Origin of the sequence: Pseudomonas pichavaramensis, from assembly GCF_050473265.1 — a bacterium.
Lineage (GTDB): Bacteria > Pseudomonadota > Gammaproteobacteria > Pseudomonadales > Pseudomonadaceae > Aquipseudomonas.
On sequence record NZ_JBJKFJ010000010.1, the window covers coordinates 164,392 to 208,914 of the forward strand.

At 64.2% G+C, this 44,523-nt stretch carries 44 protein-coding genes, 2 CRISPR repeat arrays and 1 riboswitch (1 of these 47 only partly in view); of the genes, 27 read left to right on the forward strand and 17 right to left on the reverse strand.

What is annotated here, in order from left to right; translation table 11 throughout:
• The 5 genes from lnt to miaB all read right to left on the reverse strand — a co-directional run.
• A protein-coding gene (gene lnt, locus ACJRW5_RS17520; RefSeq protein WP_484571766.1) for an apolipoprotein N-acyltransferase crosses the window boundary here: on the reverse strand, positions 1-558 show its start. Its footprint begins 966 nt before the window's first position; 558 of the gene's 1,524 nt are visible here — the first part of the coding sequence; it begins with the start codon at positions 556-558; the stop codon falls past the left edge of the window.
• A gap of 92 nt (positions 559-650) precedes the next feature.
• Positions 651-1,490 carry an HlyC/CorC family transporter gene (locus tag ACJRW5_RS17525; RefSeq protein WP_484571767.1) on the reverse strand — a complete coding sequence of 280 codons (840 nt, stop codon included), beginning with the start codon at positions 1,488-1,490 and terminating at the stop codon, positions 651-653.
• A 165-nt stretch (positions 1,491-1,655) separates the two neighbouring features.
• The gene (gene ybeY, locus ACJRW5_RS17530; RefSeq protein WP_484571768.1) at positions 1,656-2,123 is read right to left on the reverse strand and encodes an rRNA maturation RNase YbeY; all 468 of its coding nucleotides are present in this window, start codon (positions 2,121-2,123) and stop codon (positions 1,656-1,658) included.
• Entirely contained in the window at positions 2,116-3,108 is a 993-nt protein-coding gene (locus ACJRW5_RS17535) for a PhoH family protein (RefSeq protein WP_484571808.1), read from the reverse strand. Before ACJRW5_RS17535 ends, ybeY begins: the two co-directional genes overlap by 8 nt.
• A gap of 87 nt (positions 3,109-3,195) precedes the next feature.
• Complete coding sequence (miaB, locus tag ACJRW5_RS17540) at positions 3,196-4,539, reverse strand: tRNA (N6-isopentenyl adenosine(37)-C2)-methylthiotransferase MiaB (RefSeq protein ID WP_484571769.1); 1,344 nt, start codon at positions 4,537-4,539, stop codon at positions 3,196-3,198.
• Between the two features lie 220 nt (positions 4,540-4,759).
• Between miaB and ACJRW5_RS17545 the strand changes: the two genes are divergently transcribed.
• Entirely contained in the window at positions 4,760-5,083 is a 324-nt protein-coding gene (locus tag ACJRW5_RS17545; protein WP_004424773.1) for a DUF1820 family protein, read from the forward strand.
• A 38-nt stretch (positions 5,084-5,121) separates the two neighbouring features.
• Here ACJRW5_RS17545 and ACJRW5_RS17550 read toward each other — a convergent pair whose 3' ends face one another.
• The 5 genes from ACJRW5_RS17550 to ACJRW5_RS17570 all read right to left on the reverse strand — a co-directional run bounded on the left by ACJRW5_RS17550 (position 5,122) and on the right by ACJRW5_RS17570 (position 9,128).
• Positions 5,122-5,670 carry a tetratricopeptide repeat protein gene (locus tag ACJRW5_RS17550; RefSeq protein WP_484571770.1) on the reverse strand — a complete coding sequence of 183 codons (549 nt, stop codon included), beginning with the start codon at positions 5,668-5,670 and terminating at the stop codon, positions 5,122-5,124.
• A 95-nt stretch (positions 5,671-5,765) separates the two neighbouring features.
• Entirely contained in the window at positions 5,766-6,398 is a 633-nt protein-coding gene (locus tag ACJRW5_RS17555) for a DUF6962 family protein (RefSeq protein ID WP_484571771.1), read from the reverse strand.
• Positions 6,398-7,687: a glutamate-1-semialdehyde 2,1-aminomutase gene (gene hemL / locus ACJRW5_RS17560; RefSeq protein WP_484571772.1), complete on the reverse strand. Its 1,290-nt coding sequence runs from the start codon at positions 7,685-7,687 to the stop codon at positions 6,398-6,400. The genes ACJRW5_RS17555 and hemL overlap by 1 nt, the downstream gene beginning before the upstream one ends.
• Before the next feature lie 23 nt (positions 7,688-7,710).
• Positions 7,711-8,334 carry a thiamine phosphate synthase gene (thiE, locus tag ACJRW5_RS17565; protein ID WP_484571773.1) on the reverse strand — a complete coding sequence of 208 codons (624 nt, stop codon included), beginning with the start codon at positions 8,332-8,334 and terminating at the stop codon, positions 7,711-7,713.
• Positions 8,331-9,128, reverse strand: a complete 798-nt coding sequence (locus ACJRW5_RS17570) for a hydroxymethylpyrimidine/phosphomethylpyrimidine kinase (RefSeq protein ID WP_484571774.1) — start codon at positions 9,126-9,128, stop codon at positions 8,331-8,333. The genes thiE and ACJRW5_RS17570 overlap by 4 nt, the downstream gene beginning before the upstream one ends.
• 143 nt (positions 9,129-9,271) lie before the next feature.
• Between ACJRW5_RS17570 and ACJRW5_RS17575 the strand changes: the two genes are divergently transcribed.
• From ACJRW5_RS17575 to ACJRW5_RS17680, 22 genes are all read left to right on the forward strand, one after another.
• Positions 9,272-10,432, forward strand: coding sequence for an MFS transporter (locus ACJRW5_RS17575; protein WP_484571775.1), 1,161 nt, complete (start codon positions 9,272-9,274; stop codon positions 10,430-10,432).
• Positions 10,433-10,518: 86 nt separating this feature from the next.
• Complete coding sequence (locus ACJRW5_RS17580; protein ID WP_484571776.1) at positions 10,519-11,265, forward strand: siderophore ferric iron reductase; 747 nt, start codon at positions 10,519-10,521, stop codon at positions 11,263-11,265.
• Complete coding sequence (locus ACJRW5_RS17585) at positions 11,259-12,026, forward strand: ABC transporter ATP-binding protein (RefSeq protein ID WP_484571777.1); 768 nt, start codon at positions 11,259-11,261, stop codon at positions 12,024-12,026. Before ACJRW5_RS17580 ends, ACJRW5_RS17585 begins: the two co-directional genes overlap by 7 nt.
• Positions 12,027-12,028: 2 nt before the next feature.
• Positions 12,029-14,005 (forward strand): Fe(3+)-hydroxamate ABC transporter permease FhuB, encoded by a 1,977-nt coding sequence (gene fhuB / locus ACJRW5_RS17590; protein WP_484571778.1) that lies wholly within the window; start codon positions 12,029-12,031, stop codon positions 14,003-14,005.
• Positions 14,002-14,871 carry an ABC transporter substrate-binding protein gene (locus ACJRW5_RS17595; RefSeq protein ID WP_484571779.1) on the forward strand — a complete coding sequence of 290 codons (870 nt, stop codon included), beginning with the start codon at positions 14,002-14,004 and terminating at the stop codon, positions 14,869-14,871. Before fhuB ends, ACJRW5_RS17595 begins: the two co-directional genes overlap by 4 nt.
• Positions 14,872-14,982: 111 nt before the next feature.
• Positions 14,983-17,394, forward strand: coding sequence for a hybrid sensor histidine kinase/response regulator (locus ACJRW5_RS17600; RefSeq protein WP_484571780.1), 2,412 nt, complete (start codon positions 14,983-14,985; stop codon positions 17,392-17,394).
• A gap of 202 nt (positions 17,395-17,596) precedes the next feature.
• A complete protein-coding gene (locus ACJRW5_RS17605; RefSeq protein WP_484571781.1) occupies positions 17,597-18,238 on the forward strand; it encodes a TetR/AcrR family transcriptional regulator in 642 nt (213 codons plus the stop codon).
• Entirely contained in the window at positions 18,235-19,884 is a 1,650-nt protein-coding gene (locus tag ACJRW5_RS17610) for an acyl-CoA dehydrogenase family protein (RefSeq protein ID WP_484571782.1), read from the forward strand. The genes ACJRW5_RS17605 and ACJRW5_RS17610 overlap by 4 nt, the downstream gene beginning before the upstream one ends.
• Positions 19,885-19,968: 84 nt before the next feature.
• A CRISPR array of direct repeats spans positions 19,969-22,018; the repeat unit is 29 nt; unit sequence GTGTTCCCCGCGCCAGCGGGGATGAACCG.
• Positions 22,019-22,048: 30 nt separating this feature from the next.
• A complete protein-coding gene (locus ACJRW5_RS17615; RefSeq protein ID WP_484571783.1) occupies positions 22,049-22,327 on the forward strand; it encodes a hypothetical protein in 279 nt (92 codons plus the stop codon).
• Positions 22,327-22,932, forward strand: a complete 606-nt coding sequence (locus ACJRW5_RS17620; RefSeq protein WP_484571784.1) for a hypothetical protein — start codon at positions 22,327-22,329, stop codon at positions 22,930-22,932. Before ACJRW5_RS17615 ends, ACJRW5_RS17620 begins: the two co-directional genes overlap by 1 nt.
• A gap of 123 nt (positions 22,933-23,055) precedes the next feature.
• Positions 23,056-25,707, forward strand: a complete 2,652-nt coding sequence (cas3, locus tag ACJRW5_RS17625) for a CRISPR-associated helicase Cas3' (RefSeq protein ID WP_484571785.1) — start codon at positions 23,056-23,058, stop codon at positions 25,705-25,707.
• A 72-nt stretch (positions 25,708-25,779) separates the two neighbouring features.
• Positions 25,780-26,031 carry a type II toxin-antitoxin system Phd/YefM family antitoxin gene (locus tag ACJRW5_RS17630; protein ID WP_484571786.1) on the forward strand — a complete coding sequence of 84 codons (252 nt, stop codon included), beginning with the start codon at positions 25,780-25,782 and terminating at the stop codon, positions 26,029-26,031.
• Positions 26,031-26,456: a PIN domain-containing protein gene (locus ACJRW5_RS17635; protein ID WP_484571787.1), complete on the forward strand. Its 426-nt coding sequence runs from the start codon at positions 26,031-26,033 to the stop codon at positions 26,454-26,456. The genes ACJRW5_RS17630 and ACJRW5_RS17635 overlap by 1 nt, the downstream gene beginning before the upstream one ends.
• A gap of 158 nt (positions 26,457-26,614) precedes the next feature.
• Complete coding sequence (gene casA / locus ACJRW5_RS17640; RefSeq protein ID WP_484571809.1) at positions 26,615-28,111, forward strand: type I-E CRISPR-associated protein Cse1/CasA; 1,497 nt, start codon at positions 26,615-26,617, stop codon at positions 28,109-28,111.
• On the forward strand, positions 28,108-28,650 hold the full coding sequence (gene casB / locus ACJRW5_RS17645; protein WP_484571788.1) for a type I-E CRISPR-associated protein Cse2/CasB: 543 nt from the start codon (positions 28,108-28,110) through the stop codon (positions 28,648-28,650). Before casA ends, casB begins: the two co-directional genes overlap by 4 nt.
• Positions 28,651-28,660: 10 nt before the next feature.
• A complete protein-coding gene (gene cas7e / locus ACJRW5_RS17650) occupies positions 28,661-29,803 on the forward strand; it encodes a type I-E CRISPR-associated protein Cas7/Cse4/CasC (RefSeq protein ID WP_484571789.1) in 1,143 nt (380 codons plus the stop codon).
• A 2-nt stretch (positions 29,804-29,805) separates the two neighbouring features.
• Positions 29,806-30,468 carry a type I-E CRISPR-associated protein Cas5/CasD gene (gene cas5e / locus ACJRW5_RS17655; protein ID WP_484571790.1) on the forward strand — a complete coding sequence of 221 codons (663 nt, stop codon included), beginning with the start codon at positions 29,806-29,808 and terminating at the stop codon, positions 30,466-30,468.
• Entirely contained in the window at positions 30,443-31,057 is a 615-nt protein-coding gene (cas6e, locus tag ACJRW5_RS17660) for a type I-E CRISPR-associated protein Cas6/Cse3/CasE (RefSeq protein WP_484571791.1), read from the forward strand. The genes cas5e and cas6e overlap by 26 nt, the downstream gene beginning before the upstream one ends.
• Before the next feature lie 25 nt (positions 31,058-31,082).
• The gene (locus ACJRW5_RS17665; RefSeq protein ID WP_484571792.1) at positions 31,083-31,916 is read left to right on the forward strand and encodes a KilA-N domain-containing protein; all 834 of its coding nucleotides are present in this window, start codon (positions 31,083-31,085) and stop codon (positions 31,914-31,916) included.
• Positions 31,906-32,832 carry a type I-E CRISPR-associated endonuclease Cas1e gene (cas1e, locus tag ACJRW5_RS17670; RefSeq protein ID WP_484571793.1) on the forward strand — a complete coding sequence of 309 codons (927 nt, stop codon included), beginning with the start codon at positions 31,906-31,908 and terminating at the stop codon, positions 32,830-32,832. Before ACJRW5_RS17665 ends, cas1e begins: the two co-directional genes overlap by 11 nt.
• Positions 32,832-33,131: a type I-E CRISPR-associated endoribonuclease Cas2e gene (gene cas2e / locus ACJRW5_RS17675; RefSeq protein WP_484571794.1), complete on the forward strand. Its 300-nt coding sequence runs from the start codon at positions 32,832-32,834 to the stop codon at positions 33,129-33,131. Before cas1e ends, cas2e begins: the two co-directional genes overlap by 1 nt.
• A 66-nt stretch (positions 33,132-33,197) precedes the next feature.
• Positions 33,198-33,958: direct repeats of the CRISPR family, unit length 29 nt; unit sequence GTGTTCCCCGCGCCAGCGGGGATGAACCG.
• Between the two features lie 101 nt (positions 33,959-34,059).
• A riboswitch (cobalamin riboswitch) is annotated at positions 34,060-34,263 on the forward strand.
• Between the two features lie 53 nt (positions 34,264-34,316).
• Positions 34,317-34,997 carry an energy-coupling factor ABC transporter permease gene (locus ACJRW5_RS17680; protein ID WP_484571795.1) on the forward strand — a complete coding sequence of 227 codons (681 nt, stop codon included), beginning with the start codon at positions 34,317-34,319 and terminating at the stop codon, positions 34,995-34,997.
• 9 nt (positions 34,998-35,006) lie between these two features.
• Here the strand turns inward: ACJRW5_RS17680 and ACJRW5_RS17685 are convergent, their stop codons facing one another.
• Positions 35,007-35,735, reverse strand: a complete 729-nt coding sequence (locus tag ACJRW5_RS17685) for a hypothetical protein (protein WP_484571796.1) — start codon at positions 35,733-35,735, stop codon at positions 35,007-35,009.
• 127 nt (positions 35,736-35,862) lie between these two features.
• On the opposite strand from ACJRW5_RS17685, the gene amn reads away from it, so the two are divergent.
• Together amn and ACJRW5_RS17695 are read left to right on the forward strand one after the other, a co-directional pair.
• The gene (gene amn / locus ACJRW5_RS17690; RefSeq protein ID WP_484571797.1) at positions 35,863-37,335 is read left to right on the forward strand and encodes an AMP nucleosidase; all 1,473 of its coding nucleotides are present in this window, start codon (positions 35,863-35,865) and stop codon (positions 37,333-37,335) included.
• Positions 37,336-37,441: 106 nt separating this feature from the next.
• Positions 37,442-38,251: a hypothetical protein gene (locus ACJRW5_RS17695; RefSeq protein ID WP_484571798.1), complete on the forward strand. Its 810-nt coding sequence runs from the start codon at positions 37,442-37,444 to the stop codon at positions 38,249-38,251.
• On the opposite strand, the gene ACJRW5_RS17700 is transcribed toward ACJRW5_RS17695, so the two are convergent.
• The gene (locus ACJRW5_RS17700; protein WP_484571799.1) at positions 38,242-39,222 is read right to left on the reverse strand and encodes a threonine dehydratase; all 981 of its coding nucleotides are present in this window, start codon (positions 39,220-39,222) and stop codon (positions 38,242-38,244) included. The two genes, ACJRW5_RS17695 and ACJRW5_RS17700, sit on opposite strands and share 10 nt — an antisense overlap.
• 81 nt (positions 39,223-39,303) lie before the next feature.
• Between ACJRW5_RS17700 and ACJRW5_RS17705 the strand changes: the two genes are divergently transcribed.
• A complete protein-coding gene (locus ACJRW5_RS17705; RefSeq protein ID WP_484571800.1) occupies positions 39,304-40,647 on the forward strand; it encodes an aminotransferase-like domain-containing protein in 1,344 nt (447 codons plus the stop codon).
• Here the strand turns inward: ACJRW5_RS17705 and ACJRW5_RS17710 are convergent.
• Both ACJRW5_RS17710 and ahr read right to left on the reverse strand, forming a co-directional pair.
• Complete coding sequence (locus tag ACJRW5_RS17710) at positions 40,637-41,080, reverse strand: GNAT family N-acetyltransferase (RefSeq protein ID WP_484571810.1); 444 nt, start codon at positions 41,078-41,080, stop codon at positions 40,637-40,639. The two genes, ACJRW5_RS17705 and ACJRW5_RS17710, sit on opposite strands and share 11 nt — an antisense overlap.
• Before the next feature lie 59 nt (positions 41,081-41,139).
• Positions 41,140-42,171: an NADPH-dependent aldehyde reductase Ahr gene (gene ahr / locus ACJRW5_RS17715; RefSeq protein WP_484571801.1), complete on the reverse strand. Its 1,032-nt coding sequence runs from the start codon at positions 42,169-42,171 to the stop codon at positions 41,140-41,142.
• A 174-nt stretch (positions 42,172-42,345) separates the two neighbouring features.
• Between ahr and ACJRW5_RS17720 the strand changes: the two genes are divergently transcribed.
• Entirely contained in the window at positions 42,346-42,915 is a 570-nt protein-coding gene (locus ACJRW5_RS17720) for a pseudouridine synthase (protein WP_484571811.1), read from the forward strand.
• Between the two features lie 50 nt (positions 42,916-42,965).
• Here ACJRW5_RS17720 and ACJRW5_RS17725 read toward each other — a convergent pair whose 3' ends face one another.
• The 3 genes from ACJRW5_RS17725 to ACJRW5_RS17735 all read right to left on the reverse strand — a co-directional run bounded on the left by ACJRW5_RS17725 (position 42,966) and on the right by ACJRW5_RS17735 (position 44,222).
• Complete coding sequence (locus ACJRW5_RS17725) at positions 42,966-43,358, reverse strand: globin (protein WP_484571802.1); 393 nt, start codon at positions 43,356-43,358, stop codon at positions 42,966-42,968.
• Positions 43,359-43,433: 75 nt separating this feature from the next.
• Entirely contained in the window at positions 43,434-43,652 is a 219-nt protein-coding gene (locus ACJRW5_RS17730) for a DUF2788 domain-containing protein (RefSeq protein ID WP_484571803.1), read from the reverse strand.
• 90 nt (positions 43,653-43,742) lie between these two features.
• Positions 43,743-44,222 carry an Lrp/AsnC family transcriptional regulator gene (locus ACJRW5_RS17735; protein ID WP_037051675.1) on the reverse strand — a complete coding sequence of 160 codons (480 nt, stop codon included), beginning with the start codon at positions 44,220-44,222 and terminating at the stop codon, positions 43,743-43,745.
• Positions 44,223-44,523: the final 301 nt, after the last annotated feature.

Below are 44,523 nucleotides of genomic sequence, written 5' to 3' on the forward strand. Positions count from 1 at the left end.
CAGGTTGACGATCAGCGCTGCCGACAGCGCGACCAGGAAGGACGCCAGCCATACACCACCGACCGGCACCAGGCCGCTGAGCGGGCCGTCGAGCTGGCTGTAGCCGGCGTAGAGCCAGGGGAAACCGGTGAGAAACCAGCTGCGGAAAACCTCCTGAAACACCCACAGTGCGGCGAACGCCAGGGCGTCGGCCAGTGGTGCTTCGCTACGGCGTATCCAGCGTGCCCAGAGGGCGGCGCTCAGGGCGAAGAACAGGCCAAGGCCTGCGACGAAGCCCAGGGTAAGAATACCGGCCAGCGCGGGCGAGGCGGCGCCATAGTCATGGATGCTGACATACACCCAACTGGTACCCGAGGCGAACAGACCAAACCCATAGCTCCAGCCGCGCAGCGCTGCCTGACCCGGGCGCAAATGGCGCAGGCCCAGATAGAACAGGGCGATGGACAGTACGGCCAGTGGCCACAGGTCGAACGGGGCGAGGGCCAGGGTGGTCAGGGCGCCTGCGCCGCAGGCGAGCAGATGACCGGGCCAGCCCGGACGGGTGATCCATTGCAGCATGGGCAGATCCTTGGATACGGAGTGGCGCAAGGGTAGAGCGGAATCGAGGCGGGGGAAAGCATTCGCCCTCTCCAGGTGGAGAGGGCGAGGGCTCAGCGACTGACCGGGGTCAGGCGCAGCAGATGGATACGGCGGCTGTCGGCGTTGAGCACGCGGAAGCGGAATTCGCCGATCTCGGTCACTTCGTTGCGCTTGGGCAGGTGGCCGAAGGCATTCATTACCAGACCGCCGACGGTGTCGTATTCGTCGTCGGAGAACTGGCTGTCGAAGGTCTCGTTGAAGCTGTCGATGGGCGTCAGCGCCTTGATCAGGTAGTCGCCGGACGGCAAGGGTTTGATATAGCCATCTTCCTCGACGTCGTGCTCGTCCTCGATGTCGCCGACGATCTGCTCGAGCACGTCCTCGATGGTCACCAGGCCGGCGACGCCACCGTATTCGTCGATCACCACGGCCATATGGTTATGGTTGGCGCGGAACTCGCGCAGCAGCACGTTGAGTCGCTTGGACTCGGGCACGAAAGTGGCCGGGCGCAACATGTCCTTGATATTGAAGTTGGGCTGCTCGCTTTGCAGGATCAACGGCAGCAGGTCCTTGGCCAGGAGGATGCCGATCACGTCGTCGAGGCTTTCGCCGATCACCGGGTAGCGTGAGTGCGCCGCATCGATGATGGCAGGGAGAAATTCGCGGGGAGTCTGGTTGGCCTTGATGCTGATCATCTGCGAGCGCGGCACCATGATGTCGCGTACCTGCAGGTCGGCGACCTGGATGGCGCCTTCGACGATGGTCAGCGCTTCGCTGTCGAGCAGTTTGTTCTGGTGGGCTTCGCGCAGGACTTCCAGCAGCTCCTGGCGGTTTCTCGGCTCATGAGCAAAAGCCTGGGTCAGTTTGTTGAACCAGGACTTCTGCTCGTTGCTCGATCGGTCTTCGCTCATGGCGTTTTACTCGGGATCCTTGTCAGGAAAAGTTATTGGCTATGTACGCGTTAGCTGTTGAGGTCGCAAGTAGGCTTTTGTAGGAGCCACGCCCTCGGGGCGAACGGACAGGGCAGCAGCGATCTCGCGCCGCTGCGACTATCGTTTCGCGCCGGGGCGGCGCTCCTACAAGGCAGGTCGTTCATCGTCGGCATACGGGTCGGGATGACCCAGTTCGGCGAGCAATTGTCGTTCCAGATCTTCCATTTCGAGGGCTTCTTCTTCCTCGATATGGTCATAGCCCAGCAGGTGCAGGCAGCCGTGAATCACCAGGTGCGCCCAGTGTGCTTCCAGCGTCTTGCCTTGCTCGGCCGCCTCACGTTCGAGCACCGGCACGCAGATCACCAGGTCGCCGAGCAGCGGGATATCGAGCAGTCCTTCCGGCACATCGGCGGGGAAGGACAGCACATTGGTGGCGTAGTCCTTGTGCCGCCAGGTGTGGTTCAGTTCGCGCCCCTCGGCTTCGTCCACCAGACGGATGGTCAGCTCGGAGTCGGCCGTGCGCTGACGCAGGGCCAGTTCGCACCAGCGGCGCAACTGTGCTTCATCAGGATGCTGGCCATCACTGGCCAGTTGCAGGTCGAGCTCAAGCATCCTTGCCCTCGGCCTTGCTCTGCACGCGGGCGTCGTGGCGTTCGTAGGCCTCTACGATGCGCTGCACCAGCGGGTGGCGCACCACGTCCTTGGGCAGGAAATGGGTGAAGCTGATGCCTGGCACGTCCTTGAGCACCTCAATCACGTGGCCCAGGCCGCTCTTGGTGCCACGCGGCAGGTCGACCTGGGTGATGTCGCCGGTGATCACCGCAGTGGAGCCGAAGCCGATGCGGGTGAGGAACATCTTCATCTGCTCGACGGTGGTGTTCTGGCTCTCGTCGAGGATGATGAAGCTGTTGTTCAGCGTACGGCCGCGCATGTAGGCCAGTGGAGCGATCTCGATCACCTGCTTCTCGATCAGCTTGGCCACGTGGTCGAAACCGAGCATCTCGTAAAGCGCGTCGTACAGCGGGCGCAGGTAGGGGTCGATCTTCTGCGCCAGGTCGCCGGGCAGGAAGCCGAGCTTTTCGCCGGCCTCGACCGCTGGGCGCACCAGCAGAATCCGCCGCACCTGCTCGCGCTCCAGCGCATCTACCGCGCAGGCTACGGCCAGGTAGGTCTTGCCGGTACCGGCCGGGCCGATGCCGAAGTTGATGTCGTTGTCGAGGATCGCCTTGACGTAGCGCTGCTGGTTGGCGCCGCGCGGCTTGATCACACCCTTGCGCGTGCGCAGGGTTACCTGCGGGGCGTTGCTCGGGTTGACGAGTTCCTCGACGCCGGACTCCTGCAGGTACAGGTGGACCATGTCCGGCGATAGTTCGGTGGCCTTGGTTTCGCGGTACAGCTTGCGCAGCAGTGTCTCGGCGGCCAGGGTCTTGTCGGCGCTGCCGATCATCTCGAACTGGTTACCTCGGTTGCGGATTTCCAGGCCGAGGCGCTCTTCGATCAGGCGCAGGTGCTCGTCGAACTGGCCGCAGAGGTTGGCGAAACGGCGGGCCTCGAAGGGCTCGAGGGTGAAACGATGGGGTTCTAGAGAGGCGTTCAAGGTGATGTTGTGATCGTCACTTGGCTGGGTATTGAAAGGCAGCATAACGCTGGCCGCCCACAACGCAAAGTGTGGGCGACCGCGACATTAGTGGAGGGTCTCGGCGTCCAGCAGTGTGCCGCGCAGCGAGTGTGGCAGGGCATCGTCGATATGCACATCGACGAATTGGCCGATCAGGCGCGGATTATCGCAACGGAAGTTGACGATGCGGTTCTGCTCGGTGCGGCCCTGGAGCATGCCCGGGTCCTTCTTCGAGTAGTCGCTGACCAGGATGCGCTGCACGGTGCCGACCATGCGTCGGCTGTTTTCGAAGCCATTCTGGCTGATGCGGTGCTGGAGCAGGGCCAGGCGCTGCTTCTTCACTTCGTCCGGGGTGTCGTCCACCAGATCGGCGGCCGGGGTGCCGGGGCGCGAGCTGTAGATGAAGGAGAAGGAGAAGTCGAAGCCGACGTCGTCGATCAGCTTCATGGTCTGCTCGAAGTCCTTCTCGGTCTCGCCGGGGAAGCCGATGATGAAGTCAGAGCTGATCAGGATGTCCGGCACCGCTGCGCGCAGCTTGCGGATGCGCGACTTGTACTCCAGCGCCGTGTGGTTGCGCTTCATCGCCGCGAGAATGCGGTCCGAGCCGGACTGCACCGGCAGGTGCAGGTATTTGACCAACTGCGGAATCTCGGCGTGGGCCTGGATGATCGCATCGGAGAACTCCAGCGGGTGGCTGGTGGTGTAGCGAATGCGCTCGATGCCGTCGAGCGCTGCCACGGCGTGCAGCAGCTCGGCGAAGTCGGCGATGCGCCCGTCCGGGGTCTCGCCGCGGTAGCCGTTGACGTTCTGCCCGAGCAGGGTGACTTCCTTGACGCCCTTGTCGGTGAGCTGGGTGATTTCCAGCAGCACATCGGCCAGTGGGCGGCTGACTTCCTCACCGCGGGTGTAGGGCACCACGCAGAAGGTGCAGTACTTGCTGCAGCCTTCCATCACCGAGACGAAGGCGCTGGGGCCGTCGACACGCGGTTCGGGCAGACGGTCGAACTTCTCGATCTCGGGGAAGCTGATGTCCACCTGGGCGGTCTTGGTCACGCGCGCGGCATCGATCATTTCCGGTAGGCGGTGCAGGGTCTGCGGGCCGAATACCACGTCGACGTAGGGTGCGCGGTCGCGAATGGCGGCGCCTTCCTGGCTGGCCACGCAGCCGCCGACACCGATCACCAGGTCCGGGTTGGCCTGTTTCAGCTCGCGCCAGCGACCGAGCTGGGAGAACACCTTGTCCTGCGCCTTCTCGCGGATCGAGCAGGTATTGAGCAGGATCACGTCGGCGTCTTCGGGTTTTTCCGTAACCTCCAGGGCCTGATGCTCGCCCAGCAGGTCGACCATGCGCGAGCTGTCGTACTCGTTCATCTGGCAACCGTGGGTTTCGATATAGAGCTTCTTGGTCATGGCACTGTCTGAGGTGGTTAAAAAATGACCGCGCATTATAGGGGAGAGGCAGGCAACAGGCTACAAGCGGCGCATGGCTATCGAGGCTCATGTGGCCCGGGTGCAATCCAGAGCGCGGCAGGTCGGGCATTCATCCCCGGATTGCATCCGGCTACGCTAGCGTGCTGCTTTCGGCCTTGTGCTATTCTGCGCGCCCCGTTTTTCCTGACTTCGAGCCTTCATGAGCAAGCGCGATCCCATCTACAAGGTGATTTTCCTCAACCAGGGCCAGGTGTACGAGATGTACGCCAAGCAGATCTTTCAGAGCGATCTGTGGGGCTTTCTGGAGGTGGAGGAGTTCGTCTTCGGCGAGCGCAGCCAGCTGGTCGTCGACCCCAGCGAGGAGAAGCTCAAGGCGCAGTTCGAGGGCGTGGTGCGCAGCTTCGTGCCGATGCACGCGATCATCCGCATCGACGAGGTGGAGCGTCTGGGCACGGCGAAGATCAGCGAGGCCAAGGGCGGCGGCAACGTCATGCCGTTCCCCATGCCGATGCCGGATAAATAAGCCCGGAGCCGTAGGGTGCGCCGCGCGCACCCGCGCGTTCAAGGCAGAGGTGCGAAAGGGGAACGGCCTTCGGCTGTCTGCAGTTCCAGCAGGTAGCTGCGGAAGATCTGCCCCAGCACCTGGCTGGCGATTTCCAGCTCGTCACGACGCATCTGCGCCGATACCAGGTCGGCGCTGTCCATGGCTTCGTCCGAGCCATTGACCGAGGCCATCTTCAACACGATGTAAGCCTGCACGTTGTTGGCGGGTACGCCTTCGCCACGGAAGAACATGGTGCCCAGACGTAATTGCGCTTCGGCATGGCCCTGCAGCGATGCCCGCTCGAACCAGTTCAGCGCCTGCTTGAGGTCGCGCGGGGTGCGCTTGCCATCGTAGTAGTACTCGCCGAGTTCGAAGGCCGCCTGCATATCGCCGCCACGCGCCATCTCCTGGCAGCTCGCCAGCGCATCGGGCATGTCTTCGGGAGGGGCGTTCAGGGCACAACTGCCGGTTGCGGGAATCAGCAGGGAGTTGCCGCCTGCGGATGCAAACAGCGGGAGGAAAAGCAACAGGCAGCCCAGTGACAGGGTGCGGCCGGTGCGGTTCATCTGGATAACGGGACCTCGGCAGTTCAGGGCGGGTGACGTGCCCGGTCGGCGCGATGCGTGCCGACCGTCGCATTATGGAATAAACCGCGCGTTTGTTACAAAGCCTGTTTCTTCGCGCTTCCCGGCAGGGTTAAGAGCAGCCAGACCAGCAACGGATAAGCCAGTGCCAGCAGCACGTGGAACAGGTCCACACGCAGCAGCGAGCCGATCGCGCCCGCGCTGCCCACTCCGATGCCGGCCAGCAGGAACAAGCCCACTGCGCTGCCGGCAGCGAAGAGCGCGCTACGCTGCGGCCATTGCATGGCACCGGCATAGAGAATCAGCACCAGGGTGAGCAGATTCAGCGCCAGGCGGTAGTCCTCGAGGTAGCCGAGCTGACGAAACAGCTCGAAGAAGGCGCACAGCCCGAGCAGGATGCGTCCCCAGTTCGGCCGGCTCCAGGCCCAGCCACGGCTCAGCGCCAGTGCTGCAGCGCCCAGCAGTGGCAGGCCGAGAAAGGCACTGGCCTGGCTCAGCCACAGGTGCGCCTCTTGCCAGCCAGTGTCGAGGCCGTAGCGCACCACGCCGACGCTGGCGGCCGCTGCAGGCAACAGGAACCCCAGCAGCGCACAGAACAGCGCCGGCTGGTCGCCTTCGCCATGACGCCCGCGGGCCCGGCCGACAAGCCAGGCGCAGGTTGCGCAGGCGATGGCCAGCAGGGCATCGCTGAAGGCCGTGCTGTACTGCATCAGGCTTTTTTCAGTTCGGCGAAGGCGCGCTCGGCTGCAGCGAAGGTAATCTCCAGCTCCTTGTCGCCGTGGGCGATGGAGGTGAAGCCGGCCTCGAAGGCGCTCGGCGCCAGGTACACGCCGCCCTCGAGCATCAGGTGGAAGAAGCGGTTGAAGCGCGCGCTGTCGCTGGCCATCACGTCGGCGAAGGTGACGATATCGTCGGCGCCGCTGAAGTACAGACCGAACATGGCGCCTGCCTGCGTGGTGACGAAGGGGATGCCGGCGGCATCGGCACGCTCCTGCAGGCCGGCGAGCATGCGCGAGGTGTAGTCGCTCAGCTCGGCGTGGAAGCCCGGGCGGCTGATCAGTTTTAGCGTGGTCAGGCCGGCGGCCATTGCCAGCGGGTTGCCCGACAGGGTGCCGGCCTGGTAGACCGGGCCCAGCGGGGCGATGCAGCCCATGATCTCGCGCTTGCCGCCGAAGCAGCCGACCGGCATGCCGCCGCCGACGATCTTGCCGAAGGTCGACAGGTCCGGGGTGATGCCGTAGTAGCCCTGGGCGCCGCCCAGCGAGACGCGGAAACCGGTCATCACTTCGTCGAAGATCAGCACCACGCCATGTTTGTCGCACTGCTCGCGCAGGCCTTCGAGGAAACCCGGCGCTGGCGGTACGCAGTTCATGTTGCCAGCGACCGGCTCGACGATGATGCACGCCACTTCGCCGCCGACCTGGGCCAGGCACTCGGCCACGGCGTCGATGTCGTTGAAGGGCAGGGTCAAGGTGTGTTTGGCGAAGGCCGCCGGTACGCCGGCGGAGTTCGGCACGCCCTGGGTCAGGGCGCCAGAACCGGCCTTGACCAGCAGGCTGTCGGAGTGGCCGTGGTAGCAACCCTCGAACTTGATGATGCTGTCGCGGCCGGTGTAGCCACGGGCCAGGCGGATGGCACTCATGGTCGCCTCGGTGCCGGAGCTGACCATGCGCACCATCTCCATCGACGGTACCAGCGAGCACACCAGTTCGGCCATCTCGGTTTCCAGGGCGGTCGGTGCGCCGTAGGACAGGCCGTGTTCCAGCTGACGACGTACCGAGTCGAGTACGTCCGGGTGGCTGTGGCCGAGGATCATCGGGCCCCAGGAACCGACGTAGTCGACGTAGCGCTTGTCGTCTTCATCGACCACGTAGGCGCCTTCTGCGTGCTTGAAGAACAGCGGGGTGCCACCGACGCTGCGGAAGGCACGTACTGGCGAGTTGACGCCGCCGGGGATGTGCTTCTGGGCGTTGGCGAAGAGGATCTCGGAACGGGACATGACGGGTTCTCTCTGCAAAAGGGTCAATCGAACAGCGCCGCGAAGGCGCGGGCGCGGTCTTCCACCTCGGAGGCGGAGTCCGCAGCGAACAGGGCGTGGATCACGGCGACCAGGCTGGCGCCGCGAGCGATCAGACCGGGGGCGGTGTCCAGGTTCACGCCGCCGATGGCGACGATGGGCACGCTGAAGCGAGCACGCGCTTCATCCAGCAGCTCCACGGTGGCTGCCGGTGCGCCTGGCTTGGTGTTGGAGTTGAAGAAACGGCCGAAGGCGATATAGCTGGCGCCTTTGCTGACGGCACATTCGGCCAGCTCCAGCTGCGCGTGGCAGGTGCCACCAATCACGGCGTCGCTGCCGAGGCGGGCACGGGCAGCAGCCAGCGAGCCGTCGCTCTGGCCCAGGTGCAGGCCGACGCCCAGGCGCGCGGCCAGTTCGAGATCGTCGTTGATGATCAGCGTGGCTTGGTGGCTGCTGCACAGTTCGGCCAGGGCCTGTGCCTCATCGAAGCGGCGCCCGGCATCGGCGGACTTGTCGCGGTACTGCAGCAACCGCGCACCGCCGCGCAGCGCCGCCTCGGCATAGGGCAGCAGCTTGCCGCCCGTCAGCAGTGGCGTGTCGGTGATGGCGTAGAGGCCGCGCAGGTTCATTGGCCGTAATCCAGCGGCAGGCGGCGCGGAACGAACTGGCCGTGGCCGGGCTGCTCGGCGTCACGCAGGGTGCACCAGGTGTAGTCGAGCGCGCTTTTCACGGCGCTGACCAGCTCCTGACCCAGCGCCAGGCGTCCGGCCAGGGTGCTGGCCAGGGTGCAACCGGAGCCATGGTAGCTGCCGGGCAGGCGCGCGCAGGTGAAGGTGTGGCGGCTGCCGTCGCGGCTGTACAGGCGGTTATGCACTTCGGCTTCGTCGCCATGGCCGCCGGTGATCAGCAGGTGCTCGATGAAAGGCAGCAGCTTGTCGGCGCATTCGTCGGCGCTGCCGTCTGGCAGTTCGGCGAGGATGCGCGCTTCCGGCAGGTTGGGTGTGGCGATGGTGGACACGGCGAACAGGCGCTCGCGCATGGCGTAGCCGACGTCATCCTTGCCCAGTGAGCCACCACCGCCAGCACGCAGCACCGGGTCGCAGACCAGCGGTACGCCAGGCAGCTGGCTCATCACCTCGAGCACGGTATCGACCATCTGCACCGAGCCGAGCATGCCCAGCTTGACCGCCGCCACCGGCAGGTCAGCGATCACCGCGCGGGCCTGAGCCAGCACCCAGTCGCGGTCGAGTACGCGGAAATCACTGACATTGACCGTGTCCTGCACGGTCAGCGCGGTGACCGTCGGGGCGGCGTGGCAACCCTGGGCGAGCAGGGCTTCGATATCGGCCTGCAGGCCGGCACCACCGCTGGGGTCGTGGCCGGACATGCAGAGCACTACGGGGCGAGAGTTTGGCATTTTCATGGTGCGCGAGCTTATCACTAACCGTGGTCAGGAGGCTGCACGGCATGCCCTTCAGTAGCCTTTCTGATTCTCGTCTGTATTGGCGTTTGCCTCGCTGGAAATGGCATCATGCGCGGCCCTGCCGCCTTGCCCGATTGCTGCCGATGACGCTGCGTACTTGCCTGATCATGATGACCGCCTTGGCGGTGATCACCGATAACCTGATCATCCCCTTCTACCCGCAGTATTTTGCCGAACGCTTCGACAATCCGCCGGAGCAGCATGTCGGCCTCTATTTGGCGGTCGTCAGTCTGGTGGTGATGGCGGTGTTTCCGCTCTGGGCGCGTCTGGCCAAGCGCGTGCACCCGGTGCGCATTCTGATCAGTGCGCAGTTCATGGCTGGCAGCCTCACCGCCGCCTGCTATTTCATCGACTCGCTGCCGCTGTTCTGGGTGGTGTCGCTGGTGATGGTGCTGTTTAAGGGCAGCTACCTGCTGATGTATCCCTACGTGATGAGCCTGCAACAGCAGGACAACCACACCCAGACCATCGGTACGCTGTCTGTGGTGGTGCACTTCGGCGCCATTCTTGGCGCGGCGCTGGGCGGCCTGATCCTGCAGATCATGAACATCGGCGACGTGTTTCTGGTGATGGCCGCAGGCGACTTCATTCAGATGGCCATCTGCATGCATCTGGTGCGTGGTCATCTGCCCGCTCCTGGCGAGCAGCCAGCGAGCGAAGAGGCGCCGGTGAAGAATGAGGCGCGCAGCCTGCCGGCCATCTACCGGTTGTGCCTGGTGATGCTGCTGTTCTATTGCGTTGGTTACATCACGCGGCCGTTCTTCGCCGTCTACTGGCAGCAGGTGGCGCAGTGGAACAGCGAGATGGCCGCCGGCTTCGTCTATTCACTGCCCGGCGCGGTGGCCGTACTGGCGCTGTGGTGGGGGCGTCGTGCGACCAAGCAGGGCAATACCCGCGATGGCATCCTTGCCGGGCTGCTGCTGGGAGCCGTCGCCACCTTCATCCAGGGCTTCGGTGATCAGTGGCTGATCCTGCTCGGCCGGGTACTGTTCGGCTGGGCGCTGTATCAGGTCACGGTGCGCCTCGATGCGCTGCTGTTCGAGCTGAGCTCGCCGGAGCACTACGCGGTGGACTTCAGCAAGATCAACATCTTCCAGTGCCTGGGCAACATGGGCTCAGCCTACGGTGCCGGCCTGCTGGTCAGTCACTACGGCCAGGTCGTGCCGTTCTGGGTGGGGGCGGCCGGCCTATTGCTGACGGCGGCGCTGTTCCCCTTGCTGGTGCGCAAACCCAGCACTGCGTGAGACCTCAGTAGCGAATGATAATTTGATGCATATGCATATCGATGATTAAATTCGCTGCTCTTTTGGTCTTTCCCAGGTCCGCCGCGATGCACGACCTTCACCATCTGCTCGACGTGATTTCCCGCACCCTGCCGGGCGTGCCGTGGCGAATCGGCTGCGCCGAGGACGAGCAGTTGGTCTGCGGCAGCGATGGCAACACCCAGCGTATCGCCAGCCTCTATCAATATTGGCGTGAGGCGCACCCGGAGGCCGGCCCGCATTATTGGTCGGTCCGCAGTTGGACCTACCTGGTTTGGCAACCCATCTACCTGACACTGCTCAGCGTGCACCTGGCACAGCGTGCTCCTTGTCTGGCCAGCCTCGGGCAAAGCCTGCACAGCGGCGTGGTCTCGGGCTTTTGCCTGGCTGAGCATTGCCCATGGCAGGCCAGCGAGTCTGAGTTGATCGGCCGGGCAGCACGCCAGCTCGATGAGTGGCTGCGTCGCCAGCATGCCGAGTTCTGTCAGGTACAGAGCATCCACGGCAAGCTGGCGCAGCGCCTGGCGGCTGATTTCGTGCTGGCAGCGTTGTTGCTGGTGCAGCGCCAGCTGGTCCTGGGCAACGAGCAACTGCTTGTACTGGCTGGGCAATGGCTGGCCGCGCTGGGTCTGAGTGGTGGCAGTGACCTGATCACCGTGCGCCTGGACGATGGCCGCGACTGCCTGACCCTGGAACGCAAGGCCTGCTGCCAGCATTTTCGCCGCTGTGACGGCAGCCTGTGCAGTACCTGCCCGAAGCTGCAGCGGGACGAGCGTCTGCTGCGTTTGCGTGAGGAGTTGGCGCTGGCATGTTGAAGCTGCGTGACATCGAAGTTCGCCGTGGCGAGCGAGTGACGCTGGCCCTGGACGAGCTGCACCTTGAAGGTGATCGCTTTACCGTGATCCTTGGCCACAATGGCTCGGGCAAATCCACCCTGATGAACCTGCTGGCGCGTCAGCTGGAGCCGACGCGTGGCAGCCTGCAGCTCGATGATCAGCCGCTGTCGCGCTTCTCCGCCCGTGACTTCGCCCGGCGCGTGGCGTTCCTGCCGCAACACCTGCCGGACGTCGCCGGGCTGACTGTGCGTGAGCTGGTGCGTCTGGGCCGCTTCCCCTGGCGCGGTTTGCTCGGCCGCTGGCGCGCCGAGGACCATGCGGCGGTCGATCAGGCACTGGCGCAGACCGATGTCGCGCACTACGCCGAGCAACTGGCCGATGGCCTGTCCGGTGGCGAGCGGCAGCGGGCCTGGATCGCCATGCTGCTGGCCCAGCATTCGCCGTTGCTGTTGCTCGACGAGCCGACCTCGGCGCTGGACCTGGCTCACCAGTACGAGCTGATGGGCCTGCTGCGCCAGCTCAACCGCGACAGTGGTCGTGGCATCGTCGCCATCCTGCATGACATCAACCTGACCGCACGGCATGCCGACCGAGTGATCGCGCTGAAGCAGGGACGCATCTTCTTCGATGGCAGCCCGGACGAGTTGCTCGACGGGCCGCTGCTCAGCCAGCTCTATGACATCGATATCGAACTGATCGAGCAGCCAGGCAGCGCTCGCAAGATTGCCGTGGTGGCCTGAACGTGGCGGCAGTCTCGGCGCCGTCACGCCACTTTCTGACGCTGCTCGTGCTGCTGCCGCTGATGCTGGTTCATCTGTGGCTGGCGGCCGAGCTCGCTCCGTTCGAATTGTGGGCATTGCTTGGCGCGCAGACGCAGAGTTTCGAGTTTCTTCAACTGCAGCTGTCGGCGCTACCCAGGCTGTGCATGGCGCTGCTGACAGGTGCGGCACTGGGGCTTTCCGGCAGCCTGTTGCAGCAGATCACGCAGAATCGCCTGGTGTCGCCGATGACCATTGGCGCCTCCTCGGGGGCCTGGTTGGGGCTGGTCCTGGCCACCCTGCTGGTGCCGGCATTCGCCGCCGACCATGGCCAATGGGCCGCCCTTGGCGGCGCGTTGGCAGCGGTCGGACTGGTGCTGCTGATCGCCGGGCGCAGTGGTATCGGCGGTTTGCCACTGGTGCTCGGCGGCATGGCGATGAACCTGTTGCTGGGTGCGCTGGCGGCGGGTCTGGTGCTGATCAACAACCAGTACACCCAGGGACTGTTCGTCTGGGGCGCGGGCGACCTGGCGCAGATCGACTGGCATTGGGTGCAGTGGCTGTGGCCCAAGCTGCTGCTGGCGGTGCCGCTGCTGATCCTGGCGCCGCGCCCGTTGAGCCTGTTGCAACTGGGTAGCGACGCCGCCCAGGCCCGCGGTCTGGCACTGTGGCCGGTGATGCTGGCGCTGTTTCTGGCTGCGCTGTGGCTGTGCTCGGTATCGATCACCGCCGTCGGGCTGATCGGCTTCATCGGTCTGCTCACGCCCAACCTGGCGCGGTTGCTCGGTGCCCGTACGGCGCGCGACGAACTGTTGTACAGCACGCTGCTCGGCGCTTTGTTGCTGCTGGCCACCGATGCCCTGGCGTTGCTGGCCAATCAGCTCGGCGGCCAGCTGGTGCCCAGCGGCGCGGCTGCGGCGTTGATCGGCGCGCCGGTGCTGTTGTGGATGGCGCGCCGGCATCTGGCGGCCGAAGACCCGCACGGCCTGCAACTGCCGGCCGGTGCCGAATGTTTCGGTTGGCGCAGTGCGCTGTGGGTCGCGCTGCTGGCTCTGCTGGCCTTGATTTTGGCCCTGGGCCTGGCGCGCGGCCTGGACGGCTGGCGTCTGCAGTGGCCGTCGGCGCTGGTCTGGTCGCTGCGTTGGCCGCGCGTGCTCACCGCCGCGTCGGCAGGGGCGGGGTTGGCTATTTCCGGATTGCTGCTGCAGCGCCTGTTGCGCAACCCCTTGGCCAGCCCGGATATCCTCGGCCTGTCGGCCGGCGCCACCTTGGCGGTGATGCTCGCACTGATGCTGTTCGGTGGCGGTGTGCTCGGCGCCGTGGCGCCGCTGGCGGCCTTCATCGGCAGCCTGGCGGTGCTGATCGTGCTGATGCTGCTCGGTCGCCGTCACCGCTATTCCCCGGCCCTGATGGCGCTGTTGGGTATCTCCCTCGGCGCACTGCTCAATGCGGCGCTGCAGTTCGTGCTGGCCAAGGGCACGGCAGATTCCTTCGCCCTGCTGGGCTGGTTGGCTGGCTCCACCTATCGCGCCACGCCAGCGCAGGCGCTGTGGCTGAGTGCGGGAGTGGTGGTGCTTGGCGTGCTGGCGGCACTGTTCCAGCGCGCACTGACGCTGATCGGGATCGGCGATGGCGTGGCTGCCAGCCGCGGGCTGAATGTACCGCGCCTGCGCCTGGCGCTGCTGGTATTGGTGGCGCTGCTCTGCGCGCTGGTCACCAGCCTGCTTGGCCCTGTGGCTTTTCTCGGCCTGCTGGCGCCACATATCGCGGTGATCCTCGGTGCGCGCCGTGTGCTGCCGCAACTGCTGCTGGCCGCAGCGCTAGGCGCAGTACTGATGCTGTTGGCGGACTGGGCCGGGCGCACCCTGATCTTCCCGCTGCAGATTCCGGTCGGCATCGTCGCCTCGGTGCTGTGCGGCGCGTACTTCGTGTACTTGCTGATTCGCGGGAGACTGGCGTGAGGGTTTGGCTGCTGGGTCTGCTGTTGCTCTGGCTGACGCCCGTATGGGCCAATGACGCGCCACGGGTGGCAGCGCTGAGCTGGGAGGCGGCAGAGCATCTGCTGATGCTTGACGTCACCCCGGTGACCGTCGCGGATGCCGGCGACTATCGCGCCTGGGTGGTGCGTCCGACATTGCCTGACAGCGTGCCGTCGAGCGGTTCGCGCCTGGAGCCCAATCTCGAACTGCTGGCCGAATTGCGTCCGCAGCTGATCGTGATTCCGCCGCTGCTCGAGGACATTCGGCCATTGCTGGAGCGCATTGCCCCAGTGCAGGTGTATCAGAGCTTTGGCCAGCAGCACGACAACCTGCAGGTGCAGCGCGAGGCGTTTCGCAGCCTGGCCCGTGCGCTGGGGCGTGAGGCCCTGGCCGAGCGACGTCTGCAGGCAATGGACGATGAGCTGGAGCAATTGCGTGAGCAGTTGCAGGCGCACTATGCCGGGCAACTGCCGGCGGTGACGGTGATTCGCTTTTCCTCGCCGACCGCGGCCTTCATCAATGGTCCCAACTCCATGCCGCAGCATGCATTGACGTTGCTCGGTCTGCAGCCGGCCATACAACTGGAGCCCAGCCCCTGGGGAGTCACTCAGGTGCCGATTACCGCGTTGGGGCATATCGACAGTGGCGTCGTCCTGCATATCGAGCCGTTCGCCCAACAGGCGCAACTGTTCGCCTCGCCGCTTTGGCAGGCAATGCCCTTCGTTCGCGCCGGGCGCTTTGCGGCGATGCCGTCGACCTGGACCTACGGCGGCGTGTTTTCCCTGCAGTATCTCGCCGAATCCATCACGCAAGCGTTGCTTAAACTGCCAGCCGAATCTGGCAAATAGCGTCGACAGTCCCTAGAGTAGGGCGATTCGAATATAAGTCTGCCTTGCGTGACGGCGCCATCCAGGGCTGATGGGAGCCTGAGTGTCGTTCGACAGGGCTAGTGGAGTCGTATGTCCCGGCTGCTCGTGCTCTTGCTGAGCCTCGTTTTTTCCTCGCTCGTGGGCGCCGTTACCTTCGACGAACAGGTGCGCGCGCTGCCGCTTGGGCAGAGCATGTACGTTTTCGAAGACGTACGTGGCGATGCCAGCATCGACGACGTTTCCTCTCAGGCGGTGCAGGGCAGTTTCCGTCTGCACGACAAGCCTGTGCTGAACGCCGGTTATTCGCGTTCGGTATTCTGGCTGCGTCTGGACCTGCAGTATCGCCCGCAGCAGGCGCAAGGCTCGCGCAACTGGCTACTCGAGCTGGCGTATCCGCCGCTCGATCACCTGGAGCTCTACCTGCCTGACGACAACGGCAGCTTTGCCCTGGCGCAACGGACGGGGGACGCGTTGCCATTCGACAGCCGGCAGATTCGGCAGAACAACTACCTGTTCGAGCTGAACCTCGAGCCTGGTCAGAGCAAGCGCATCTATCTGCGCCTGGAAAGCCAGGGCTCGATCCAGGCACCGCTGACCCTGTGGGCGCCCAACGCCTACCTGGAAGAACAGCCCGGGCGCATCTACGTGCTGGGCATCATCTACGGCGTGCTGCTGGTGATGCTGGTGTACAACCTGTTCATCTTCCTCAGCGTCCGTGACACCAGCTACCTCTATTACATCTTCTATATCGCCTCGTTCGGCCTGTATCAGGTCTCCGTCAATGGCGCCGGCATCGAGTACTTCTGGCCCAACAGTCCCTGGTGGGCCAATGCCGCGACGCCATTTCTGATTGGCTCTGCCGCGCTATTCGGCTGTCAGTTCGCCCGCAGCTTCCTGCATACGGCCGAGCACAGCCCCTGGGTCGACCGCCTGCTGCTGTTGCTCATGGCGTGTGGTGCCACGGTGATGATCCTGGCGTTGTGCATCAGTTATGCCACGGCGCTGCGGCTGGCCACCTACCTGGCATTGCTGTTCACCGTGGTGATCTTCGCCGCCGGCATCCTCGCCTGGCTGCGCGGCATGCGTGTGGCGCGCTACTTCATCTTCGCCTGGACGGCTTTTCTCATCGGTGGCGTGATCAATACGCTGATGGTCCTGGGCTATCTACCCAACGTCTTTCTCACCATGTACGCCAGCCAGATCGGCTCCGCTCTGGAGGTCGGCCTGCTGTCGCTGGCGCTGGCCGATCGCATCAATGCGATGAAGGAAGAGCGCACGCGTATCCTCCAGGAGGCCGGGCGCAAGCTGGAGGCGCTGAACCAGGAACTGGCCGACAGCAACCGCTTCAAGGATGAGTTCCTCGCCACCGTCACCCACGAACTGCGCACACCGATGAATGGCGTGATCGGCTCGCTGGAGCTGATGCAGACGGTGAAGATGGACGTGGAGCTGGAGCAATATCAGAAGACGGCCGCGGCCTCCGCGCGCGACATGATGCGCATGGTCAATGACATCCTCGCACTCACCGAGCTGCAGGCCGGCAAGCTCTACCCGCGGCGCGAAGCCTTCAGCCTGCGCGGGCTGTTCGATGGTCTGCGTGCACAGTACGCCCCGCGCGCCGAGGACAAGGGGCTGAGTTTCGCCCTGGAGCTGGATGACAGCCTGCCCGACACCCTCGAAGGCGATGCCGCCAAGCTGGCGCAGGCATTGGGCTACCTGCTGGACAACGCGATCAAGTTCACCAGTGACGGCGGCGTGAGCCTGCAGGTCAGTCGGGCCGGGAGCATTGGCAGCAACCTGCCGCTCAGCGTGGTGGTCAGTGACAGCGGTATCGGTTTCGCGCATGTCGAGGGCGATCTGTACCAGCGTTTCCACCAGCTCGATGGTTCCATGACGCGCAAGTACGGTGGTCTCGGCATCGGTCTGGCGATCTGTCGGCACCTGGTCGACCTGCTGGGCGGTAGCCTCAGTCATGAGTCGCAGCCCGGTGTTGGCAGTCGCTTTCGCCTCAATGTGCCATTGACCCTGCCGGAGCAGCCTGCCACGCCGGTCGCCCGTCCGCAGCGTCAGCCCTGTGGTGCGGCGCTGCGCCAGGCACAGCAGTGCACGGTGCTGATCGTCGAGGACAATGCGATCAACCAACTGGTGACCCGCGGCATGCTGCTCAAGCTCGGTTACCGCGTGCGCACGGCCGACAATGGCGCGGAGGCCCTGGAGCTGCTGCGTGACGAAACAGTCGATGCCGTGCTGCTGGATTGTCAGATGCCGATCATGGATGGCTTCGCCACCTGCCGGGCGATCCGCGCGTTGCCGGGTTGTGCCGAAGTGCCGGTGCTGGCGATTACCGCGCACAGCCACAGCGGCGACCGGGAGCGCTGCCTGGCGGCCGGCATGAGCGACTACATGGCCAAGCCGGTGAAGTTCGAGGAGCTGCGCGTGCTGCTGCACGACTGGGTGTTGTGCCGCCCGGCAACGGTTTCCAGTGGCGCCGCGCCGATCTGAGGCTTCGCCGGGTGGAAGTCGCTCAGCCTTGTAGGAACCGGCTTGCCGGCGATGCTTGGCGCCTGTCAGGTCGATGATCGCCAGCAAGCTGGCTCCTACACGTGCAGCTTTGCACGAGTACGCCGCAGATTTGGCCGGATCGTCTCTTTAGCCATGGTCTGAATCCTGATTCACTGAGCGCGAGTGAATCAGGATTCAGACCATGGTGTATCGCACGACCGAAGCCCGACTTGACCGCGACCAGGCCCTGCGCCAACGCATCCTTGCCTGTGCCTTGCAGCGGGTCAGCGCTGGTGGATTTGCCGCGCTGACCATGCAGGCGCTGGCCGAGGATGTCGGCATCGCCACCGGCAGCCTGTACCGCCACTTTCGCAGCAAGGGCGAACTGGCCGCCGAGGTCTTCGCCAGCGCCAGCCAGCACGAGGTCGACGCTCTGGGCGCCGCTCTGCGCGGTGCGGGCAGCGCGACGCAGCGTCTGCGCAGCGGTCTCGAGCAGTTCGCTGCCCGCGCCTGGCAAAGCCGGCGCCTGGCCTTCGCGTTGATCGCTGAGCCGGTCGACCCGGAAGTCGACGAGCAGCGCCTGCTCTATCGTGAAGCCTACGCCGAGCTGTTCATCGAATTGCTCGAAGAGGGCGTTCGCGCCGGCGAATTTCGTATCGAACAGGTCGGTCTGGTGGCAGCCTGCCTGGTTGGTGCCATTGCCGAATCCCTGGTCGGGCCGCTGTCGCCACCGGCCCGCGCCGCCCGCGAAGCCGGGCAGCCCACACTGGAGCTGGCGCAGGTCAGCGCCGGCCTCGTCACCTTCTGCCTGCGCGCCGTCGGCGCCGAGGAGCCCACACGATGAAACCCAGCCTGCACGCCGAAACCCACGAGGTGTTCAATCAGGTTCCCAGCCTGGATGGTGCCAACCTCTATCACCTCGACCTGCCGCTGCAGGAGTGGATTCGGCGTTACGACGGCGGCTGGGCGGACGAGCGCCTGAGTCGCTATGGTGCCCTTGCCGGTGGCGCGTTGATGCAGGCGGGGTTTCTCGCCAACGAGAACAAGCCGGAGTTCAGGAGCCACGATCGTTACGGCAACCGTATCGACCTGGTCGAGTTCCACCCGGCCTATCACGAGCTGATGCGCACGGCCGTCGAGCATGGCCTGCCATCTTTGCCCTGGACCGATCCGCGGACCGGCGCCCATGTGGCTCGTGCCGGCCTCACTTATCTGCACAGCCAGGCCGAGGCGGCCAGCGGTTGTCCGTTGACCATGACCTTCGCTGCCGTGCCGGCCATCAGTCTGCAGGCCAATGTTGCCGAGCAATGGTTGCCGAAGATCCTCGCCACCGAGTACGACCCGCGCAACCTGCCGATGGAGCAGAAGAGCGGCGTCACCATCGGCATGGCCATGACCGAGAAACAAGGCGGTACGGACGTGCGCGCCAACACCACACGCGCCTATCCGATTGGTCTCGGAGGGCCGGGGCAGGGCTATGAGCTGGTCGGCCACAAATGGTTCTGCTCGGCGCCGATGTGCGACGCCTTCCTGACTCTGGCCTACACCGACAAGGGGCTGTCGTGTTTCCTCCTGCCGCGCCACCGCCCGGATGGCTCGCGTAACGAGTTCTATATCCAGCGTCTGAAGAACAAGCTGGGTAACTGGGCCAACGCCTCCAGCGAGGTGGAATACCGTGGCGCCTTCGCCTGGATGCTGGGTGAGGAGGGGCGCGGCGTGCCGACCATCATCGAGATGGTGGCCATGACCCGCTTCGATTGCATGGTCGGCTCCAGCAGCCTGATGCGCCAGGCGCTGACCCAGGCAGCGCACCACTGCGCGCATCGTCAGGTCGGTGGCAAGGTGCTCGCCGAACAGCCGCTGATGCAGAACGTGCTGGCCGATCTGGCGTTGGAAAGCGAGGCCGCGCTGGCGCTGTGCATGCGCATGGGCCGCGCGCTCGACCATCGGCACGACGAGCAGGAGGACAAGTTCGCTCGTCTGGTCACGGCCGTGGGCAAGTACTGGATCTGCAAGCGCGCCCCGGAAATGATCTACGAAGCCAGCGAATGCATGGGCGGCGCCGGCTATGTCGAGGAGACCATCATGCCGCGCCTGTACCGCGAGGCGCCGGTCAACTCGATCTGGGAAGGCTCGGGCAATGTGCAGTGCCTGGACGTGCTGCGTGCCCTGTCCAAGGAGCCGGGCGTGCTCGACGCGCTGTTCGCCGAGCTGGGCGATGGTCATGGTGATGCCCGCCTGAAAGCGCATATCCACCGGCTCAAGGCTGACTTCAGCGATACCGCCGACATCCAGTACCGCGCCCGCCAGCTTACCGAGGACATGGCCGTAGCACTGCAGGCCAAGCTGCTGCTCGAGGCGGGCAACAGCGTAGTCAGTGATGCCTTCATCGCCAGCCGCCTGGACGGGAGAGGGCGGGTCTACGGCACCTTGCCACGCGGTGTCGATGTCGAGGCGCTGCTGGCGCGCAGTACGCCAAATCTGCTTTGATGGCAGAGCGATCTTTAACAAGGAATAGTTGGTAGATTTTTAGCGACTAATTTTCCCCTTTGGGAACAATTGGTTACGCTAAGTGTGTTCCCCGCGCCAGCGGGGATGAACCGTGGAGCTTGCGCCTGCTGGTCGATGGCGAGGAGTGTTCCCCGCGCCAGCGGGGATGAACCGGCGTAGCGGTGCGCCGTTGGCCAGCGACCGTTCGTGTTCCCCGCGCCAGCGGGGATGAACCGGAGGTTGATCGCGTCGTGATTATGGAGTCATTGTGTTCCCCGCGCCAGCGGGGATGAACCGGACGCCGCCGCCATCTGGGCCATGAACGAACTGTGTTCCCCGCGCCAGCGGGGATGAACCGACCAATTTCGATGGTCTTGGCGGTCCGGCTGAGTGTTCCCCGCGCCAGCGGGGATGAACCGGTGATCGTGGCCTTGTCGCCGAGTGGCGCGGCGTGTTCCCCGCGCCAGCGGGGATGAACCGCTGTGGTGATGACATTCCCGAAGCCCGGCGCCGTGTTCCCCGCGCCAGCGGGGATGAACCGTGCGAGAACCTGATCTGGCTGATCAGCTTTCTGTGTTCCCCGCGCCAGCGGGGATGAACCGTCTTCCGGCTCAATGGCTACCCATGACTTGCAGTGTTCCCCGCGCCAGCGGGGATGAACCGGACACGACGGCGATTGATGGGGCAACTATCTGTGTGTTCCCCGCGCCAGCGGGGATGAACCGCGGGTCGACTCCTGCGAGCCCTGGTATGCGGCGTGTTCCCCGCGCCAGCGGGGATGAACCGCGTCAACATTGGGTAATAGTTCCAGCACGGCCGTGTTCCCCGCGCCAGCGGGGATGAACCGTCGGTGGCCACGTGCTCGGCGTGCCGGACGCTGTGTTCCCCGCGCCAGCGGGGATGAACCAGACCGCGGCTATCTGTACGGTACCCACTACCTGGTGTTCCCCGCGCCAGCGGGGATGAACCGGCATCCCTGGCTTTCTGGCGGGCCTGCTCGACGTGTTCCCCGCGCCAGCGGGGATGAACCGCCACTACTTGAGATCATGAGCGCCATTAAAGAGTGTTCCCCGCGCCAGCGGGGATGAACCGTGATCGGATGGAGAGCGAACCCCGCACCGAATGTGTTCCCCGCGCCAGCGGGGATGAACCGTTCAAGGGCGGCATCGAGGCGAAGCTGAAGCTGTGTTCCCCGCGCCAGCGGGGATGAACCGCACAGCTGCTGCTTTGTAGACACCTACAGCCTGTGTTCCCCGCGCCAGCGGGGATGAACCGCAACCAGCGGGTTACCCTCCAGTACCGGGGTCGTGTTCCCCGCGCCAGCGGGGATGAACCGCCCTTGCGGTACCGGTGCAGTGCGGTGCGGCTGTGTTCCCCGCGCCAGCGGGGATGAACCGAGTCGGGTGGAATGAATCTTTGGCAATAGCAAGTGTTCCCCGCGCCAGCGGGGATGAACCGGCGTACCGCAAGAGGTTTGGGATGCCTGGCGAGTGTTCCCCGCGCCAGCGGGGATGAACCGCGGCGCTTGGGCTTGTTCTGGCAGGCGGTGGCGTGTTCCCCGCGCCAGCGGGGATGAACCGAAAAAAGATGGCGGCATTCACATTCCTCCACGGTGTTCCCCGCGCCAGCGGGGATGAACCTGACTGACTGCGGCGCGAAGCTTGCTCCACTCGGCGTGTTCCCCGCGCCAGCGGGGATGAACCGCGCAAACTCTGACCGCGTACGAGTTGGTGCTGGTGTTCCCCGCGCCAGCGGGGATGAACCGTACGGAGTAGTGCTTTCAATTGCTTGTTACGTTGTGTTCCCCGCGCCAGCGGGGATGAACCGTGCGCGTGCTGCATGAGCTCCTGCAGGCCGGGCGTGTTCCCCGCGCCAGCGGGGATGAACCGGTTATGAGATTACCTAAAGCAGTAGTCAGAATGTGTTCCCCGCGCCAGCGGGGATGAACCGTTCGCGCGCGGCGTACTGTGCGAGCTGCCGTACGTGTTCCCCGCGCCAGCGGGGATGAACCGCGATACGTCGGCAGCAATGGCTATCAGGTCAGGTGTTCCCCGCGCCAGCGGGGATGAACCGGGCACAATCGGCGCCCTGCGCCGCGTAGTGGAGTGTTCCCTGCGCCAGCGGGGATGAACCACAGGAGATTTGCTGCATCCGGATGTTCGGCATGACGAGTGGCATCTTGCCGGCCATTACAGGGGATATGCAGACAACTCTTCTCTTGATCTATAAAATCTCTCGTTATCGTTTCACCGACCTTTGGAGGTCGCGCGTGACTGTACAAGCCCCAAGATCTGATAAAACCGACAATCCACATGTCGAGGCTGCTGAGCGCTTTCGTCAGCTTGCCCAAGTCCTGGCCGGTAACCCAGCAGAGGCGAAGGTGTTTCGCGTCAAAACCGGTGTATATAACGCCAAGGGCGAGCTCAAGGCGGCCTATCGCTGATGTATCAACAGCTTCCCTCTTTCGTCCTGGGCTTTCATGGGTGTGATCGAGAGGTCGGTGAAGCTGTCTTGGCCGGTAGTCATATTGCAGCAAGCGTCAATGATTACGACTGGTTGGGTGAGGGTGCTTATTTTTGGGAAAACAGCCCCGAGCGTGCACTCAGTTATGCGAAGTTTCTAAAAAAGCACGCTAAACGTGGCCAAGGTTCGATCAAGAATCCATTTGTCGTCGGAGCTGTAATCGACCTCAAGCAATGCCTGAACCTCACTGATGAAGGCGCTCTTTTGGAGCTCAAGGCCGCTCATGAACTCTTGCTGGCCTCCTCGGATGAGCTCCCGGTCAACGTTCCGGGCTTTCAGGGTGATCAAGACAATCTGAAGCGGCATTTGGATTGCGCAGTCTTTCAGACGCTCCATCAGGCTCGTGAGGTTGTCGGGCTTTCTTCATACGCATCTGTTCGCTCTCCTTTTCTGGAAGGGCCAGCCCTATATCCTGGGGCATCCTTTCGTCAGCAAACGCATGTGCAGATCTGTGTACGCGATATGACCTGCATCAAAGGCTACTTTCGTCCACGAAACGAAGACGGCTCACTTTTCCTGCCTTAGCACCCGCGCACAGGCGTTTATCGCCAATACGCTTGCCTGTTCCCTTCCTACTCGGCATTGCCTGTTTCTACGCGTGATGGCACTTTGTCGTGCGCGTTGATCAAGTAATGCAGGGCATGACAGATGAAAGGATTCGCTGATCTGAGCGACCAGGCTCGCCGTCTCTGGGCCAAGAGTGGCGATGGTTTTGGCCATGGTGTGCTGGCGCATTTGCTGGATGTGGCGGCGGTGGCCGAGCGGATGCTGGCGCATGAACCGGCAAGTACGCTGGAGTGGGCGAGTCAGGTTCTGGGGCTGCAGCGCGAGCATGTCGCCCGTTGGGTCGCCTGTTTGGTGGGGCTGCATGATTTCGGCAAGGCTATCCCCGGTTTTCAGGATAAGTGGCTGGAAGGGCGGCAGGCCGATGAGGCGCTTGGTCTGGCTTTCCCTGAGCGCGCGTTGAACGTGACCGATCATGCCTGTGCCAGTGCGGCGTTGCTCTGGGAGCATTTGCCGGGGCAGGGTATCGGCCATCTGCTGTGGATTCGCCATGCCTTGCAGGCCATCAGTGCCCACCATGGTTACAACTTCAACCAGAGCGAACTCAACCGCAGCAAGCCGCCCTTCGAGCCGCCGGCCTGGGGTGAGGCGCGCCGGGAAATCTTCGCGGCCTATTGGTCTGTACTGGCCCCGCAGGGTGCGCCGCAACGCGAGGCGCTGTCGCAACCGGCGGTGCAATGGCTGGCTGGGCTGACCAGCGTGGCCGATTGGATCGGCTCCAATCCGGACTGGTTTCCCCTGGGCGAGCGCCATGCGCTGCTGGCCGAGCATCATGCCGATGCCTGTTTGCGCGCGGATCAGGCCCTGCAGCAGATCGGTTGGCGAGCCTTCCAGCCGCTGCTGAAAGACTCGCCCACGGCAGATCATCTGATCGCGCAGATCGTCCAGCGCCCGAAGCTGACGGCGCGGCCTCTGCAGCGCGAGGCTGATCGTCTGCTCGATGGCGTGCAAGGCCCGGCGCTATTACTGGTCGAGGCGCCGATGGGCGAGGGCAAGACCGAGCTGGCCTTTCTCGCCCACCTGCGCCTGCAGGCGGCCAATCAGCATCGCGGGCTGTATGTGGCGCTGCCGACCCAGGCCACAGGCAATGCGTTGTTCAAGCGGGCGCTGACCTTTCTGCAGGGCTTCGCTGCCGACGCCTCGCTGGATGTGCAACTGATGCATGGCGGCGCCGGGCTCAACGAGCAGGTGCTGGCGCTGCGGGGCATCCACGGTGCGGCGGGCGAGGATGTCACCTCGTCGGCCTGGTTCTCCCAGCGCCGTCGGCCTTTGCTGTCGCCTTATGGCGTCGGCACCGTGGATCAGGCGCTGTTCGCCACGCTCAACGTCAAATATCACTTCGTACGCTTGTGGGGGTTGAGCAATCGCGTGGTGGTGCTCGATGAAGTACATGCCTACGACACCTACACCAGTGGCCTGATCGAAGCGCTGCTGCGCTGGCTCAAGGCGATGGGCAGTTCCGTGGTTCTGATGAGCGCCACCTTGCCGGCGCCGCGTCGTGATGCCTTGCTGCGTGCCTGGGGCGTTGCCCCGAAGAGTGCGCCCGAGCTGAGTTACCCGCGCCTGCTGCTGGCCGATGCGCGTGGCGTGGATGGTGGTACGTGCGACTCGCGGCCCTTGCCGCCGATTCAGCTCCAGGCCGTAACGGAAACCATCGACAGCCTGGCCGCCAAAGCCTGTGAGCTGGTGCAGCAAGGCGGTTGCGGTGCGCTGATCGTCAATACCGTGGATCGCGCGCAGGGCCTTTATCTCAGGCTCAAGGCCGAGCTGGGCGATGCCGTGCCGCTGCTGCTGTTTCATGCGCGCTTCCCGGCGGATCAGCGCAGCGAGCAGGAGCAGACCGTGCTGGCGTGCTTTGGCGAGCATGGTGAGCGCCCGGCCAAGGCCTTGCTGATTGCCACTCAGGTGGCCGAGCAAAGCCTGGATATCGACTTCGACTTCATGCTCACCGACCTGGCGCCGGTGGATCTGATCCTGCAGCGTGCCGGTCGCCTGCATCGCCATAAGCGTGAGCGGCCCGAGGCGCATCGCCTGGCGACCTTGTATGTGGCGGGGCTGACGCCCGAAGCCTTGCCCGATCTCAAGAGCACGGCCTGGGAATTCGTCTACGAGCCTTACATCCTCGGGCGCACCTGGGCGCTGCTGTCGCGCGAGCAGGAACTGCACCTGCCGCAGGATATCGACCGGTTGGTGCAGGCGGTGTATGACAGCGAGGATTTGCCGGCGGATCTGGCCGAAGCTGACCGCGCCTTTATCGAGGATGAAGCCTACGGTAGCCATCTAGGCAAACGGCAGACCGAGCGGATGATGGCGCGTAATGTTGCTATCGACCCGGAAGCCGAGCCACAAAACGCCTACACCCAGAAGAACCGTGGTTATGAAGAGGGTGAGGAAGGCTTGGGGCTGCCCAACTACACCCGCCTCGGCGATGATTCCGCGACCCTGATTCCCGTGCATCAGGTGCCCGGTGGCTGGAGCCTGAAAGCGGATGGCGAGGCCTTCGACCCTGCTCAGCCGCTGGCCAACGCGCTGGCCAAACAGCTGCACGCCCGCCAGTTGAAAACCTCACGTACTGCACTGGTCAAGCATGCACAGGCGCTGGAGTCGCCGCATGCGTTCAGCGAGCATCCGCTGCTGCGTCACCTCAAGCCGCTGGTACTGACTGACGGTTGCTTGCAGATCGGGCGTCTGACGGTGCGGCTGGATGATGAGCTGGGGCTGGTTTATCAGCGTTAGGTATCCGCAGGCTTGCTTGGGTGATGAGCAGGCGTATCATGTAGTTATGTTTCTACATTTATGGGGTGTGCCATGCAAACCATCCTGACCAGTCGTGAGTTCAATCAAGATGCCAGCGGTGCCAAGCGCGCTGCCAGCCATGGCCCGGTCTTCATCACTGATCGTGGTAAACCGGCTCATGTGCTGCTGAGCATTGAGGAGTACCAGCGCCTGACCGGAGGCCCCGGCAGTATCATCGACCTGCTGGCCATGCCGGCAGTCGAGGACATCGAGTTTGAGGCGCCGCGCGCGCAAGGCTTGTCGCGTCCGGTGGACTTGAGCTGATGTTCGTCCTCGACACCAATGTCGTGTCCGAACTGCGCAAGGCCAAGAGTGGCAAGGCCGACCCCAAACTGGTGGCCTGGGCACAGCGCCTGATGCCTGGGCAATTGTTCATTTCCGCCATCACCGTGCTTGAGCTGGAGACCGGCGTGCTGCTGGTGGAAAGGCGTGACCCTCTGCAGGGCAGCCTGCTGCGATCCTGGCTCGATGGCCACGTATTGCCCGGTTTCGCTGGGCGCATCCTGCCGGTCGATGCCGCTGTGGCGCAGCGCTGCGCGCAATTGCACGTCCCCGACCCACGTGCCGAGCGCGACGCTCTGATCGCCGCAACTGCGCTGGTGCATGGCATGACCGTCGCTACACGCAACGTGGCGGATTTTCAGCCCACTGGCGTTGCGCTGATCAACCCCTGGGAGTTTGCAGGCTGAACTGATCTAGCTCATTCCGTAATGGCACTTTGTCTGCTTTACTGCGTGTCTGTCTGATTCAGGGAGAGGGATGATGGAATCACGCGGACAACAGGGAACGGAGGTGTGGCATGGATGAGTCGTTCTGCCTGCTCGACGAGCCATGGCTGGCAGTGCGGATGCACGACGGGCAGGTACGTGAACTGGGTTTGCTGGCGCTCTTCGAACAGGCAGGCGAGATCAGCGCCCTGGCGGAAACCTCGCCACCGAGCCTGATCGCTCAATACCGGCTGTTGCTGGCAATCACCCACCGCGCCATCAGCCAGGCGCAAGGGCGCTGGACCGATGCCGAGCGGCTGCGCTGGTATCAGAACGGGCTGCCGCTGGCGGCCATTCGCGACTATCTGCAGCATTGGCGCGAGCGTTTCTGCTTGTTCCATCCGCAGTATCCCTTCATGCAGGTGGCGGCGCTGGCCGACGCCGAAGCCACCCGCGACAAGCTCAAACCCTGGACGCAGATTTCCCTGGCCAGTGCCAATGGCAATGCGCCAGTGGTGTTCGATCATTCCTGCGATCTGGCGCCACGCAGCATCGGTGCCGCCGATGCCCTGCGGACTTTGTTGGGTTTTCTGCAGTTCATACCAGGAGGGCTAGTTCAATCCATTCGAAGTTCAGATAAAGCGGGGCCTCTGTCGAATACTGCGGCCGTTATACCTGTTGGTAACTCGCTAGCAGAAACCCTGTGCTTATCACTTCACCCTCCAACGCAGTCGGGACACATAGACTCGCCTTGTTGGGAGCTTGCGCCACCGACGATTGATGATTTGCGTGGTGATCCTGTTCTGGCTAGTGGCCCTAATGATCGCTATACGCGGCTCACACGTGCCGTGATGTTTTTGCCTAATGAGCAAGGGCAAGTTCAATGGATTCGTTTTGCTGCTGGAGTTGCTTTAGGTGAGGATGTTCAGGCTCCTGATCCCATGGCCAGTTACCGTGCGGGGAGCAACAGCCTTGTTCGAGTAACCTTTACCGAAGGTCGAGCCGTTTGGCGGGATCTACCGGCGTTGCTTCCTCAAGTATCTGGAGTTATGTCTCAACCTGCTGCCATTTTGGAGTGGGCTGCGAACCTTAACTGGGCCAATGCAAGAGAGCAGCCGCTCCTAGTTGCTGGGCTGGCAACTGAGCCAGGTAAGGTCAAGTACTTGCGCTGGCGCTCCGAACGCATCGCCTTGCCAGCCAAGCTGCTGGCCTCGGCGGATCACGCCAACGAGCTACGCCGCTATGTGCGTGATGCCGAAGAGTTGTTCAGCGCCTTGCGCAAGTTGGCCACCGGCATGCTCGCCGAAACCCTGCCCGACCCCGGCAGCAAGGACACCTGGGCGCGTGCCCGCAGCCTGATCGATGCCGGCCCGGCGGGCACGCTGTACTTCGCCAGTGCCGAGCGCCATCTGGGGCGCACCATGATGCTCCTGGGCAACGACGAGTTGGACGAGGCCGAGGCGCTCTGGAAGCAGGGCCTGCATGATGCCGCCCGTGATGCCTGGCAGGCCGTGCTGGCTGGTCTTGGTCGTGGCGCCAGGGCCTTGCGCGCCGAGGCGCGCCACCATCCACGCCTGCTGGGGCTGCTGGCCCCGTTGCGGGCGACTCCCACACCTGACAAGGAGGTTCGCGCATGAGTGAGTTTGCGCAGGGCTTTATTACGCATTTACAGCGTCTGCAGGAACGCGACCGTGGCGCCCTGGCCGTGCTGCGTCGCAGCCTGAGTTTTGCGCCGGGCGCCTATCCGCCGGCTTATCCCTATGTGGAGCGCTTCGTCGCGGCAGAGCGGCATGCCCAGGATGCTTCGCGCCTGGCGCTGTACCTGACGGCGGGGCTGTTCGCGGCTCACCCGGAGCAAGGTGCCAAGAGCCTGGGCACAAGCCTCGGCGAGCTGATGCGCAAGCGCGACAGCGCCAGTATCGAGCAGCGTTTTATCGCCTTGCTCGGTGCCGATGCGGAAAACCTCGCGTTGTATCTGCGCCAGATCATTAGCCTGCTGGCCGCCGATGACCGAGCCCTGGACTACGGCGTGCTGCTGCGCGACCTGAGCGTTTGGCTCAACCCCTATATCGATGCCGAGCGCCGCGACAACGTGCGTCAGCGCTGGGCGCGGGACTTCTATCGCGCCCTGACGGCGCCTGCTGCCGAATCTACTGAACAAGCTGCCAACGACTGAGAGGGACATCATGAGTCTGTTTGTCGAATTTCACCTGATCCAGAACTTCGCGCCATCCAACCTCAACCGCGACGACACCGGCGCGCCCAAGGATGCCCTGTTCGGCGGCTATCGTCGCGCGCGGGTCAGCAGCCAGTGCTTCAAGCGCGCTATCCGCCTGGCGGCGCAGGAGCACGAACTGGTCGCACCGGAGTATCGCGGCGTGCGCACCAAGAAGCTCAAGGCGCTGCTGCAGGAGCGCCTGGCCGGGCGTGACGCGCTGGAAGCCGAGGGCAAGATCGAAGTCGCTCTGGCCGCTGCCGGCCTCAAGCTCAAGGACGATGGCAAGACGGAGTACCTGCTGTTTCTCGGCGAGGCCGAGGTCGCCGGTTTCGCCAGCCTGATCGAGCAGCACTGGGACGAGTTGGCAGTTGCTCCCGCAGGTGGCGAGAAGAAAGGCAAGAAGGAAGCCAAGGCCAGTGCCCCGGCGGATGTGGTGAAAAAGGCCAAGGCCCTGCTCGACGGCGGCAAGGCGGTGGATGTGGCGCTATTCGGGCGCATGCTCGCCGATATGCCGGAGGTCAACCAGGACGCCGCCTGCCAGGTGGCCCATGCCATCAGCACGCACCGTGTGGAGCGTGAGTTCGACTACTTCACCGCCGTCGACGACAAGGGCGGGCCGGACGAAACCGGCGCCGGCATGATCGGTCAGGTGGAGTTCAACTCCGCCACCTTGTACCGCTACGCAGTGGTCGATGCCGGCAAGCTGCTCGGCAACCTGCAGCAGGATCGCGAGCTGACCCTGTCCGCACTGGAGGCCTTTACCCAGGCCATGGTGCGCGCCATTCCGACTGGAAAACAGAACACCTTCGCCGCGCATAACCTGCCGAGTTTCGTCGGCGTCTGCCTGCGTCATGGCGGCCCGCTGAATCTGGCCAATGCTTTCGAGAAACCCATCAGCGCCCGTCAGGATGCAGCACTGACCAGCCAGTCGGTCAGTGAATTGGCCCGCCACGAGAGCCAGCTGGCGGCGGTGTATGCCGATGCACGCGATCAGTGGGCGTACCTCGATCTGAGCGAGGCCTGGCCGGCGCAGAAGGGCGCGCAGGTGCAGAACCTGGGCGAGCTGGCGACCTGGGTACGGGCGCAGGTCGCCGCACAACTGGAGGGCTGAGCATGGCCACCCTGTTGCTGCGTTTGCAGGGGCCGATGCAATCCTGGGGCACCACCAGCCGCTTCGATGAGCGCGATACCCAGTTGGAGCCTTCCAAATCGGGCGTGCTCGGGCTGGTCTGCGCCGCGCTGGGGCGTGACCGCCAGGAGCCGGTCGAGGATCTGGCGGTGCTGCGCATGGGTGTGCGTGTCGACCACGAAGGCGTACCGATGCGCGATTACCAGACCGCCACCGGTGTGCTGATCGCCACCGGCAAGTCGGACTTGCGCCGCACCGTGGTCAGCCCGCGTTATTACCTGTCGGATGCCGCCTTTCTGGTTGGCCTGGAGGGTGCGGATGAAGCCCTGCTGACGCGTATTCATGCCGCCTTGCGTGCCCCGCACTGGCCGTTGGCGCTGGGCCGCAAGAGCTTCGCACCGGGCATGCCGGTGTGGCTGCCGGATGGTCTTTCTCCTCTGCCGCTGGAGGCGGCGTTGGCGCACTACCCACGGCTTGCCAGTGCGCGTCGGAGCGACTCGTCAGCGCCCCTGCGCTGCCTGCTGGAGGATGATCAGGAAGGCGCCATCCGCCTGGATCAACCCGTCGCACCTTTTGCCGAACGCCGGTTCGGCCCACGTTACGTGAAATCGGGAGTGCTGCATGTACCTGACCAGACTGACGCTTGACCCGCGCAGCGCTCAGGCGCGCCGTGACCTGGCCGACGCTTACGAAATGCACCGCACCCTGGCGCGTGCCTTCGTAGCTGATGAGCACAGCACGCCGACACGTTTTCTCTGGCGTCTGGAGGCCGGTAGCAATGCCTGGGCCAGCCCCGTGGTGCTGGTGCAGTCGGCGCAAGTTGCCGATTGGTCGGTATTGCAGGGGCTGTCCAATTACCTGCAGCGCGAAGTCGAATGCAAGCCGCTCGAACTGCAGCGCTGGATTGAGGGCGGTGGCCGTTATCGCTTCCGTCTGCTGGCTAACCCGACCGTGACCCGCCAGGGCAAGCGCTATGGCCTGGTCGGCGAGCAGGAGCAGCTTGCCTGGCTGGGCCGGCAGGGCGAACGCCATGGTTTCGCGGTCGAGGCGGCGCTGGTTACGGCCAGCGATGTGTTGGCCAGCCGCAAGGGGGAGAGCCGTATCAGCCTGCAGCGAGTGTGCTTCGAGGGGCGTTTGCAGGTGCGTGAGCTGACGGCTTTCAGCTGCGCGCTGGAACAAGGCATCGGCCCTGGCAAGGCATTCGGTTGCGGGCTGCTCAGCGTGGGGCGCGGCTGAATCGGGAGCTGATCATGGAGGCAGCATGAAAGCCAAACTGCAGGTGCTGGAGCAGGACATTAATACGCATATCAAGGATGGTGTTGAGTACATCTCCATAACGGATATCGCACGATACAAAAATGCGGATCGAACCGACGACCTGATCCGCAACTGGTTGCGCAATCGCAATACCATCGAGTTTCTGGGTATCTGGGAGCAGCTCAATAATCCAGATTTTAAACCCGTCGAATTCGACGGGTTTAAAAAGCAGGCAGGCCTCAACAGCTTCACCCTGACGCCCAAGCAGTGGATCGAGCAGACCGGCGCCATCGGGCTGATTTCCAGGGCTGGACGTTACGGCGGCACCTTTGCCCAGAAGGATATTGCCTTCGAGTTCGCCAGCTGGATTTCGGTGGAGTTCAAGCTCTACCTGATCAAGGAGTTTCAGCGCCTCAAGGAGCAGGAGTTTCAGCAGTTGGGGTGGGACATCCGGCGCAATCTGGCCAAGGTCAATTACCTGATCCACACCGACGCCATCCGCGAGAACCTGATTCCCGATACCTTGAGTCCGCAACAGATCAGCTTCGTCTATGCCAGCGAGGCGGATCTGCTGAACGTGGCGCTGTTCGGCGTCACAGCGCGGCAGTGGCGCGAGGCTAATCCCGAACTCAAAGGCAACCTGCGTGATCATGCCAATGTTCAGCAACTGGTGTGCCTGGCCAATCTGGAGTCGATGAATGCGCATTTCATTGGTGAAGGGCTTGCCCAATCCGAGCGTTTGCAGCGCCTGAACGCGTTGGCCATTCGGCAGATGCGTGTGCTGATTCAGGCGGCGCAGGTGTCGCTGATCGAGGAGGGCACTGAGCATGGCCGGTAATCTGTTGCCACCTCTCAAGCCTCTGCCGATGAAGGACCGGGTGTCGATGATCTTCGTCCAGTACGGGCAGATCGACGTACAGGACGGAGCCTTCGTGGTCATCGACAAGACCGGCGTGCGCATGCACATCCCGGTCGGTTCGGTGGCCTGCATCATGCTCGAACCCGGAACGCGCGTCTCGCATGCCGCCGTGCATCTGGCGTCCACTGTCGGCACCTTGCTGGTGTGGGTGGGGGAGTCCGGTGTGCGTTTGTACGCCAGTGGTCAACCGGGTGGGGCGCGGGCGGATCGGCTGCTGTATCAGGCCAAGCTGGCGCTGGACGACGAGCTGCGCCTGAAAGTGGTGCGCAAGATGTACGAGCTGCGCTTTCAGGAGCCGGCGCCGGCCCGGCGTAGCGTCGAGCAACTGCGTGGTATCGAGGGCGCGCGCGTACGCGAGACCTACAAGCTGCTGGCCAAGCAATACGGCGTGGACTGGCGCTCGCGCAACTATGACCGCAAGGAGTGGGATGCAGCCGACATCCCCAATCGCTGCCTGTCGGCGGCGACTTCCTGCCTGTATGGCATCACCGAAGCGGCGGTGCTCGCGGCTGGCTATGCCCCGGCAGTGGGCTTTATCCACACCGGCAAGCCGTTGTCCTTCGTCTACGATGTCGCCGACCTGTTCAAGTTCGAGACGGTGGTGCCGCTGGCCTTTCGCATCGCGGCCAAGGAACCACACCAGCCGGAACGGGAAGTGCGCCTTGGCTGCCGTGATCTGTTCCGCTCCAGCAAGATCCTCGGCAAGATCATTCCCACCATCGAAGAGGTGCTGTCCGCTGGCGGTATTTCGCCGCCCGAGGCGCCGCCGGAGTCCGTGCCGCCCGCGATTCCCAATCCGGAAAGCATCGGCGATGCCGGGCACAGGGCGCAGTAATGGCCTTTCTGGTAGTGGTGACCGAGAACGTCCCGCCGCGCCTGCGCGGGCGCATGGCGATCTGGCTGCTGGAAGTGCGAGCGGGCGTCTATATCGGCGATGTATCCAGGCGTACCCGTGAAATGATCTGGGAGCAACTGAGCCAAGGCCATGAGGATGGCAACGTGGTCATGGCCTGGGCGAGTAACCATGAGTCCGGCTACGAGTTCCAGACACTAGGCCCAAACCGCCGCCTGCCGGTGGACTTCGACGGCCTGAATCTGGTCGCGTTTCACCCCATGGAAAACCCCGATCTTTAACAAGAAAAAGTTGGTAGATTTTTAGCGGCCAATTTTCTCTTTTGAGAACAATTGGTTACGCTAAGTGTGTTCCCCGCGCCAGCGGGGATGAACCGTGGCAGCGGCAAACGGGCGGGGTGGTCGATATGTGTTCCCCGCGCCAGCGGGGATGAACCGGCGCCTGCAGAAGTGCTTGGAGGTGGCCAATGGTGTTCCCCGCGCCAGCGGGGATGAACCGCTCGTCGCGCGGGTCATGCTCTCGCAGCACCGGTGTTCCCCGCGCCAGCGGGGATGAACCGTGTGCGGCACCCTCATGAATCAGTGGCGGCGCGTGTTCCCCGCGCCAGCGGGGATGAACCGCCGGCCACCACCGCCGCCCAGCGCCTGGACGAGTGTTCCCCGCGCCAGCGGGGATGAACCGGCCTCGGAAAGTGCAGGCACGCCCTGCTGCAGGTGTTCCCCGCGCCAGCGGGGATGAACCGCGCGGCGCCGTCGACTCGATGATCCTAACCGCGTGTTCCCCGCGCCAGCGGGGATGAACCGTGGACGCGCGAGGGAGGGTCTGGTTTGTCGATGTGTTCCCCGCGCCAGCGGGGATGAACCGGCGATGGTCGTGAGCCTGAACCGTGCCAAGGAGTGTTCCCCGCGCCAGCGGGGATGAACCGTGCTTTGGACGGATCAGTTCAGCCAGTTGCTTGTGTTCCCCGCGCCAGCGGGGATGAACCGCTCATGTGCACAGCGCAACCCCAGCGCGCTGGGTGTTCCCCGCGCCAGCGGGGATGAACCGCTCAAGGGCGAGTTCGAGGCCTTCAACCTGCAGTGTTCCCCGCGCCAGCGGGGATGACCCGGTCGAGCAGCGCTTCGGCCTGCCTGGCTTTGCCATTTTCCCTACTCCAGTAGGGTTGAACCCAACTGACTGCTGAGGCGCTGTTTTTTGCCGCGGTAGACGAGTACTCTGGCGGCCGATGGTTCTGCGTGCGCACGCGTCACGCGGATGAAAAGGGAACAGGGTGCGGCGACTCTCGCCAAGGCCCTGGCTGCCCCCGCAACTGTAAGCGGCGAACGACACCCCTTGTGCCACTGACGATGGTCGGGAAGGCGGGTGAAGTGGCAAGCCGTGAGCCAGGAGACCTGCCATCGCTCACGGGCGTATTGCCCTTTCTCCCATCCGAATCGTCGCGCGGTGGGCGCGGCCAAGGAACCCCAATGCATATCGAACCCGGTGTCGTCGAAGGCGCCAAGATCCTGCTCAGCTACGCAACCGCCGTCAGCGCTCTCGGCCTCACCGCCAAGCTCGCCCTGGACAGCATCCGCAACAACGGCGGCGTCGCCGCACTGGCACTGCGCAGCCTGCTGACCACTGCGCTGGTGTTCTGCTTCTTCGAGGTTTTCCCGCACCACGCCGTGGGCGTTTCCGAGGTTCACCTGATTCTCGGCTCGACCCTCTTGCTGCTGTTCGGTGCAGGCGCTGCCGCCATCGGTCTGGCTGCCGGGCTGCTGCTGCAAGGCCTGTTTTTCGCGCCGTTCGACCTGCCGCAGTACGGCATGAACGTCACCACGCTGCTGCTGCCGCTGTGGGGTATCAGCCTGCTGGCCAAGCGCATCGTTGCGCCGGGCACCGCCTATGTGGACCTTTCCTACAAGCAGGCGCTGGCGCTGTCGACCGCCTACCAGGGCGGCATCGTCGCCTGGGTGGCATTCTGGGCCGTCTATGGCCATGGCTTCTCCAGCGAAAACCTGGCGGCGGTGGGCAGTTTCGGTCTGGCCTACATGAGCGTGATCCTGATCGAGCCGCTGGTCGACCTGGGCGTGCTGGCTGCAGCCAAGACGCTGTCGCGTTTCAGTCAGGGGCCGCTGTTCAACGTGCGTCTGCACCAGGCCGCCTGACCTCGCTTATCAGCGGCGGCGTTGCCAGATCATCTTGCCGGTATTGCTCTCGGTGACCAGATACTGGTCACTGAAGCGGTAGTAGGCCGCAGGTTGAAAGTCGGCAGCGCCTGCCAGACGCACCATCAGCACGCCGTCCTGGCTGCGCCAGTGGCCGCTGTATTGCACTTCGCCCGGGCTGTCGTAGCTCCAGTCCGTGCCACCGCCAGCCGAGCGGCTCCATTGCGTGACACTGCCGTCGGGGTTCAGTTGGAGGGTCATCAGGGTGTTGAACGAGGCAAAGCTGGCGCCGCCGCTGTTGATGATCTTCTCGTGCACCCAGGTGCCGACCAGTGCCGGGTCCCGTGTATCGGCGGCGGCAGGTGTCGCTGCAGCCTGCGCTGGCTCGCGTTGAAACAGCGCCTGGCGCTCCAGTACCTGGCCGTTGCGCGGATCGCGGGCGGCAATCGATACGTTGAGCATCGCGTTGGCGTAGGTGGCGTTCATGTTCGCCAGTAGCTGACCGGATTGCGGGTCGCTGATCTCGGCGCGTAGCAACTGACCGTCGTAACTGCCCTTGAGCGTCAGGCGCAGACTCTGGTTTTCCACATAGTGTCCCTCTACCCGATTGCCCTGGTGGCGAAGGATCAGCTCTGTCGGTTGATCGTCCACGGTGGTCTGGTAGCGGCCATCGAGTTCGCCGGCATGGGCGCCGGTACATGCGGCGACGGCCAGCAGTAGACTGAATGCACGGAGCATGACGATGACCTCTGGGGAATTGTCTTAAGCCTAGCTGCTGGCATCGTGCCGTGAGCGTCGTCGCGCTATGTTTTCGTCAACGTATGCAGGCAAGATAGAAGTGTTCGTTCAGTCAGGAAGATGCATCGTGAAAGCCTGCTCAGATGATTTCATCGTTGTTCACACCCCCGAGGAGGCGGTGGACCGTCTCGCCGCCTTGTACCAGGAGGCCACTGGTGCCTTGAGCCAGGCGCTCAAACGCTATCTCAAGGAGCGCATCCGTCCGGATGCCAGCGAGCACTGCCTGTTTCGTTACCCCGAAATACGCCTGACCTACCTGTGCCAGGGCGAGGTGCCGACCACGGTGCGTGCTTATGCCAAGGTGCAGGTGCCGGGTACCTACGCGATCACCGTGACCCAGCCGGCCGCGTTCCGCAAATACTTGCTGGAGCAGATGCGCCCGCTGATGAACGACTTTACCGTGCGCGTGGAAGTCGGCCGCAGCCAGCAGAACATCCCGTATCCATACGTGGTCGAGGGTGGCGATGAGCTGGCCGGCAGTGGCGTGACCGCCGCCGAGCTGGCGCGGGTGTTCCCCAGTACCGACCTGTCGGCGGCCACCGACGGCACCGCCGACGGTCTGTACGACTGGGAAAACATCGATCCGCTGCCGCTGGCACTGTTCGATGCGGCGCGCACCGACTTCTCGCTCAAGCGTATCCAGCACTACACCGGCAGCGACTGGCGTCATGTACAACCGTGGATTCTGCTGACCAACTATCACCGCTACGTCGACCAGTTCATTCGTCATGGTCTGGACATGCTGGTGGGCAGTTCGCGTTTCAACCGCATGGTGCTGCCGGGCAACGTGGTGATCAGCCGCGGCATGACCGAAGGCGAGATGCAGGCGATCATCGAGAACGTGGTCTGGCACCGCTACCAGATGCCGGCCTATCACCTGCAGGCCGAGGATGGTCACGGCGTGACCCTGGTCAACATCGGCGTCGGCCCGTCCAACGCCAAGAACATCACCGATCACCTCGCCGTGCTGCGTCCGCACTGCTGGCTGATGATCGGCCACTGTGGCGGTCTGCGCCAATCGCAGACCATCGGCGACTATGTGCTGGCCCACGCCTATATGCGCCGCGACGGTATTCTCGATCGCGTGCTGCCGCCGCATATCCCGCTGCCGGCGCTGGCCGAGGTGCAGCAGGCGCTGCAGGAGGCTGCCAAGCTGGTGACCGGCGAACAGGGCGACGAGCTGAAGAAGCGCCTGCGCACCGGCACCGTGCTGACCTACGACGACCGCAACTGGGAGCTGCGCTGGGCCCAGGAACGACCGCTGATCAACCTGTCACGTGCAGTGGCGGTGGACATGGAGAGCGGCACCATCGCCGCGCAAGGCTATCGCCTGCGGGTGCCCTACGGCACGCTACTGTGCGTATCGGACAAACCCCTGCACAGCGAGATCAAGCTGCCCGGTGCGGCTGGCGCTTTCTACGAGCGCGCGGTGACCCAGCACCTGCACATCGGCATCGCCGCGCTGGAACTGATGCGCAGCCAGCTCGACTCGCTGCACTCGCGCAAGCTGCGCAGTTTCGACGAACCACCGTTCCGCTGACGAGTACCTGCGTGGCCTGGCGCACAGTCCGGCCACGCCTTTGCGGCGCTGTATCGGCGCTTTGCCTTAGACTCCTTGCCCGTCATGGACGAACGAGGCAATACGCATGGAACAGGCGCGTCTGCTGCTCACCGCGTTGTGGGAGCCCTTCAGCTTTTTCAGTCTTTTCCTCTACACCGGCCTGGCCTTGTTGCTCGGCGCTGGCGCTGGTCTGCTGCTGGCGTTCAAGCTGCAGCGCCTGGGTTGGCTGGCACGCAACAAGCGCTGGCACCATTTGTTGCTCAAGCTCTACTTCCTGTTGTTGCCGCTGGCAGGTGGTTTTCTCGGCTTTCAGGGTGGTGTGTTGTACGGCAGCCAGCAGCAGATCTACCGCCACCTCGACAGTTACGCACCGCTGGTGCAGGCGATGGCTGACGACATCTGGGCCGACTTCCAGGCCTATGTCGAGACTCAGGACGAGCAAGGGCTACTGGCAGTGCGTGAGGTCAGCGTGCAGGCGTTGCTTGACCAACTGGCGATGGATTACCTGCGCAGCGCGCGGCAGGCGGAGACGGTCGAGCGTGTCGACGCTTCGGCGACCGAGCGGATCGCCCTGGACCTGCTCGACCGTCTGCGTGCCAGTCTCTTGGGCAAGGCTATCGGTGAGCTGGCCGTGGAGAAGACGTCCCGTTACAGCGGGCTCAACGAGAAGGTGCTGACGCAGGTGCTGGATGCGCGTATCGGGCAACTGTTCCAGGCCGACTTCCTGCTTGGTCTGCTCAAGCGACAGATTGGCCATGTGTTCAAGCCGTTCTACATCGCCCTGCTGATCCAGCTTGGCTTGCTGCTGGCATTGCTCGCGGCGGAGTGGGGCGTTTCCCGCTGGTTGCGGCAAACCCCCGTTCGCCTTGCCGTCGAGCCTCTTGCTCAGCGCTGATTTGAGGCGGCAGCAGCCTCGTCAGTCAGCAGCTCGGCGAGCACGCGCCGGTCGATATTGGCGCCACTCAGCACCACGGCCACGCGCTGCCCTGCATTGAGCTCGCGTTCCTGCATCAGTGCCGCCAGTGCCGCAGCACCGGCACCTTCGGCGAGGTTGTGGGTATCTTCGTGATAGCTGCGGATGGCATCGCGGATCTCGTCGTCGTCGACCCGCACGATGCGTGCGGCACCGGCGCCGATCATCTCCAGCGCCAGTGGCTGCGGTTGGCGGCAGGCCATGCCGTCGGCCAGGGTGTCGGCGCGCTCGGTCTCTACCAGGCGGCCCTGTTCGAAACTCTGCGCGTAGGCATCGGCACCGCTGGCGACCACGCCGACGATTTCGGTGTCGAGGCCGAGCAGGTCGCGGGCACGGATCATCCCGCAGATGCCCGAGCCCAGGCCGATGGGCACATAGACCCGGCGCAGGTTCGGTACCGCCTCCAGCAGTTCAAGCGCGTAGGTGGCCACGCCGCGCACCAGATCCTCATGCAGTGAGGGCACCCAGTGCAGGCCGTCACGTTCGGCCAGACGTGCCGCCTCGATACGGGCCTCGTCGAAGTCGCAGCCATGCTCGATCACCTCGGCGCCAAGGGCGCGCATGGCGGCGTTCTTTTCGCGTGCGTTGCCATGCGGCACCAGAATGCGGATCGCCAGCCCCGCTGCGCGTGCAGCCAGCGCCAGGCTTTGCCCGTGGTTGCCACGGGTGGCGGTGATCAGCCCGCGCACCTGCGGCTCGCGGCGCAGCAGCGCATCGATGTAGACCAGACCGCCGCGTACCTTGAAGGCGGCAGTGGGTGCGTGATTCTCGTGCTTGACCCACACCTCACAGCCCGTGCGTTCGCACAGCAGTGGCCAGCTCAGTTGGGGAGTGGGGGCCATGTGGCGGTAAACCAGTTGGGCGCTCTGGCGCAGTTGGGTGAGGTCGAACATGGCAGGGGCTCCGGGTGACGTTGACCCGAATGCTAGTGCGCGGGCATTGTATGGGTAAATATTTATATTGCATGGCAAACAATGTGGCTCCCTGATCTGCAAGACAGCTCCCTGCCCACTTACCTCGCACTGGTCGAGGCCATCGCCACGGCGATCGGCCGGGGCGAACTCAAGCCAGGCGAGCGTCTGCCGCCGCAGCGCCGCCTGGCCTGGACGCTGGGTATCAACCCGAGCACGGTGATGCTCGCTTACCGCGAGGCAGCACGGCGCCACCTGGTTTCCGGCGAGGTCGGCCGCGGCACCTACGTGCTCGCCGGCAGCCGCGAGGCGAGCCTGTTCCGCCTCAAGCAGCCGACCGCGCAGGGTGACCTGATCGACTTGTCGACCAATGTGCCGGTGCATGACCCGGACAACCGTGACCTCTCTACCAGCCTCGCCACGCTGGCGGCTCGCGGCGAGCTGGATGCGCTGCAGGCCTATCCCTCGGCGGCACTGGTCGAGCGGGCTCATCTGGCGGCTGCCACCTGGCTGCGGCGGCGCGGCCTGGAGCTGGCGCCGGGTGGCCTGTTGCTTTGTGCCGGCGCCCAACAGGGGGTGTCGGCGGCTTTGCTGGCGCTGTGCGAGGCCGGTGAGCCGATTCTGGTAGAGCGCTATACCGCGCCGGGAATCAAGGCAGCGGCACGCCAGCTGCGATTACCCTTGCACGGCGTGGTGATGGACGAGCGCGGCATTCTGCCCGATGAACTCGACCGCCAGGCGCGGGCCACGGGCGCGCGCGTAGCGGTGCTCACCCCCTGCCTGCAGAACCCCAGCGGCGCCAGCCTGGATGCTGAGCGCCGTGCTGCCATTGCCGAGGTGGCCCGGCAGCGTGGGCTTTGGCTCATCGAGGATGACGTCTACGGCGTGTTGGGCAGCGAGGCGCCGCTGGCGGTGCAGCTTCCCGAGCGCTGCCTGCTGATCAGCAGCCTGTCCAAGAGCGTCGCGCCGGGTCTTCGCCTGGGTTTTATCGCCGGCGCGCCAGAGTTGCTCGAACGCATCGACCCCGAGGCCCAGGCCACGCGCTGGGCGGTTACGCCGCTGAGTCTGGCGCTGGCCTGCGAATGGATCGAGAGCGGCATCGCCGAACAGCGCCTGAACTGGCAGATCGACGAGTTGCAGCAGCGCTGGCGCCTGGCAGCGCGCATTCTTGGGCCGCGCATGCCGCAGGGCAGGGCGGTGGCGCCGCATCTGTGGCTGGACGGTGCAGCGCCTGTCGGCCTGGCCGAAGCCTGCCGGCAATACGGTGTGGAGGTGGTGCCCGCTGAGGTCTTTGCGGTCGAGGCCAATCCGGGAAATGCGGTGCGCGTCAGTCTCGCCGCGGCGGCCAGTCGCGCCCAGCTCAAGCAGGCGCTGGAAGCGATCGCGGCGGCCTGGCCTATCGCTTGAGCGTCATATGCAAGATGGGGAAGGGCCTGCCGCCGCCGTCCAGGCGCGAGCGGTCGGCCACGACGAAGCCCAGGTGCTGATAGAAACCTACAGCCAGTGGATTCTGTTCGTTGACGTCGACCCGGGTGGCGCCCAGTTCGTCGATGGCATGGCGCATCAGTCTTTTGCCTACGCCCTGGCCGTGGCTGGCCGGGTCGACGAAGAGCATCTCCACCATGCCTTCTGCGCTACCGAGAAAACCCAATATCCGTCCTGAATCGTCTCGTGCGCAGGTCAGTCGAACGGCTGGGAAATACTGCGTGCACAGCAGCGGCTTGATTACCTGCAGGTCGCTCTCCGGCAGGAAGTGGTGGGTGGCACGTACGGCGGCCTCCCAGATTTCCACCAGCGTGGGCAGTTCGGCATCGGTGGGGGCGTTGAGCATCAGCGGCATGGCGGCAGGCATCTTGGATCAAGCAGGGCGCAGAGCATGCCAGCTCTGCGCCCGTGCTGTCATTTGCTGGCGTCGAGCACCACGCGGTAGCGCGCCTTTCCGCTGCGCAAATGGTCGATGGCCGCATTCACCTGGCTCATGGGAAATTGCTCGACCTGCGGCAGAATCTGGTGCCGTGCGCAGAACTCGAGCATGGTCGCCATGGTTTTCGGTGAGCCGACCGGCGAGCCGGACAGGCTCTTCTGCTGCGGGATCAGATTGAACACGTGCACCGGGATGGCGCTGGGCACGATACCGACGAAGTGCAGCCGCCCCTTGCCGCGCAGGGTGCCGAGCAGGGCGATCCAGTCGAGATCCGCGCTGGCGGTGACCAGGAGGAAGTCCAGGGTGCCGGCAATCGCCTTCATCGCCGCGCTGTCGGTGGAGGCCACCACCTTGTGTGCGCCCAGGCGTTTGGCTTCGTCCTGCTTGTTCAGCGATGAGGTGAAGGCCGTCACCTCGCAGCCCCAGGCGTTGAGAAAGCGCAGCGCCAGGTGGCCGAGGCCACCGATGCCAACCACGCCGACACGATCGGTGGGCTTGATATCGAATTCCAGCAAAGGGCTGAACACCGTGGAGCCTGCACAGAACAACGGGCCGACCAAGGCCGGGTCGAGCCCTTCGGGCAGCGGCACGGCCCAGGCCCAGTGCGCGCGCAGCCGGTCGGCGAAGCCGCCGTGGCTGCCGACGATGGTCGGTTTGACCGAGCGGCACAGCTGGTGCGAGCCCTCCATGCAGGAGCCGCAGTGCATGCAGCTGCCCTTGTACCAGCCGATGCCGACGCGCTGGCCCAGCTCGAGGCCGCGTACCTGCTCGCCGAGGCGGACAATGCTGCCGACCACTTCATGGCCGGGGATGAAGGGGTAACGTGCATTGCCCCACTCGTTGTCGATCATCGACTGGTCTGAGTGGCAGATGCCGCAATATTCCACTGCCACCTCCACCTCTTCGGCGCCGAGTGGGCCGGGGTCGTAGCTCAGGCGCTCCAGAGGCGCCTTGGGCGCTGTGGCGGCCCAGCCGGTGAAAGTGGCGAGTTCGGCGCTGCTGCTCATGGAAGGCTCCTGAGTGCTGAGGGTGAATCAGCAGCTTAGTCGCTGCGCAGCAGCGTAGAAGCACCATCAGCGCCGCTTATCGTGGGTTACACTGCACGGCCCTGTTCCGCTGAAGCCCGTTGCATGTCGCGCCCTCGTCCTCCCGCCAAGTATCGTCCTGCTGCGCCACGCCGTGTGGCCAAGGCGCCGCCCGCGCAACCGCGTCTGCTGGTGCTGAACAAGCCGTTCGATGTGCTCACCCAGTTCAACGACGACCAGGGGCGCGCCACCCTCAAGGATTTCGTCGAGGTGCCCGGCGTGTACCCGGCCGGACGTCTGGATCGCGACAGCGAAGGCCTGCTGTTGCTGACCAACGATGGCAGCCTGCAGGCACGTATCGCCGACCCCAAGCACAAGCTGCCGAAGACCTACTGGGTGCAGGTGGAAGGTGAGCCGAGCGAGCAGCAACTGCAGCAGTTGCGCGATGGCGTGACGCTCAATGACGGCCCGACCCTGCCGGCCGAGGCGCGGCGGCTGGATGCGCCCGAGCTGTGGGAGCGCAACCCGCCGGTGCGTTTTCGCAAGAGCGTGCCGACCGCCTGGTTGGAACTGGTGATTCGCGAGGGGCGCAACCGCCAGGTGCGGCGCATGACTGCTGCAGTCGGCCTGCCCACCCTGCGTCTGGTGCGCGTGGCCATCGGCCCCTGGCGTCTGGAGGGGCTGCAGCCTGGCCAGTGGCGCGAGGTCGCGGCCAGGCTGGAGTGACACTCAGGCGTTTTGTCGCAGCGCCCGGGTGCCGGCGAACATGACCTGGGTCAATAACCGGCCTTGATCACGGCGATACCTTTGTTCAGCACTTCACGCCAGGCCTGACGCACATCGGCGTCGCATTCCTTGTCGTGTTCGCTGATGGTCAACAGCAATGCATCGAGCCACAGGTCGTAGAGTTCGGGGCGGATGTCCAGACGCTGGCGCGAGTGCGACTCGCCGAGGGCGCGCAGCTTGGTATCGGGCATGCCGCGTGCGTGCATCACCAGGTTCATGATGCCCTGGCGCAGCAGCTGCTTCTGCGCGCTCATGTCGGTGTCGACGAACTTGTCGCGGATCAGCGGCGAGCTGGCGAGAAAGTGACGATAGAAATCATCGAAGAAAACCGGGCTGGCGCAGCAGCGTCCATAGCTCTGCATCACCAGATTGGCGGCGCTCATATGCAACTCCTTGTTAATGGCGGGGCGTTTCTGCTCGTGGCAGGGGCAGGTCTGGTGTACTAGGGGCTGACAACCTTATCCGTGGATACCGCGTGTGGTCTCGATGATGTAGGTGATCAGCGGCTTGGCCAGGAAGGCGAACAGGCACAGGCCCAGGCCCAGGAACAGGATCGCGGTACCCAGGCGGCCGGCCTTGGACTTCTTCGCCAGGTCCCAGATGATGAAGAACATGAACAGAATCAGGCCGCCCACCAGGACGTACATCATCAGCGCTTCGAATTGTTCGGTTTCCATGGAGCCTCGTGATTCGGACGGAAAACGCGGGGCGAGAATTATACGCGCCCTGACTTGGACCGCAGCATGATCCGTTTCTCCCTGCGACTTTCAGTCGCGCAGGTGCTGTAGCGGCAGTTGCGTACTGGAGAGAATCTGCTGCAGCACGAAGCTCGAGCGCACGCTGGAGACACCGTCGATGCGGGTCAATGTGCCTAGCAGCAGCTTCTGATAGTGATCCATGTCCGGCACCACCACCTTGAGCTGATAGTCAGCGTCCATCCCGGTGACCAGGCAGCATTCCAGAACCTCGGGGCATTTGCGGATTTCCTCCTGGAAATGCTCGAAGCGTTCCGGGGTATGCCGGTCCATGCCGATCAGCACGTAAGCGGTCAGGCTCAGGCCGAGTTTCTTGCGATCCAGCAGGGCGACCTGGCCGGTGATGTAGCCGTCGTCTTCCAGCTGCTTGACTCGCCGTGAGCAGGGCGAGGGCGACAGGCCGATACGCTCGGCGAGCTCCTGGTTGGACAGGGCAGCATTGCGCTGCAATTCGGCGAGAATGTTCAGGTCGTAACGGTCGAGTTTGTCCATTTTTCTGCTGGCTCATTATTTGATTGCGATAAATAGTGCTCCTTTAGCGGTAAATTGCGCAATTGGTAAGTTTGTAAGCAATCTTAGCAATCTTATTTCGGCGGGATGGGCGTAAGCTTTCTCTCAGTTTCACGGCCCGGACGATAAGTCCTACCGGCATCGCCCAATCAGGTGAGTCGGCGCCGACGGTCCTACCGGATCGCACCGGCACCCGGGTCCGCACTGCCCAACCAGGCGGGCGAAGAAAGCGGCGACAACATCGCCAGCACCGGACAGATTTCCCGAGGGGCCGCGAGGCCCC

Excerpts from the sequence above, each read along its gene's own strand:
- ACJRW5_RS17585 (WP_484571777.1), top strand. The coding sequence starts at position 11,259 with ATGTTGAAGCTGCGTGACATCGAAGTTCGCCGTGGCGAGCGAGTGACG.
- ACJRW5_RS17700 (WP_484571799.1), bottom strand. The coding sequence starts at position 39,222 with ATGTTCGACCTCACCCAACTGCGCCAGAGCGCCCAACTGGTTTACCGC.
- ACJRW5_RS17605 (WP_484571781.1), top strand. The coding sequence starts at position 17,597 with ATGGTGTATCGCACGACCGAAGCCCGACTTGACCGCGACCAGGCCCTG.
- ACJRW5_RS17570 (WP_484571774.1), bottom strand. The coding sequence starts at position 9,128 with ATGAAAATGCCAAACTCTCGCCCCGTAGTGCTCTGCATGTCCGGCCAC.
- casB (WP_484571788.1), top strand. The coding sequence starts at position 28,108 with ATGAGTGAGTTTGCGCAGGGCTTTATTACGCATTTACAGCGTCTGCAG.
- ACJRW5_RS17620 (WP_484571784.1), top strand. The coding sequence starts at position 22,327 with ATGTATCAACAGCTTCCCTCTTTCGTCCTGGGCTTTCATGGGTGTGAT.
- thiE (WP_484571773.1), bottom strand. The coding sequence starts at position 8,334 with ATGAACCTGCGCGGCCTCTACGCCATCACCGACACGCCACTGCTGACG.
- cas1e (WP_484571793.1), top strand. The coding sequence starts at position 31,906 with ATGGCCGGTAATCTGTTGCCACCTCTCAAGCCTCTGCCGATGAAGGAC.
- ACJRW5_RS17710 (WP_484571810.1), bottom strand. The coding sequence starts at position 41,080 with ATGCCGCTGATGCTCAACGCCCCCACCGATGCCGAACTGCCCACGCTG.
- ACJRW5_RS17665 (WP_484571792.1), top strand. The coding sequence starts at position 31,083 with ATGAAAGCCAAACTGCAGGTGCTGGAGCAGGACATTAATACGCATATC.
- ACJRW5_RS17680 (WP_484571795.1), top strand. The coding sequence starts at position 34,317 with ATGCATATCGAACCCGGTGTCGTCGAAGGCGCCAAGATCCTGCTCAGC.
- cas2e (WP_484571794.1), top strand. The coding sequence starts at position 32,832 with ATGGCCTTTCTGGTAGTGGTGACCGAGAACGTCCCGCCGCGCCTGCGC.
- ACJRW5_RS17600 (WP_484571780.1), top strand. The coding sequence starts at position 14,983 with ATGTCCCGGCTGCTCGTGCTCTTGCTGAGCCTCGTTTTTTCCTCGCTC.
- ACJRW5_RS17705 (WP_484571800.1), top strand. The coding sequence starts at position 39,304 with ATGTGGCTCCCTGATCTGCAAGACAGCTCCCTGCCCACTTACCTCGCA.
- ACJRW5_RS17635 (WP_484571787.1), top strand. The coding sequence starts at position 26,031 with ATGTTCGTCCTCGACACCAATGTCGTGTCCGAACTGCGCAAGGCCAAG.
- ACJRW5_RS17630 (WP_484571786.1), top strand. The coding sequence starts at position 25,780 with ATGCAAACCATCCTGACCAGTCGTGAGTTCAATCAAGATGCCAGCGGT.
- ACJRW5_RS17695 (WP_484571798.1), top strand. The coding sequence starts at position 37,442 with ATGGAACAGGCGCGTCTGCTGCTCACCGCGTTGTGGGAGCCCTTCAGC.
- ybeY (WP_484571768.1), bottom strand. The coding sequence starts at position 2,123 with ATGCTTGAGCTCGACCTGCAACTGGCCAGTGATGGCCAGCATCCTGAT.
- cas6e (WP_484571791.1), top strand. The coding sequence starts at position 30,443 with ATGTACCTGACCAGACTGACGCTTGACCCGCGCAGCGCTCAGGCGCGC.
- ACJRW5_RS17575 (WP_484571775.1), top strand. The coding sequence starts at position 9,272 with ATGACGCTGCGTACTTGCCTGATCATGATGACCGCCTTGGCGGTGATC.
- ACJRW5_RS17725 (WP_484571802.1), bottom strand. The coding sequence starts at position 43,358 with ATGAGCGCCGCCAATCTGGTGATGCAGAGCTATGGACGCTGCTGCGCC.
- ahr (WP_484571801.1), bottom strand. The coding sequence starts at position 42,171 with ATGAGCAGCAGCGCCGAACTCGCCACTTTCACCGGCTGGGCCGCCACA.
- ACJRW5_RS17730 (WP_484571803.1), bottom strand. The coding sequence starts at position 43,652 with ATGGAAACCGAACAATTCGAAGCGCTGATGATGTACGTCCTGGTGGGC.
- ACJRW5_RS17580 (WP_484571776.1), top strand. The coding sequence starts at position 10,519 with ATGCACGACCTTCACCATCTGCTCGACGTGATTTCCCGCACCCTGCCG.
- ACJRW5_RS17685 (WP_484571796.1), bottom strand. The coding sequence starts at position 35,735 with ATGCTCCGTGCATTCAGTCTACTGCTGGCCGTCGCCGCATGTACCGGC.
- cas7e (WP_484571789.1), top strand. The coding sequence starts at position 28,661 with ATGAGTCTGTTTGTCGAATTTCACCTGATCCAGAACTTCGCGCCATCC.
- hemL (WP_484571772.1), bottom strand. The coding sequence starts at position 7,687 with ATGTCCCGTTCCGAGATCCTCTTCGCCAACGCCCAGAAGCACATCCCC.
- cas5e (WP_484571790.1), top strand. The coding sequence starts at position 29,806 with ATGGCCACCCTGTTGCTGCGTTTGCAGGGGCCGATGCAATCCTGGGGC.
- ACJRW5_RS17610 (WP_484571782.1), top strand. The coding sequence starts at position 18,235 with ATGAAACCCAGCCTGCACGCCGAAACCCACGAGGTGTTCAATCAGGTT.
- ACJRW5_RS17525 (WP_484571767.1), bottom strand. The coding sequence starts at position 1,490 with ATGAGCGAAGACCGATCGAGCAACGAGCAGAAGTCCTGGTTCAACAAA.
- casA (WP_484571809.1), top strand. The coding sequence starts at position 26,615 with ATGCACGACGGGCAGGTACGTGAACTGGGTTTGCTGGCGCTCTTCGAA.
- ACJRW5_RS17615 (WP_484571783.1), top strand. The coding sequence starts at position 22,049 with ATGACGAGTGGCATCTTGCCGGCCATTACAGGGGATATGCAGACAACT.
- ACJRW5_RS17735 (WP_037051675.1), bottom strand. The coding sequence starts at position 44,222 with ATGGACAAACTCGACCGTTACGACCTGAACATTCTCGCCGAATTGCAG.
- cas3 (WP_484571785.1), top strand. The coding sequence starts at position 23,056 with ATGAAAGGATTCGCTGATCTGAGCGACCAGGCTCGCCGTCTCTGGGCC.
- miaB (WP_484571769.1), bottom strand. The coding sequence starts at position 4,539 with ATGACCAAGAAGCTCTATATCGAAACCCACGGTTGCCAGATGAACGAG.
- ACJRW5_RS17555 (WP_484571771.1), bottom strand. The coding sequence starts at position 6,398 with ATGCAGTACAGCACGGCCTTCAGCGATGCCCTGCTGGCCATCGCCTGC.
- ACJRW5_RS17550 (WP_484571770.1), bottom strand. The coding sequence starts at position 5,670 with ATGAACCGCACCGGCCGCACCCTGTCACTGGGCTGCCTGTTGCTTTTC.
- ACJRW5_RS17545 (WP_004424773.1), top strand. The coding sequence starts at position 4,760 with ATGAGCAAGCGCGATCCCATCTACAAGGTGATTTTCCTCAACCAGGGC.